At 43.0% G+C, this 46,458-nt stretch carries 39 protein-coding genes, 1 tRNA gene, 1 other RNA gene and 1 pseudogene; 27 read left to right on the top strand and 15 right to left on the bottom strand.

The window, feature by feature from the left end; genetic code table 11:
• The 3 genes from AB5542_RS12960 to AB5542_RS12950 all read left to right on the top strand — a co-directional run.
• Positions 1-605: thioredoxin family protein (locus AB5542_RS12960; protein WP_368243113.1), on the top strand; the 605-nt coding region annotated here is incomplete at its 5' end.
• A gap of 1,170 nt (positions 606-1,775) precedes the next feature.
• Positions 1,776-1,973 (top strand): hypothetical protein, encoded by a 198-nt coding sequence (locus AB5542_RS12955; RefSeq protein WP_279040538.1) that lies wholly within the window; start codon positions 1,776-1,778, stop codon positions 1,971-1,973.
• Positions 1,974-2,116: 143 nt separating this feature from the next.
• Positions 2,117-2,992 carry a hypothetical protein gene (locus tag AB5542_RS12950; protein ID WP_279040536.1) on the top strand — a complete coding sequence of 292 codons (876 nt, stop codon included), beginning with the start codon at positions 2,117-2,119 and terminating at the stop codon, positions 2,990-2,992.
• On the opposite strand, the gene AB5542_RS12945 is transcribed toward AB5542_RS12950, so the two are convergent.
• A complete protein-coding gene (locus AB5542_RS12945) occupies positions 2,964-3,281 on the bottom strand; it encodes a helix-turn-helix domain-containing protein (protein WP_279040534.1) in 318 nt (105 codons plus the stop codon). The genes AB5542_RS12950 and AB5542_RS12945 overlap by 29 nt on opposite strands.
• Before the next feature lie 164 nt (positions 3,282-3,445).
• Between AB5542_RS12945 and AB5542_RS12940 the strand changes: the two genes are divergently transcribed.
• From AB5542_RS12940 to AB5542_RS12920, 5 genes and pseudogenes are all read left to right on the top strand, one after another.
• Positions 3,446-3,607, top strand: coding sequence for a hypothetical protein (locus tag AB5542_RS12940; RefSeq protein ID WP_279040533.1), 162 nt, complete (start codon positions 3,446-3,448; stop codon positions 3,605-3,607).
• A gap of 54 nt (positions 3,608-3,661) precedes the next feature.
• Entirely contained in the window at positions 3,662-4,351 is a 690-nt protein-coding gene (locus tag AB5542_RS12935) for a recombinase family protein (RefSeq protein ID WP_279040531.1), read from the top strand.
• A gap of 345 nt (positions 4,352-4,696) precedes the next feature.
• Complete coding sequence (locus tag AB5542_RS12930; protein WP_288215129.1) at positions 4,697-5,233, top strand: hypothetical protein; 537 nt, start codon at positions 4,697-4,699, stop codon at positions 5,231-5,233.
• Positions 5,234-5,562: 329 nt separating this feature from the next.
• Complete coding sequence (locus AB5542_RS12925) at positions 5,563-5,733, top strand: hypothetical protein (RefSeq protein ID WP_279037549.1); 171 nt, start codon at positions 5,563-5,565, stop codon at positions 5,731-5,733.
• Positions 5,721-6,515, top strand: a pseudogene (locus AB5542_RS12920) (recombinase family protein); the annotation flags it as partial. The gene AB5542_RS12925 and the pseudogene AB5542_RS12920, both read left to right, overlap by 13 nt.
• Before the next feature lie 739 nt (positions 6,516-7,254).
• Here AB5542_RS12920 and AB5542_RS12915 read toward each other — a convergent pair.
• Positions 7,255-7,331 (bottom strand) — tRNA-Asn (locus AB5542_RS12915).
• 162 nt (positions 7,332-7,493) lie between these two features.
• Here AB5542_RS12915 and AB5542_RS12910 point away from each other — a divergent pair.
• The 9 genes from AB5542_RS12910 (at position 7,494) to AB5542_RS12870 (ending at position 19,972) form a co-directional block, all read left to right on the top strand.
• Positions 7,494-7,826, top strand: a complete 333-nt coding sequence (locus AB5542_RS12910; RefSeq protein ID WP_087420850.1) for a diguanylate cyclase — start codon at positions 7,494-7,496, stop codon at positions 7,824-7,826.
• An 85-nt stretch (positions 7,827-7,911) separates the two neighbouring features.
• Complete coding sequence (locus AB5542_RS12905; RefSeq protein ID WP_279037552.1) at positions 7,912-9,390, top strand: catalase; 1,479 nt, start codon at positions 7,912-7,914, stop codon at positions 9,388-9,390.
• Between the two features lie 237 nt (positions 9,391-9,627).
• Positions 9,628-10,203: an RNA polymerase sigma-70 factor gene (locus AB5542_RS12900; protein WP_279037554.1), complete on the top strand. Its 576-nt coding sequence runs from the start codon at positions 9,628-9,630 to the stop codon at positions 10,201-10,203.
• A 94-nt stretch (positions 10,204-10,297) separates the two neighbouring features.
• Positions 10,298-11,401 (top strand): FecR family protein, encoded by a 1,104-nt coding sequence (locus AB5542_RS12895; RefSeq protein WP_087420853.1) that lies wholly within the window; start codon positions 10,298-10,300, stop codon positions 11,399-11,401.
• A 136-nt stretch (positions 11,402-11,537) separates the two neighbouring features.
• Positions 11,538-14,825, top strand: coding sequence for a SusC/RagA family TonB-linked outer membrane protein (locus tag AB5542_RS12890; protein ID WP_279037557.1), 3,288 nt, complete (start codon positions 11,538-11,540; stop codon positions 14,823-14,825).
• 21 nt (positions 14,826-14,846) lie between these two features.
• Entirely contained in the window at positions 14,847-16,280 is a 1,434-nt protein-coding gene (locus AB5542_RS12885; RefSeq protein WP_279037560.1) for a RagB/SusD family nutrient uptake outer membrane protein, read from the top strand.
• Between the two features lie 12 nt (positions 16,281-16,292).
• The gene (locus AB5542_RS12880; RefSeq protein WP_087420856.1) at positions 16,293-17,117 is read left to right on the top strand and encodes a DUF4843 domain-containing protein; all 825 of its coding nucleotides are present in this window, start codon (positions 16,293-16,295) and stop codon (positions 17,115-17,117) included.
• Positions 17,118-17,129: 12 nt separating this feature from the next.
• The gene (locus AB5542_RS12875) at positions 17,130-18,611 is read left to right on the top strand and encodes a PKD-like family lipoprotein (RefSeq protein WP_270545178.1); all 1,482 of its coding nucleotides are present in this window, start codon (positions 17,130-17,132) and stop codon (positions 18,609-18,611) included.
• An 8-nt stretch (positions 18,612-18,619) separates the two neighbouring features.
• Positions 18,620-19,972: a TlpA family protein disulfide reductase gene (locus AB5542_RS12870; RefSeq protein WP_288215130.1), complete on the top strand. Its 1,353-nt coding sequence runs from the start codon at positions 18,620-18,622 to the stop codon at positions 19,970-19,972.
• 41 nt (positions 19,973-20,013) lie between these two features.
• Here AB5542_RS12870 and AB5542_RS12865 read toward each other — a convergent pair whose 3' ends face one another.
• Positions 20,014-20,397 (bottom strand): MmcQ/YjbR family DNA-binding protein, encoded by a 384-nt coding sequence (locus AB5542_RS12865; RefSeq protein ID WP_087420859.1) that lies wholly within the window; start codon positions 20,395-20,397, stop codon positions 20,014-20,016.
• 165 nt (positions 20,398-20,562) lie between these two features.
• On the opposite strand from AB5542_RS12865, the gene AB5542_RS12860 reads away from it, so the two are divergent.
• From AB5542_RS12860 to AB5542_RS12840, 5 genes are all read left to right on the top strand, one after another.
• Positions 20,563-21,618: an efflux RND transporter periplasmic adaptor subunit gene (locus AB5542_RS12860; RefSeq protein WP_288215131.1), complete on the top strand. Its 1,056-nt coding sequence runs from the start codon at positions 20,563-20,565 to the stop codon at positions 21,616-21,618.
• Positions 21,619-21,680: 62 nt separating this feature from the next.
• A complete protein-coding gene (locus AB5542_RS12855; RefSeq protein WP_288215132.1) occupies positions 21,681-24,719 on the top strand; it encodes an efflux RND transporter permease subunit in 3,039 nt (1,012 codons plus the stop codon).
• Positions 24,716-26,011 carry a TolC family protein gene (locus tag AB5542_RS12850; protein WP_288215133.1) on the top strand — a complete coding sequence of 432 codons (1,296 nt, stop codon included), beginning with the start codon at positions 24,716-24,718 and terminating at the stop codon, positions 26,009-26,011. The genes AB5542_RS12855 and AB5542_RS12850 overlap by 4 nt, the downstream gene beginning before the upstream one ends.
• A 36-nt stretch (positions 26,012-26,047) precedes the next feature.
• A complete protein-coding gene (locus tag AB5542_RS12845; RefSeq protein WP_288215134.1) occupies positions 26,048-27,079 on the top strand; it encodes a sensor histidine kinase in 1,032 nt (343 codons plus the stop codon).
• On the top strand, positions 27,072-27,845 hold the full coding sequence (locus AB5542_RS12840) for a LytR/AlgR family response regulator transcription factor (protein WP_087420863.1): 774 nt from the start codon (positions 27,072-27,074) through the stop codon (positions 27,843-27,845). The genes AB5542_RS12845 and AB5542_RS12840 overlap by 8 nt, the downstream gene beginning before the upstream one ends.
• 62 nt (positions 27,846-27,907) lie before the next feature.
• Here the strand turns inward: AB5542_RS12840 and ssrA are convergent.
• From ssrA to AB5542_RS12795, 9 genes are all read right to left on the bottom strand, one after another.
• Positions 27,908-28,309, bottom strand: a transfer-messenger RNA (tmRNA) gene (gene ssrA, locus AB5542_RS12835).
• 58 nt (positions 28,310-28,367) lie between these two features.
• Positions 28,368-29,480 (bottom strand): peroxiredoxin family protein, encoded by a 1,113-nt coding sequence (locus AB5542_RS12830; protein WP_368243110.1) that lies wholly within the window; start codon positions 29,478-29,480, stop codon positions 28,368-28,370.
• Positions 29,481-29,553: 73 nt separating this feature from the next.
• Complete coding sequence (locus tag AB5542_RS12825; RefSeq protein ID WP_288215136.1) at positions 29,554-30,945, bottom strand: PKD-like family lipoprotein; 1,392 nt, start codon at positions 30,943-30,945, stop codon at positions 29,554-29,556.
• Between the two features lie 20 nt (positions 30,946-30,965).
• Entirely contained in the window at positions 30,966-31,670 is a 705-nt protein-coding gene (locus AB5542_RS12820; protein WP_270545225.1) for a DUF4843 domain-containing protein, read from the bottom strand.
• Between the two features lie 4 nt (positions 31,671-31,674).
• Complete coding sequence (locus AB5542_RS12815; RefSeq protein ID WP_288215137.1) at positions 31,675-33,129, bottom strand: RagB/SusD family nutrient uptake outer membrane protein; 1,455 nt, start codon at positions 33,127-33,129, stop codon at positions 31,675-31,677.
• A gap of 10 nt (positions 33,130-33,139) precedes the next feature.
• On the bottom strand, positions 33,140-36,418 hold the full coding sequence (locus tag AB5542_RS12810) for a SusC/RagA family TonB-linked outer membrane protein (protein ID WP_288215138.1): 3,279 nt from the start codon (positions 36,416-36,418) through the stop codon (positions 33,140-33,142).
• A gap of 131 nt (positions 36,419-36,549) precedes the next feature.
• Positions 36,550-37,698 carry a FecR family protein gene (locus AB5542_RS12805; protein WP_270545218.1) on the bottom strand — a complete coding sequence of 383 codons (1,149 nt, stop codon included), beginning with the start codon at positions 37,696-37,698 and terminating at the stop codon, positions 36,550-36,552.
• Between the two features lie 104 nt (positions 37,699-37,802).
• Positions 37,803-38,339: an RNA polymerase sigma-70 factor gene (locus tag AB5542_RS12800; RefSeq protein ID WP_270545216.1), complete on the bottom strand. Its 537-nt coding sequence runs from the start codon at positions 38,337-38,339 to the stop codon at positions 37,803-37,805.
• 87 nt (positions 38,340-38,426) lie between these two features.
• Positions 38,427-38,981: a manganese efflux pump MntP family protein gene (locus AB5542_RS12795; RefSeq protein ID WP_288215139.1), complete on the bottom strand. Its 555-nt coding sequence runs from the start codon at positions 38,979-38,981 to the stop codon at positions 38,427-38,429.
• A gap of 99 nt (positions 38,982-39,080) precedes the next feature.
• On the opposite strand from AB5542_RS12795, the gene AB5542_RS12790 reads away from it, so the two are divergent.
• Positions 39,081-40,070: a GSCFA domain-containing protein gene (locus AB5542_RS12790; RefSeq protein WP_087420871.1), complete on the top strand. Its 990-nt coding sequence runs from the start codon at positions 39,081-39,083 to the stop codon at positions 40,068-40,070.
• A 225-nt stretch (positions 40,071-40,295) separates the two neighbouring features.
• Here AB5542_RS12790 and AB5542_RS12785 read toward each other — a convergent pair whose 3' ends face one another.
• Positions 40,296-40,814 (bottom strand): SPOR domain-containing protein, encoded by a 519-nt coding sequence (locus AB5542_RS12785; protein ID WP_087420872.1) that lies wholly within the window; start codon positions 40,812-40,814, stop codon positions 40,296-40,298.
• Between the two features lie 147 nt (positions 40,815-40,961).
• Here AB5542_RS12785 and AB5542_RS12780 point away from each other — a divergent pair, with 147 nt between their 5' ends.
• From AB5542_RS12780 to AB5542_RS12770, 3 genes are read left to right on the top strand one after another with little or no spacing between them, the layout of a single operon-like run.
• On the top strand, positions 40,962-42,242 hold the full coding sequence (locus AB5542_RS12780; protein ID WP_087420873.1) for a serine dehydratase subunit alpha family protein: 1,281 nt from the start codon (positions 40,962-40,964) through the stop codon (positions 42,240-42,242).
• Positions 42,243-42,251: 9 nt separating this feature from the next.
• Positions 42,252-42,926: a TatD family hydrolase gene (locus AB5542_RS12775; RefSeq protein ID WP_288215140.1), complete on the top strand. Its 675-nt coding sequence runs from the start codon at positions 42,252-42,254 to the stop codon at positions 42,924-42,926.
• Between the two features lies 1 nt (position 42,927).
• Positions 42,928-43,644 (top strand): tRNA threonylcarbamoyladenosine dehydratase, encoded by a 717-nt coding sequence (locus AB5542_RS12770; protein WP_270545212.1) that lies wholly within the window; start codon positions 42,928-42,930, stop codon positions 43,642-43,644.
• Between the two features lie 247 nt (positions 43,645-43,891).
• Here AB5542_RS12770 and clpX read toward each other — a convergent pair whose 3' ends face one another.
• Both clpX and clpP read right to left on the bottom strand, forming a co-directional pair.
• Entirely contained in the window at positions 43,892-45,109 is a 1,218-nt protein-coding gene (gene clpX, locus AB5542_RS12765; RefSeq protein WP_118305787.1) for an ATP-dependent Clp protease ATP-binding subunit ClpX, read from the bottom strand.
• The gene (clpP, locus tag AB5542_RS12760) at positions 45,109-45,786 is read right to left on the bottom strand and encodes an ATP-dependent Clp endopeptidase proteolytic subunit ClpP (RefSeq protein WP_087420877.1); all 678 of its coding nucleotides are present in this window, start codon (positions 45,784-45,786) and stop codon (positions 45,109-45,111) included. Before clpP ends, clpX begins: the two co-directional genes overlap by 1 nt.
• 121 nt (positions 45,787-45,907) lie before the next feature.
• On the opposite strand from clpP, the gene AB5542_RS12755 reads away from it, so the two are divergent.
• Positions 45,908-46,458 (top strand): glycoside hydrolase family 3 N-terminal domain-containing protein (locus AB5542_RS12755; protein ID WP_368243107.1); only part of this gene is annotated, 551 nt, incomplete at its 3' end.

The raw sequence follows: 46,458 nt of genomic DNA, 5'->3' as shown, positions 1-46,458 counted from the left end.
GTTACGGGAAGTCCGTGAAAATCACCAAGACGAAGACTGCCGTTGTGTGTGATTTCGTGAAAGATCAGTTGGGTAGCGTGGTCGTGGCGGAAAATAAAGAATTGCCTCATTCGGTGTTAGGTTCCGGCATACTGGAAAAGGGAATTATTTCAATAGATTATCAAAAACAAAAAATCTATTTTCAGTCTTTCGATTTGGTTGAAGTGAAAGATGACGTGGTTGGAGATGTTACCTCGTCGGTTGTTCCCGGGAAATTGAACCCGATTACCCGAGAGTATTTCCTGGAACATATTTACGATTATCGTAAAGATAAAGAGTTCGTGTTCAAGGGGGACAAACCCGTGGTCATTGATTTCTGGGCGACGTGGTGCGGGCCTTGTATGCGTTTGATCCCGGAAATGGAAAAGATGGCGGAAAAATACAAAGATCAAGTTTTGTTCCTGAAAGTAAATGCTGACAAGGAAAAAGAGTTATGTAGTATGTTTAACGTGGTGGCCCTGCCCACGTTGTTTTTTATCCCGGTGGGAGGAAAACCGATTATTGAAACTGGGGCCACTCCTGAAAAATATGAACAGATTATTCGGGAACAATTGTTGAAGAAATGATTGAAAAGGTATAATAATCGTCGAATATTGTTGGAAAACCAGGGTGGGGGGATAATCCTGCACGCTGGTTTTTATTGGAATAGAAGAATTGGGTATAGTATTGGTTTTAAAGGGGTATTTCCAAGGTTGGTCATGAAAATTATCTGGTTGTTGGGCGATTGTTGGGTGACAATTAGGCGCTGTCGCCCCATTGTCGCCGCCTTATCGCCCGATTATAGCCGCCATTTTAACAGGATATAAGGAAAAATAACATACACTGTGTTCCGAGGTTGGAATGCAATCATGGGGCAATAGATCAGCAATTCAAATCCTTTTTCCATTTTCAACCCGGTTTGAGGTCGGGAATTAGGTATGATTTGCTTTTATTTGTTGCTAATAGATATAGATTTTCTCGTCAAGGTATATATCAATTTGATTGCTAGTGCTTGTTATGTTCTCCGCCTTGAAAGAATTGAGAATCTCCCGGAGTAAGGTTAAATCTAGAAGTTCTTTCATTGACGTTATATTGATTAAGCATGCGAAGATAATACGTTTGAAAATGTTTTTCCTGATTTTTTTATGTAAGCTATTTAATGGTCTTTAAAACAATAACTTATTCTTTTAAAAAAGGTGACCACTTTTTGAAAGAGAGGTGACCACTTTGGTGACCAGTTGATAGCAAATGAAGTGTAAATGATAGCAAATATGGTATTTTAATATCTTGTTTGTCTGAATGTGTTTATGATTTTGGATAAAGTAGCTAAGTTGTTTTAAAACAAGTGTTTATTTAATGGATGGTTTGAATTTTTGCATGAAAATCGAAGGTTCTGAGCATGAAAAAAGCCAGTATTTCTACTGGCTTTCAGCTTCTTAGCTCTCTATTCGAGACTATTCTCGAACCAATTTATGGCAGATTTAGATAAAATATGGGCTTTGAAAGATTTTATAATAGTGATATGATTCACGTGTGTCATAGGTGAATTGTAAAAATGCGGGGACGTCCCCCCGTGAACGAGACACGGTATCCCCGCTTTCATTTTTTTCAAGAGCTTGATAAGGTAGGTTTACCCACGGTGTCTTCTGTTTATCGTGGTCAGGAGCGAGAGTTTTCTTAGTTTTACTATACTTTTCATACCTCTCGTCCTTACTTTTCATTTCTTGATACTATTTACAAGAAAATACATTCAGATTATGACAACGACAGGAAAAAGACAGTATCGTGACATGGAAGACGACGTGAAGGCTAGGATTAGCCAGTCTTTAAGAAACAGGGGAAAAAGCCCGGAGCATATCCGGAAAATATCAGACGGTTTAAAGAGGTACTGGAAAACAGTACCCAAAAAACCGGAACCTGATGCAAGTAAAGACGTGGAAACCGGGGAGATTTAATTTCCCCGGTCATTTCTTGACTTGTCAAGGTTACAAAACTTGTTTTTTAACAAGTTAATAATAGTGCAAACCAGGAAATAAAGATGTTATGTTTTGATAAATTAAAAATGGTGACGAGTTTGGATTACATAAATGATATAGACATGAAATGTTTTACCGCACAATATCGAGGTGATGAACTTGTTTCTTGTAGTTACAAGGGTAAAGTTCCAAGTTTAATGATAAAAGTTGATTACGAGAAAAACGAGCTAGTCATGGAGTTTACCTCTAAAATACTTGGTGATGATTCAATACAATTGATAAACGGGGATAATATAAAGCAATGCTTGGATAGAGTAAACGGGCTCGGGATTTGCTTGTTGGATACCGGAAACATCCTGGTAAATTCATCCGTCGTGAAATGTGACGTGACGAGAGACATCGTTTACCCGGACGTGTCGTTGATTCAAGGGTACATGGCAACACACGTGAAAAATTGCCGGAAGTGGACTTGCGAGAATTACCGTGGTAACGTGGTGTTAAGGAAAGTGGTTCAAACAGACCGTTACAAGAAACGTTTAGTCGTGTATGACAAGTCGAAGGAACTGGGTAACTCCAAGAACAAGGCTTTCCTTGATAGCCTATTTGACAAGGACAAGCTAATGGAGTACTACAAAGGTAAAGTTCGTTTCGAGTTGAACCTCACCACGAGGGAAGGCATACGGAAAGGTCTTGGAATCGAGAGTACCGCCTTGAACGAGGTGTTAAACTCGACGAGTAACCCGTTACTCGCACTCCTTGACGAGGCTCTTGATTTTAGCGAGACGGTAGCCCCGGGGACATTATCACTAAACGATTACAAGTGTAAATGCGTGCTAGAGGTAAACGGTTACGACCTTGCCAGGGTGGAAGAAACTTTCCGGGGACTAATCTCTCCTAAAACTCCCGTGAGCCAAGTGATGAAACCTTATAGAGATTTATTGAACAGGTTACAAGCCGGGGCGAGCAAGATTACTCCTTTCCGGGAGCTAGTGGCGTGATTTGTTGCCTGACCTTATCGGTCAAGTCGAATAAATCTTCCGGGGTATTGATTCTGAAAATCTCCCCTTGAAACTCCACGAACCCACGTACTTCATTGGCACGTGAAGGTTGAAATAGTTCCGAAATTTCCACGCCTAGGACGTTCGCCACTTGGCGTAAGCGTTCTAATGTGGGGTTCCCGTTCAAACTGCTTGACAGGTTCACTCGATTAATATTCAACGCTAAAGCTATGTCCTGCATGGTCATGCCTTTTAGCTTGCATAATTCTTTTATCCTTAACTCGCTCATGATGTAGTGCTTTATTTATTACAAATGTAGTGAATAAGTTTGATATATTATTACAAGAATGTGATTATGTAGTGTTAAACTATTAAAATCTGGTTGAATTATTTGGATAATACCTATTAAACCATTACATTTGTATTATTGTAAAATGATAAACCATTACAAGCATGAGAAACAAGGTCAAGTATAAAGTAAGTTGTGGCGGTAGCGGTTGGGGAGTGTGGAGCGTGTTGACGGGGGAAAAGGTTGCGTGGTGTCGAAATCGAATCGAGGCACTGGAAAAGATGTACGAGTTGAACGGGTGGAATAAACCGACCAAGTGGTACTAGAGTGTACCATTTAAAAAATGTACTGTTTTAATCTTGAAAATAAGGTTTTATAACATGGATTTTTGTACTGGAATAACGCAAAGAATTAAAGTGGAACAGGAGCTAAAAGAAGTCGTGATATTTGCCCGGGTGTCTTCTACCGGGGATAGACAGGATTATCAACGACAAGTGAATGATTTAACCGAATACGCGACTCGCAACGGGATGAGGGTAAAAAGAGTGTTCGCAGAAAAGGTCAGCGGGGGAAAACGTAACGAGGAGAGGGAGGAGTTGATGAACATGATTGCTTACGTGAAAGAGCACAAGGTTAAGAAAGTTTTGACGAGCGAGTTGTCCCGGGTTGGGCGGAACACGTTACAAGTCTTGAAAACTATCGAGGTACTGAACGAGAACGGGATTAGCCTCTTTATCCAGAATTACGGGATTGAAACATTGACGGACGAGGGAAAGATAAACCCGATGAGTCAATTGCTTGTTACGATTCTGGCGGAGATAGCTCAAATGGAGAGAAAGACAATACAAGAACGTATGATTAGCGGGTACAGGAACTACCGGGAGAATGGAGGTAAGGTTGGGCGCAAGGAAGGTTACAGGAAGGGTGAGGAGAAATTATTGGCTGAATATGTAGAGGAAGTAAAACTACTTAAAAAGAACTATTCACTCAGGAACGTGGCAAAAATAACAGGGCGTTCTGTCAGCACTATTCAAAAAATCAAGTTAATTTTGGCGAAATCAAACAGGTGATAAAATAAAAGTATGACACCCCACGAAGACGCTTGTAGAATGCTAAAAAGTATGTACCTTTGTGACGTTTGCGGGGAGACTCGTGGACATGGAACATATAGAAGCGTTTAGCTTTATCCTTATTAGGGAAACGACCAATTTTCATAGCTGTAGGGATAAGCGATACAAACGTTCATGCTTGCCGTATATACACTTTAATATATACAGGTTTAGCGTGGGGTGTCGTTTATTTACAGCAAGGTGCTTGGTCGTACCTCCTAATAGATAAACTAACAATTCCCACGCTTCTTTCATTTATAAATCTACCACTTGGGGGATTGGGGTAAAATAAATTGCAATTTAAACATGAAAAAGATTTTTTTATTGTTAGCGTTGTTCGCAACGATGTTTGTGGCTTGTTCTGATGATGATGACGATGAGAATGATGATGGAAAGAAAAGTGAAAACGTGGTAAAGGTCGGGGAAAAAACGTATAAAGTTTATGGAATCGATGCCTATTACCTTCAAGATTTGGAGCAATTCGTGATAGGTTTTTATCTTCACGAGAAAAAACTGGTCAATAATGATATTTATTTTGCCGCCAGTGATTTTAACTTGAACTCTATCGCAAAAGATAAAGTATATCAAGTAAACAAATACATGGACATGAGTGGAAAAGAGCAAGAGGCGAATAGTTTTGATGCTTTTATAAATGACTTGCATGATAACACGGAGCCTTTGTATAGTAAAACAGGCTCATTGAAGGTTTTAGAATATGATGCTCAAAAAAGACAAGTTACAATGGAGTTTAACGTGACTTTTGATGATATGGAAGGTGGAAACGTGAAAACAATGACAGGAACATTCACGTTTGTGTATGCTATAGAAAATTCTGATGAATAAATGAGTGTTTTGATACTGTTACATGAATACGGTCAATAAAAACTTAAAGGGATTGAAGAATCGGCACGATCAGTGCCGATTCTTTTATATTGAATTTTTCGGTCGAAAATGATAGTTTAATGTAGTAAAGTTGGGTTTTCAATTTTTTTGCGTGTATATTTGCATAAAAGCTAACAAATTCCATGAAATTATAGTTAAAAGCGAGTCTATCCTTGATTAGAGTAGTTGATTCGGGGAATCGCCAAAGCACCACGTTGAGAACGTGGCGATTCTTGATAGACTTAGAAGACGTGCGAATAAGCCGGAAGGCATGAAAAATTGAAGATTGAATGATTAGTTTAGAATCATGCAAGAAAATATTAAAAAGTAACGGAAAATCTTACACGGATGAAGATGTAAAACAAATAAGAGCACTACTCTACGAGTTAGCCCGGATACAATTGGCGTTAGACGTGGAGGATGTTGTGGAACTTAAAACTTTGCGATTATGGAGGGAGTAAATGTAATCGGTTACGCCCGTGTTAGTAGTGATGAACAGGCGGACAAGGGATATAGTTTAGATTATCAAAAAGATTATATCGAACGTTATTGTTCAACGAAGAGGTATAACTTGGTCAGGGATGTTTATATAGAGGATTTTTCCGCTAAAACATTCAACCGTCCGGAATACAAGAATATGAAAGAGTTCGCCCTGAAAAAGAGTAACAAGGTGAACATGATACTGGTGATAAGGTGGGATAGATTTGCCCGAGAACTCTCGGATGCCTTGGTACAAATTAAACGGTTCCAAGAGCAAGGAATCGAGGTAAACAGCATAGAACAGCATATAGATTACGGTCAAGCGGATTATATCGTGATGTTAGCGATGTACTTGGCAACCAGTCATGCCGAGCGGTTGAAAACGTCGAGGCGGGTGAAGGAAAGTTATAACAAGGCTCGATTAAACGGGAAGTACACGAGCCAACCTCCTAAAGGTTATTACTGGAAAAAACACACGAGGGATGAACCCTCTGAATTGCTGGTGAACGAACACGAGGCAAGTTTAGTGCGTGTCGCTTTTGACTTGTACTCGACAGGTTTGTACTCTGCGGACGTGGTTCGGAAAAAGATGCTGGAACAGGGCTTAAACGTTCGAAGTAAACAAAACTTTTTGAACTTGCTAAGAAACAGGTTATACGTGGGTGATGTCCACGTTCCGGGTTTTAACGGGAATCCCGAAAAATGGGTGGTTGGTACGCATCGCCCGATAATTGATAGGGATTTGTTCTACCGGGTTCAAGAGTTATTGGATGGCAAGAAAAAGAACCATCCGAAAGCGAAATTGAAGATGATGCCGGGGTTGTACTTGCGCAACTTTCTCACGTGTCCCGTTTGCGGGGGGAATTTAACCGGAAGTTATTCCCGTGGTCGTAACGGGAATCGTTATCCTTATTATCATTGTAATCATACGGGGCACCAGCGTTTTAGTGCCACTCGTGCGAATCGTTCATTCGTTCAATTGCTAGATAGTTTCAAACCAAGCCGAGAGGTCGTGGAGTTATTTAAAGTGGTGGTGGCGGATTTACAAGACGAGCAAAGAATGGATACCGCAACTCGATTGACGATGCTAGACAAGGACATCATGGAGACCACGAAGAAGATAGACGAGGCAGACGATTTGTTGATTGCTGGTAAAATCACGTCAGAAACACACGAGCGTTATATAAACCGTCACCAGCAAGTAATAAGAGACTTGGAAAGCCAGAGAGAGATGTTGAAGGATAGTAACATGAAAGAGACCCGGGAAAAGATTAACTACTCGTTAAATATACTCGAAAACTTGGGATATTATTTTGAAAAAGCGGACACGGAAGGAAAGGTAAAAATTATTGGTTCGATATTTCCAGAAAAAATTCAATTTTTAGAAAACGAGTATCGAACCGCAACAATAAACGAGGTGATAACGAAAATTGCGATGATACCTAAAGAGTTACAGCCAGTCGAAAAAGAAAAGACCGACATTTCTGTCGGTCTGTCCTGCTTGGCTCCTCAGGTAGGACTTGAACCTACGACCTACGGATTAACAGTCCGCCGCTCTAACCAACTGAGCTACTAAGGAATTTTCTCAAAAGCGATGCAAATATAGGGGTTTTGTTGAATTCCGCAAAATATTTGCAGAAAAATTTGCAGAAAAATGTGGGTTATGGCTATTAATTCGGGAAAATGGGAATCTGCATGATGAAAAATTGTAGATTTGCGAATCAATTAAAAAATGACTGCTATGGATTACATGAAAGAATTGAACGTGGCTATCACGGTTTGCGATAAAGAGGGTAAGATTCTTCAAATGAATGATAAATCTCAAATGACGAATCACGGAGATCTTGTCGGGCAGAACGTGTTGGATTGTCACCCGGAGCCTGCCCGGACGAAGTTAGTGCAGTTGATGGAGGAACATGCCACGAATGCTTACACGATCGAGAAAAACGGCGTGAAGAAATTGATTTATCAGACCCCGTGGTATGAGAATGGCGAGTTTATGGGGTTGGTAGAATTTTCTTTGGAGATTCCTTTTGAGATGCCTCATTACATTCGCAAGCCGAAAACGGAATAAAAATTTTTGATTCGTTTGTAAAACTTTTTAATGGTTAATAAGGTATAATCGAGATATAGATGATAACGAATATACCTTATTAACCATGGAAAAGAAACAAAAACTTACCACTGAAGCCGGGGCTCCGGTAGGTGATAATCAAAACATTCAAACAGCGGGACCTCATGGACCGGCTCTCTTGCAAAACGTTTGGCTGATCGAGAAATTGGCTCATTTTAACCGGGAGCGGATTCCGGAACGTATCGTGCATGCCAAGGGAAGCGGGGCGTTTGGCACGTTCACGGTGACGAATGATATTACCCGTTATACGAAAGCAAGCATTTTTGCCAAGGTTGGCAAGAAGACCGATGTGTTCATGCGTTTTTCCACGGTGGCGGGAGAACGGGGAGCAGCCGATACGGAACGGGACGTTCGGGGATTTGCCATGAAGTTTTATACTGACGAGGGGAACTGGGATCTGGTTGGGAATAACACACCTGTTTTCTTTATTCGGGACCCGTTGAAGTTTCCCGATTTTATTCACACGCAAAAGAGAGACCCGAAGACGAACCTGAGGAGTAACACGGCGATGTGGGATTTCTGGAGCCTGTCGCCGGAGACATTGCATCAGGTGATGATTTTGATGAGTGATCGGGGTATTCCACGAGATTTCCGTCATATGCACGGGTTCGGAAGTCATACGTTCAGCTTTTATAACGAGTATGACGAACGTTGCTGGGTGAAATTCCATTTGCGTTGTATGCAAGGGATTGCCAATTTCACGAATGAAGAGGCGGAAAAGATCGTGGCAAAAGATCGGGAACATTCCCAGCGGGATTTGTTCGAGAATATCGAGAAGGGGGATTTCCCAAAATGGAAAATGTGTGTACAGATCATGCCGGAAAAGGATGCGGAAACGTATCGTTTTAATCCGTTCGACTTGACTAAAGTCTGGAGTCACAAGGATTACCCGTTGATTGAGGTGGGGGTGATCGAGTTGAACCGGAATCCGGAAAATTATTTTGCCGACGTGGAACAATCTGCTTTCAACCCGGCTAACGTGGTCCCGGGAATCAGTTTTTCACCGGACAAGATGTTGCAGGGGCGTCTGTTCGCTTACGGGGATGCCCATCGTTATCGTTTGGGAATTAACGCAGATTCTATTCCGGTAAACGCACCTCGCTGTCCGATGCACAATTACCACCGGGACGGAGCTATGCGAGTGGATGGTAACGGTGGTGGTGCGGTGAACTATGAGCCGAATAGTTTCGGCGGACCGGTAGATAACCATGCTTATAATCAACCTCCTTTTGATATCCGGGGAATGGGTAATCATTACCAACAAGATAAAGATTATTACACGCAACCGGGAGACCTGTATCGTCTGGTACCTGAAGACGAGAAGAAGCGAATACACACGAATGTTGCCGCAGCTATGGAAGGAGTGCCCGTGAATATAAAAGTGCGGGTGGCAGCTCGCTTTTACCAAGCAGACGAACGTTGTGGTAAAGGTATTGCCGAGGCGGCAGGCTTGGATATGAAAGAAGTTCTTGCCGAGGTGAAACGCCAACAACAAGAAGATTAATAATAATTTTTACTGACTGACGGCTGAGGAATACGTTGTGTGTTCTGGAATAATTCGAGATAGGATTTCCCCAACTGTCAGTCTTTACTTTGCCCCATGGAAGCGAGTGTGTGACGATTTTGGGATATTATGTGTGGTATTATTGTTGTTATTTATGATTTTTTTGCTTTTTCGGTATGGAATAAAAACCTTTTTTTGCATAACGGTGAGTTTGTTTGAAATAATACCTATTGTCTTATGCCAGATGAGTTGATCCTTTTCGAAAAAATGCAACAGGGAGATACATCCGCTTTGGAATACTTTTTTCGAGAGTACACGGACGTGTTGTATTATCGTGCGTTTGGCTTTGTAAAGGATAGTTCAGTATCCGAAGACATAGTGCAGGAGGTATTTATTCGTTTCTGGCAATTGCGGAAAAATTTGAAAATAACGGATTCTGTTGTCGGCTATCTATGTAAGGCCGTGGATCATCGTTGCCAAAATTATTTGGAGCATTTGAAAGTGAAACATCATTACGAGGAAAGTCAGAGATGGGAGATAATGGAGGAAGAAGTTTCGGAGGATGAAGAAGAGTTGAATATCATGCGGGAACGCTTGAATGTGTTTGTTGACTCGTTGCCGGAGAAGTGCCGTGAGATTTTTATTCTGGCTTGTATTGAAGGTTTGAAGTATAAGGAAGTGGCAGAAAGATTGGATGTCTCTGTTAATACGGTCAAAACGCAATTAAAAAGTGCTTATAGTAAATTGCGAGCCGAATTCAATGAAAAAGATTTGGAGATCATAGCATTACTTATTTTTTTAGGATATATGTGAAAAAAAATCCTTCTTTTTTCACCCTTTTTTTTCAGTTACCTGTCATTAGTGTGTTTGAAAGAATACAATAAGAATGTAAAGACTGGTTTTGAAAATGGAGAAAGAACAGTTACATAAGAAGTTGGATGATTTCTTGGCAGGTAGTAACAAGGAAAAGGTGGATAAGGAATTATTCTCACTACTGGTCCGTATGGATGAGTGCCGGAAAGTGGCCAGTCCGCCGGATAAGGAACGTATGTGGAAGCAAGTTTGCCGGACGTTGAAATATTCTCGGAGAAGAGAGCTGGTACGGAAGTGGGCGGTGGCGGCTGCTATCGTGATGCCTCTGGCTGTCGGTATCTGGTTTTATGGTCATCATTCCGATGAGGTCGTTCCGAAGCCGGAAAACGTGGGAAAGCGTCATCAAGTATCACTTACCTTGAACGATGGGCGAGTACTCCAAGTGCAACAATGGAATAATGATTCGGTAATCCAGGAGAGTGGAACCGGAATTCTGGTGAGTGCCGGACAGCAGATGATTTATCATGCAGAGAACGTACAGTTGGAGGAAGAGATTTTTAATACGTTGAGTGTTCCCCGTTCTACGGAATATCAGGTACAATTGTCCGATGGAACTCGGGTGTGGTTGAATTCGGAATCAGAATTACGTTACCCGGTTGATTTTGTCGGTACAGAACGGAAAGTTTTCTTGAAAGGAGAGGCTTATTTTCAGGTGGCGAAAGATGCGACGAAACCTTTCCGAGTTGTGGTAAACGATATGCAGGTGGAGGCTTTGGGAACAGAATTTAATATCAATGCTTATCGGGATGACAATTGTTTACGTACGACTTTGGCTGAAGGGAAAGTTCGAGTGTCCTATCCGGATACTTATCAGGAATATATTCTTGAGCCGGGTGAACAGGCTGTTTTGAAGGGTGGGGTGATTACGACCGAACAAGTAAATGTTGATGATATTATTGCTTGGAAAAAAGGACGTTTTGTGTTTAGCGATATGTCTTTGGAAGCTATTGCGCATCAGTTGGAACGCTGGTATGATGTGGAGATTCGTTTTGATGATGTGGTGGCAAAATATTATCGCTTTACCGGAGTGATGAAACGTTATAACGAGTTGGAACAGGTGTTGGAATTAATTGAGGAGACGACCAATGTTAGGTTCAAGGTGGAGGGACGGCAAGTGAAAGTATTTCGTAATTTATAATATAAAAACGGTAACCGTTGATGCGATTACCGTAGGTGTGTTTTAATCGGCCGGGCACAAATTGCAGTAGGCGTCCGGTAATTGTTAAACCCATAACTACAAATGTATGAATTTTTTATTGAAAACATGGAGGTTTATGAAATTAACCGTTTTTTTAATCCTCTTTGGTATTTTGCGATTAAGTGCGGGCACTTACACTCAGGCGGACAGTATTAGTCTCGATCTAAGTAATGCAACTTGTAAAGAAGCGCTTGATGCGATAAAGAAACAGACAAAACTGGACTTTTTTTACAACAATCAGGAAATTAATGCCGTGGGAAAAGTTTCGGTTCATTGCCAGAATGTTTCCTTGGATGAGGCTTTACGACAAGTCTTAGGGAAAAAATTTACGTTCCGTATTGTTGATAATACGGTGGTTATCCGTCCCCAAGAAACGAAACCTGACCCTGTGCAGCAACGGGTGGTAAAAGGTGTGGTTGTAGATGTCCAAGGATTACCTTTACCGGGAGTAACCGTTTTGCTAAAAGGTACTACGTTGGGAGCTTCGACAGATATGGACGGAAAATTCACTCTTTCTTTTCCCCATACGGCTGGAACGGTTTTGCAATTTTCTTTTATCGGAATGAAAACGGCTGAAGTGACGTTTTCCGGACAGACGGAGCTAAAAGTTGTATTGGAGGAGGAGACTACCCAAATGGACGAGGTGGTCGTGACCGGTATTTTCGAGCGTAAATCTGAAAGTTTTACCGGTTCCGCAACGACATATAAGAAAGAGGATTTGAAAATGATGGGATCGCAAAATATTTTGCAGAGTTTAAAAACGTTGGACCCTTCTTTTCATATCACCCCGAACAACGAGTTCGGTTCCGATCCGAATAAATTGCCTGATATTGATATTCGAGGTAAAACGAGTATCGTCAACCTGAAAGAGGATTATGCCGTTGACCCGAATCAACCCTTGTTTATCTTGGATGGTTTTGAGGTAGATTTGCAGACGATTGTTGATTTGAATATGGAGCGGGTGGCTTCTGTTACGATATTGAAAGATGCTGCATCCACGGCAATCTACGGTTCTCGGGCCGCTAATGGAGTGGTGGTAGTGGAAACCAAGCGTCCCGCTCCGGGAACATTGCGTTTGTCTTATAATGGTGACTTCACGGTTCAGATGCCGGATCTTAGCGATTATAATATGATGAATGCCGCTGAGAAGTTGGAATTTGAGTGGTTGACTGGCTATTACACGAAGACCTCAAATGAAGAATATTTGGTTGATCGAATGAATCTTTATAACCAGCGGTTGAAAAACGTGCAAAGCGGGGTGGATACTTATTGGTTGAGTGAACCGGTGAGAACGGGGTTTTCGCATAAACACAATATGTATGTTGAAGGGGGTGATGATGCCATGTTGTATGGAGTTGGGCTGAGTTATAATGGAACCCAAGGAGTAATGAAACAATCCGGACGTGACGTTTTGAGTTTTAATATTGATTTACGTTACCGGAAAGGTAAATTCAGTTTTGACAATAAATTTACGTTAGACTATACGGAAAGTCAAAATGCACCGCAAAGTTTCTCCGTGTATGTGCAGACGAATCCCTATTACCCGAAAGATTACGAAGGTTCTGTGCCGAAGTATTTGGAAGAGTCTTCGGTTGATGGTGGTTTTTGGTCGATTAAAGTTGAAAATCCTTTGTATAATGCCAGCTTGAACTATCTGGATGGAGCGAAAGAGATCTCTTTCCGCAACAATTTCCAGATGGAATGGCGTCCCATGGATGGGATCATGGCACGGGGAAGAATCAGTCTGACGAAAGGTAATAACAAGAGCGAAAAGTTCAAGTCTCCTTTCCATACTGATTTTGACGAAACGGAAAAGACGGAACGGGGTTCTTACACGAAATCAACAACTGATCGTTGGGGATATGATGGGGATGTGACTGTGACGTATGGAAAATTGTTGGGAGATGTACATCAAGTAAATGCCGTGTTAGGGTGGAACTTCTCTTCTACACGTTTGATCAATGACGCTTTTACTGCAATCGGTTTCCCGGATGATAACGTTCCGAATCCTGCTTTTGCCAACGAATATGCTACCGAAAGTAAGCCTTCATATAATGAGTCTACTACCCGTAGTACGAGTTTTTACCTGAATCTTAACTATGCTTACAACAACCGGTACCTGTTGGACGTGAATTATCGTAAAGACGGATCTTCGGTATTTGGGACGAATAAGCGCTTCACGGATAGTTGGTCTGTCGGGGTTGCTTGGAATATTCATAATGAGGCTTTTATCGGGGATTGGGTGAACTGGTTAAAACTACGTTTTTCTGTCGGTAATCCGGGAAATCAGAACTTCTCTGCTTATAAGGCCTATACGACTTACGTGTATAATACGAACCTGCAAAATGCTTTCGGTATGGGTGCTAATGTTTCCGGTTTCGGGAATCCCGATCTGAAATGGCAGAAAACGATGGATTATAACTTGGGATTGGATTTGACGGTATTGAATAATCGTTTGAAAATTAATACGGATGTTTATTGGAAAGATACTGATCCCATGTTGGTAACGACTTCAATAGCCTCTTCCACGGGGCGTGATTCTTACATCACGAATTTGGGAGCTCAACGTACGAAAGGGGTCAGTTTCAATGTGGTTGGAACTGTTATGTCAAAGGCGGAAGATCGTCTTAACTGGTCGTTCTCTTTGAACGGGCGGCATCAGAAACAGACATATCGTAATATCGGTGCGGGTTTGGAATTGCTGAATGATGAGTTGAAGTCTACTTCTCTGACGCGTTACCGGGATGGGGGTAGTCCGACCGACATATGGGCCGTTCGTTCTGCAGGTATAGATCCGATGACAGGATCGGAGATTTATATTAAAAAGGATGGAAGTTATACTTTCGATTATGATATAAACGACGAGACGGTGGTGGGGAACACGGAGCCTTTGTTGGAAGGTGTGTTTGGTACCAATCTTTATTACAGGGGTTTTTCTATTAGTGCTTATTTCCGTTATCGGATTGATGCCGATTATTTTAATACAGAATTATATAACCGCATTGAAAATCTGAAGACAACGGCGATGACCGCTTATAATCAGGATAAGCGTGCCTTGTATGATCGTTGGCAGAAACCGGGAGATCGTGCCCAATATAAAAAGATCACTTCAACTGTTAGTGATAATGAAACCGCACCGATGACTTCCCGCTATGTTCAGAAAGAAAATACGTTAAGTGGTGAATCTATATCACTGGCCTATGAATTTGGAGAACAGAAATGGTTGAAAAAAGTATTTTTAAAGAACATGACGATACGTGCCAATATGAATGATATTTTCCGTTGCTCGACCATTAAGGCCGAACGGGGTACTTCTTATCCATTTGCACGGACGGTTTCTTTTTCTGTGAATATGACATTTTAAGCATGAGTAAAAAATGAAATTATGAGAAAAGCAATTATTATATTAACAATTCTGTCAGGAGGTTTATTCTTCGGGGGCTGTAATAGCTGGCTGGATGTGAAGCCTTACGACTCGATGGCTGAAGATCAGCTTTATTCCACGGAGAACGGGATACAGCGGGCTTTGAACGGTTTATACTTGAGTCTTGCATCTAATGATCTGTATGCGGAGAATCTGGGAGGTGGTGCTATTGATGTGTTGGGGCAGCGGTATAAATTATCTAGCGGGCATACTTATTATGATCTGAGTGAATATAAATATACGAATGACGGGCCGAAAGGGACTTTTGAGGCGATCTGGAAAGCGGCTTACAAATTGATCGCCGATTGTAATGAATTTTTGGAGAAGGTGCCAGAACATCAAGATTTGCTGTCACACGTCAATTACAGGATGTCGATGGGAGAAGCATTGGCAATCCGCACTTTGTTGCATTTTGATATGTTTCGAATTTTCGGGCCGGTGTACTCTGAGGCGAATAAGAAAGAATCCTCTATCCCTTATTACAATGTGGTGACGGATGTCACGCGGCCTATTCTCCCGGCAGACGAGTTGGTTGAACATTTATTCGCGGATATTGATTCGGCTATCGTGCTTTTGTCTGAGGATGTGATTTTGACAGAGGGTATTGTCAAAGATGAAGATTTTTGGGATTATCGTAATCTGCGTTTGAATTATTATGCCGTGTGGGCGTTAAAAGCCCGTATGTGCTGGTATTTAGGAGATGAATATGCAGATGAAGCATACCGGATTGCAACAACCTTGTTGGAAGGTAAAGATCCGAAGACTAACGAGGCGAATAATTTTAATACGGCCTTTACTCCGGTTTCGCAAACAGTTGCGGTAAAAGATCGGGTTTTCTTCTGTGAAGAGTTATTTGCCTTACATAACATGAAACGTACGACTATGTATAAAGAGTTGTTTAGTTCCGATTTGGAAGATGATAATATTTTATTGTCAACCGAGAGTTATATAAATAAGCTTTATGATGAACCGAATGATTATCGTAAGCATTCTTGGGAAGTGGCTACCGGGCGGCAGACTTCCGGTCTGATGGTGTTTGTGAAGTATGCAGAACAAACGGAAAATAGAAGTGATCCTTATTTATATGAGATTCAGTCGATGTTACGATTGAGTGAACTTTACCTGATTGCCGCGGCGACAACAAATGATGATGTGGTGGCTTCTTCCTGGTTGGAGAAATTGCGAATGATTAGAGGGTATCAGTCCGGCATGGTGGGTTCGGATGTTCAAACAACGCTGCGGCAGGAATGGGAGAAGGAATTTTATGGGGAAGGACAATATTATTACTACTTGAAACGTAATGGTATTACTTCTGTTTCCGGTCCTAATGGCTCCAAGAAACCAAATTATATTATTCCATTGCCTGAGAGTGAAACTGATAACAGACGAGATTAAGAAGAATGGATTATGAGACAAATATTGATATTTTTAGGAATTGTTTTGCTTTGCTGGAGTTGTGAAGAAGACAAATTGGATTTGTATAAAGGTTCGGATAGCATTTATTTTTGTTACCCGAAGTTGACTTCTGAAGTGTCTAACGTGTATATGGATACAACGGTCTTTTCTTTTGCCATGTATAATGTGCCGGATACGATTGTCCGATTATCTGTCAGGGCTTTAGGGGATATGGTTGACTGTGACCGTGCATTTAAGGTGAAAGTTGAGAGCGCGACGGCTGTGGCCGGAACGAATTATGACGAGTTGCAATCCGAGTATATCTTGCCTAAGGACAGCGTGTACGGGGAAATTCCTATTCATATTTACCGGGAAGGCTTGGGAGATGCTACGGTTTCTATCGAGTTGCGCTTGGTTTCCAATGAATATTTCTTGCAAAATATACCCCAGAAAATTGTGGACAAGGATACTATTGACGTTACTCGTCACGTGTTGATGTTTACGAGTAAACTAACTAAACCGTCCATGTGGATGGAATCTTTTTTGGGATATTTCTCTGAGGCGAAATTTAATTTCTTTAATCAGGAAATGGGATTTGAGGCTACCGATTGGTTTAGTTCGGATAATGAAATAAAAAGTAGTATTGGCAATAAAATATTAATAGCGAATGTTTATTTTGCCAATTACCTGAATGCGATTATAGAGGCCGGAGATCCGACGCAGATGCCTCAAGATCCGGAAAATACGAATGAAGCGGATAAGGGATACATGACGTTCCCCGGTGTGGAGATACCGGAAGATTGGCCTGTTGCATCTGAATTGAATACAAACAATTAAAGGAAGAAGTGTATGTTGAAATATATTTATATCGGGTTAATAAGTTTGTTGTTGGCAGGAGTACTGAATTCTTGCTATGAAGACAAAGGTAATTATAGTTATAATTGGGTGCAGGATATCGATCTGACAGAGGTATTGAAAGATACGACGGTTGGGCGTGGCCATGTATTGTATCTTGAAGTCGACTTGAAAAAACAAGTCTTGGGAACGGAGGGTAAGACTGAAGTCGCTAATCCGGAGGATTATACTTTCGAGTGGAAGGTTATCACGAATGATGGAGATGTGGTGTTAAGTACCGAGAAAGATTTGAATGAGACGATTGACTTGGCGAGCGGGGTTAGCTATCAGGTAAATTATACGGTAACAGAAAAAAAGACGGGAGTATCTTGGATCACTGATTTTAAATTGAATGTGGTCGAGGAACTAAAAGGTGGATTTATCTTTATGACGGAAGATGCTGATCGTAAAGTTGATATTGAAATCTATGCAGATGATACGGAAGGAAATAAGGTTCATCGGACCGGATTGTTGAGTGGTTCGGGATTCCCTTATTTGTCCGGAGGGGCAAATTCCATCGTTTATACAAACGTCAAGAATTGGGGCGGGAAAAGGCTATGGGTGGCTACCGGAGAGGCTACCGGTTGGTTGAATATGCCTGATTTTTCATGGGAAGAAAAGAATATGTTGCGTATGATTATGTTGACACCCCAGCCGGTTAGTTATACTATGAAGTCCATGTATTATTTGTCGACTCAATTTATGTATTTCTTCACCGGGGAGGGGAATGTGCATCTTTTGACTTCTAGGAGTATTCTTTCGGCTGATGTTACTTATGTGAATAACAAGAAGTTCAATGCGGCTCCTTATTATGGAGGTGCTAGTAGTAATGCAGCAATTTTGTTTGATCAGGATCGGGGACGTTTTGTGTCCTATGCAATGAAGAGTGGGGGATTTGTGACGGAATCTTGCTATGATATAAATGAAGATTCGGCACTCCCAAATTCAGATTTGTTGTATATGCAGCGAGTGACGAATGAGAGTACGGTAGCAATCGTGAAAGATGAAGATGGGAAATATCAGCGTTGTCAGTTCTCGGTAGTAAAAAATACGGCAAGCGGAACACACGAGGGACATTTGGATCAAATGGAAGAGTTGAAAGGTAATGCAGCCATGATCGAGGGGGCTGAATACACGGTTATTGATTGGATGAACGGTTTCTTGTATTTCTCGATAGGTAATAAGCTATATACTTACCGAAAAGGAATTGATGAATGTGTAGAAGTTAATGTACCGGATGTGAGTTTTGATGCTATCGTTTCTTTGAATATCGTTACGAGTGGTGATTATAGTTCGAATATTTTTGTTGCAACTTATAGCGAGGCGAATGGCGGAAAAGTGTATCGGCTTACTCCGGAGAGTACCGATAGCCGTAATTTGACTGTAGAGGAAGTGATTGACACGGAAGGTGCTGTAAAATGTATAACTCGTTGGTAATTATTGATATGAAAATAGAATTAGGATTGATTGTTTGTTTGCTGTTTTCTGGGATGTTACACGCCCAGAAACCGGTAACTGTTGAATGTCGTGTCGGAGAAGGAATTGGAACGACTATTCAGTTGTTCGGAGTGGATAAAGGAGAAAAAAAAGTGCTGGCAAGTGCTTCTTATAACCAAAATGGTTATTATGGTTTTAGTTTTATCCCGAAATATGAAGGTTTTTATGTTGTGGGGAATGGCAAAAATTATGAATACCCGCTTTATCTGAAAGCGGGGGATGCCGTTTCGCTTTTTATGGATAAGGATACGGTGTATCTGACAGGTAAGCACAATACGGCTGAGAATAAGGTATTGTATGAGTGGGTAAATCTTTCTAAACGGGTGTGTGAAAAATCGACGTATTTCACACGGGTGCATAATAGTACTTTTGAAGATTTTTTCCCGGACTTTGAAGCCTTACTTGCAAAGACGGAACCGTTTTGCAAGAGTATTAAAACGAAAAATACCCGTTTTAACGAGTTGATGAAATATTTTGTCGGCTGCGAGTTGGATCGGTTTGCATTGAATTTTATTTATACCCCGCGTTCCAAGCATCCTTCTAAAGAACAGCGTATCGCCTATTATAGTACCATTACGGATAAAAATAAGTTTACGGATGAGAGAGTTTTGGAAATGCCTGATGGAATGAAACTCTTGAAATCGTACATGATGTTTTATTGTTTGGAGAATGGGAAAAGAGGGGGAGAGTTACAGGATGCACTATCTGTCATCCCCAGTAAGAAATTGCAGGGGGAGTTGGTCGTGAATCAGGCAAAAGGTTTCGGGCGTTCCTATTTCGAATATTTGGAGTTTATGGAGGAGGCTAAAAAATATGTAGATGCCGAGCAATTGAAAGTGTTGGAAGCTAAGGCTTCTGCCCTCTACGAGGCCAAGAAGGGGGAGAGAGCAATAGATTTTGCCTATCCGGATGCCGAAGGTAATATGCACTCTTTGTCCGACTATAAGGGGAAAGTGGTCGTGGTTGATGTATGGGCAACTTGGTGTTCACCTTGTCGGGGTGAATTACCGCACTTGAAGAAACTGGAGAAAGCGATGGAAGGTAAGGATGTTGTTTTCATCGGGGTATCTGTTGACGAGAAGAAGAATTACGAGAAATGGAAAAAATTCTTGGTAGATGAGCAATTGCCCGGGGTACAGTTGTTTGCCGATGGATGGAGTAAGATAACGAAAGATTATAAGATTACGGGTATTCCCCGCTTTATGGTTTTTGCCAAGGATGGCAGTATCGTGGAATCTCAAGCTCCCCGTCCTTCCGATCCTTCTTTACAGAAAATGATCGAGAGTGAACTTCAGAAATAATTACAAGAATGGGACCCGGCAACTGGGTCCCATTCTTGTAATTATTTCCCCCGATTGGATTCCGTGAGTGAAAACTCCGGGAAATTCTCCTTTACAAAACTTTTCGGAAGTTTCTTGATAACTTCTCGGTACGAGTGTTCAATGAGTTCTTCAATGAACTTATCGGGAAGAGTTCCGTGCATATTAATCCCGTTCCAGTATTTCTTATTGAAGTGATAAGCGGAAGTGATCTCCGGGTGTTTTTCCCGTAATTCGATGGCCCAGTCCGGGTTGCATTTCACGGCGATCCATTCGAATGGCATGATGTCCGTGCAGCAAAACATTTTATTGAAGACCTTGAAGACTAACGTAGTTTCGTCAAAAGGAAATTCTTCGGTCGTGTGAGGAAAAGAGAGACATAACTCTCGGAGTTCTACAATGTCCATAAAATTGATGTTGTTTCCACAAAGATAGGGATTTTTGTTTATCTCGATGAAAACTTCATCTTTTCTATTCCTGTTTCGGTTACGGATTTCCCGGCTTGGGGAAAATAAAGTCGGTTCGGTACGGCTCCCCTTGTTATTTTTGTTTCAGAACAAAAAAATATGAAAATGAAAACAACAGGGAATTTTGGAATATTACTATGTTTTTGCATGATGTTATTTTCATGTAAAGGTGCTGAACAAAAGGACCGTCAACAGGGAATGGTGGTTCGAGTGACACAAGCTGTGAAGCCTTCCGAGGGGGATCAGAAAGAATTTTCTTTTATATCGAAGCCTTTCCGTACTTCGGAATTGTCCTTCCGGGTAGGAGGACCGATCAAGCGGTTTGAGGTGTATGCCGGAACGTATTATAAACGGGGTGAGGTGATCGCAGAGATCGATCCTCGTGATTTCCGAATCCGAGAGGAACGTATGGAGGCGCAATACAAGCAGGCGAAGGCCGAATACGAGCGTATCGAAGTCCTTTACCGGAAAAATAACGTTTCAGCAAGTACGTTCGAGAAAGCCAAGGCGGAGTATATTTCGGCGAAGACCGCTTACGAGACAGCCATGAATGAGTTGAACGATACCCGATTGGTCGCTCCTTTCGACGGGTATGTGGGAGAGGTGTATATCGAGGAGTTTCAAGATGTGAAAGCCTCTCAACCTGTCATTTCCTTTGTTGATCTCGGCCAGTTGAAACTGGAGGCCTACGTGACACAGGAGATCGCTTTCGGACGAGGAAATGTCCGGGAGGTTGAATTGGAATTTGATGCCATGCCCGGTAAGACTTATAAGGCGAAGGTAGAAGAGATTTCTAAAAGTACGACCTCGAACAATTTGTCTTATCTGTTGACAGCTTTATTGCCGAATCGGGAAGAGCATCTTCCGGCAGGTATGTCCGGGAAACTATTCCTGCGCTCGGATGGCACTTTGCAACAGGCGGGTGTGATTGTCCCGCAGAAGGCCGTCTGTCATCGCCCGGTGGTTGGCGATTATGTCTGGACGCTGAATGCCGATGGGAACCGGGTAAGCCGAAAAAACGTGACTTTAGGGACATTGTTGCCGGGAGGAGAGATCGCCGTTGTGGACGGCTTGGAAGCGGGAGAGACAATTGTCGTGAGCGGACTTCGTTTTTTGTCGGAGAATATGGCGGTGCAAGTGGCTGACGAGAAACGTATTTAATGGATTTGGTTCGTTATAGCCCTTTTTAAGGGAAGATGTTACTCGCTAAAAAGAATGTTATCATGAAACTGGTTAAATATTTTTTACAGAAAAAGTCTCTGACCATCCTGTTGCTTTTGCTTGTGCTGTTCGGGGGATTGTTCGCTTATGCGAAAATGGGGAAACTGGAAGATGCCCCGTTCACGATCAAACAGGCTTTGGTGCTTACCCCTTATCCGGGAGCCTCTCCATCGGAAGTGCAGACGCAGGTGACCGACGTGTTGGAGGAATCCATACAGTCGTTGGGGGAACTCTATTATTTGAAGACGGAGAATCGGGCCGGGCTGTCAAAAATCACGGTTTACGTGAAGAAAGAGATCCGGGCGGATGAGATGCAGCAACTTTGGGATAAACTCCGGAGAAAAGTGAGTGATGTGCAGGGAAAACTACCGGCAGGAGCTGGGCCTTCTGTCGTGAATGATGATTTCGGGGATGTGCTAGGTGTTTTCTATGGGCTGACAGGAATGGGACATACCTACCGGGAACTGGAGGATCAGGCGAAGTTGATCAAAAATGAGATTCTCAAGGTGAAGGATGTTGCCAAGGTCGAGATATACGGGGTACAGACCCCAACGATTGATGTGAAAATCAGTCCTTCGGTGATGGCACTTAGCGGTATCACGACCGCGGATATTGCCCGTGCTTTCGAGGGACAGAATAAAGTGGTGGATGCCGGGGGGATAGATGTCGGGGAGAATCGGGTACGTATCGAGTCAACCGGGAATTTCTATTCGTTGGATGATATTCGGAATCTGACCATTGTTTCTAAAGGCGGGGAGCATTTCCGGCTGGCGGATATTGCCGAAATCGAGGAAGCCTACCAGACGCCGGCTTCCAATATGATGCGTGTGAACGGGGAACCCGCTATCGGAATAGCTATTTCTACGGTTCCGACGGGGAACGTGGTGGATATGGCCGAGGCGGTAAAAGAAAAGATAGATTGGTTTGCATCCGAGATGCCTGAAGGATATGCTCTTTCCTGCATTTATGATCAAGGGTACGAGTCTGCCGTGGCAAATCGGGGGTTCATTGTCAACCTGATCGTTTCCGTGCTGACTGTCGTGGCGATATTACTCTTCTTTATCGGTTTTAAAAACGGGTTGTTGATCGGCAGTGGGTTGGTATTTTCCATTTTCGCCACGTTGATCGTGATGTTTGCTGACGGGATTGCCTTGCAGCGTATGTCTTTGGCCGCAATTATCATTGCCATGGGTATGCTGGTGGATAATGCGATCGTGGTATCGGACTCTGCGTTGGTGAATATGCAACGGGGGATGCGCAAGCGGACAGCCATTATGAGGGCTTGCTCTGCAACGGCTTTGCCATTATTAGCCGCAACGGTTATTGCTATCCTGACTTTTATGCCGATTTATTATTCACCGCATATTACGGGGGAATTGCTGTCTTCGATGGTTGTTGTGATCGGGGTGTCATTGATGTTTAGTTGGGTATTTGCCCTCACGCAAACGCCGTTCTTCATACAGGAATTTGTGCGTCGTCCACGTCCGGACGAGTTGACGGCAGAGTTGTTTACCGGTAAATGGTATGATCGTTTCCGACGCTCGTTGCGGGTGGTGATCCGTCGTAAATATGTGGTGGTGGGTTGTCTTGTGGTTATGCTTTGCGTGTCGGCGTGGAGTTTCCGGTTTATCCCGAAAGTTTTCGTGCCTTCGTTGGATAAACAATATTTCACGGTCGATATGTGGTTGCCGGAAGGGACCCGTATTGAAGAAACTGACCGGGTGGCGGACGATATGGCTGATTATGTCAGTACTTATCACGAGATGGAGATGGTGTCGGCTTTCGTGGGGCGAACTCCGCCACGATATTATTTGTCGAACGTGTCATTCGGGCCTCAATCCAATTATGCTCAATTATTGATAAAATGTAGAACATCGTCGGAATCCCGTCAGCTACATGCCGTGTTACAAGATTCTCTCCCGGCGAAATACCCGGAGGCGTTTATCAAGGTGAATAGTTTCGAATTGAGCCCGTTGAACGAGGCGTTGATTGAAGCTCGTTTTCTGGGACCGGATCCGGCGGTGCTGGATTCTTTGGTGGGTGTTGCCGTGGATATTATGCGTCGCAATCCGAAAGTGGCGGATGCCCGTAACGAGTGGGGAAGTATGGCGATGATGATTCGTCCGGTGTATGATCCCGTGAAGGCCGGAGCCTTGGGGATCACGAAGGCGGATATGATGCAGTCTGTGAAATCCATTCAAGATGGGGTGACGGTTGGCGTGTACCGGGATGACGAGAAGAAAGTACCCGTGTTGTTGAAATCTGCCGGGGCGGATATTACGAATGCCGAGGCTTTGGGTAATTTCTCCGTGTGGAACGGGGTGAATTCTGCCCCACTGTCGCAAGTGACGGAACGGATTGAAACCACGTGGGAGTTCCCGCAGATGCGGACGTATAATCGGCAGTTGTCCATGGCCGCCATGTGTGGGGTGAAACCGGGTACTACTATGGCGGAAGTACACGGGGAGATTCGGGCAGAAGTTGAGAAAATACAACTCCCTGAGGGATATACATTCTTTTGGGATGCTCAATTCAAGGATCAAAAGGAGGCCATACAGGCCATCGTGATGTATTTCCCATTGGCATTTCTGTTGCTTGTTGTCATTCTGGTGGCCTTGTTCGGAAACTTCCGGCAACCAATCATTATTCTTTGCGTGTTACCTTTGTCACTGATTGGCGTGGCTGTCGGGATGTTGCTCACGGGATTTGATTTCGGGTTCTTCCCTATTGCGGGGTGGCTGGGATTATTGGGCATGATTATTAAAAACGTGATTGTGTTGATTGACGAGATCAACGTGCAGCATGGGAACGGGGTGGACTTGTATACTTGTATCGTGGAGGCCACGGTTGTACGTACCCGTCCGGTATTGATGGCTGCAACAACCACGATCTTCGGGATGGTTCCTTTGTTGTTTGATATTGCTTTCGGGGGAATGGCAGCCACGATTATTTTCGGGTTGACATTTGCCACGCTATTGACGCTGTTTGTTACCCCGGCTCTTTATGCCATATTTTATAATGTAAAAGAAAATCAACGATGAAAAAGATATTTGTATTAGGTTGTATGCTGGCGGGTGCGTTTACCGTGTCCGCCCAACAAAGCTCTCTTCTTGAGAAATACCGGAACATGGCTTTGGAATATAACTATGATCTCAAGGCTGCGGAAAAGAATATTTCGGTGAGTATGGAACTGGAGAAATCCGCCCGTGCCGATTTGAAGCCGAAAGTGGAGGCGGGAGGAAATTTTCAGTACACGGGGAATCCCATGGAACTATCGGCAGATGTGCCTTCGTTGGGGCGTTCTGTGGGATTTAAGGGGAAAAATATGAAATACGGGGTGTCGATGTCGCTCATGCAACCGCTTTATACCGGGGGACGGGTGCTTGAAACGATTCGGATGGCCCAGTCACGGCAAGCCGTGGCGGCACAACAGGCGGAGGTGGTGAAGAATGCCGTGTGTTACCAGACGGATATTCAGTATTGGAACACGGTGGCCCGGCAGGAGATTGTGGGTGTGGCCATGGATTTTCGAAATTCGATGTCCTCGTTGGTAAAAACGATCCGGGAGAGGGTGGATGCCGGGTTGGTGGATCCGCAGGATTTATTGATGGCAGAGGTGCAACTGAACGAGGCGGAGTACCGTCTGTTACAGGCAAAGAGTAATTTCGAGACGGGGCGTATGGCTTTGAATTCGATTATCGGGTTGGAGTTGTCTAACCCGACTATGATAGAAGAGAATGTTCCTTTATTGCTGGTTGAGGATTCGGTTCTTCGGGGAAACGGGAGTAATCGGCCGGAGATCAGGATGGCCGAGGAACAGGTGAGGATGGCGGAAAGTGCGTTGCGATTGAATGATGCGCAGTATAAGCCACAGGTCTATGTCGGGGTTGACGGGAGTTATTCTTCTCCGGGGTATAACTTCCGCACGGATATGGACCCGAATTACGTGGCGTACGCGAAAGTATCCATCCCGGTGTTTGAGTGGGGAAAGCGGCGAAGTGAGAAGAGAGCTTCCCGGGGGCAAGTCGGTATGGCTTCCGATCAGTTGAACCGGGTGAAAGACAACGTGGCACTGGAAGTACAGACGGCACGGCTGAATTTGTTACAGGCACTAGAACAGGTGAAATTGACGGGAAATTCGTTGGAGAAGGCCAAAGAAAATGAGACGAAAGCGTTGGAGCGGTATGGGGAGGGAAAAACGTCTATATTGGAAGTGATCGATGCTCAAGCCTATCGGGAAAATTCGCAACTTAATTACGTGCAGGCTAAAACGGAGGCGCAGAGCTATTATTCCGGGTTAATAAAAGCCTTGAACGCGTACGAATCTTTGTAAATTAGACTAACTTTGCTAAATAAACAGGATCACAACATGAATAAGAAACTGGATATTTTGCTGTATGCCGGATTGTTTTCCGGGTTGGGGGTATTTTCATATCTCCTGTTAGTGAGTTATTCCGGTTTTTCACCATTGGTACAGGAAGAGTTGTATTCTTTCGGGGCTTGTCTGTTCTGTATTCTTGCATTCAATATTTTAGGGTATTTCACAATGCGTATCAGCTCGTGGCTGAACGTGAGCTACGCTTTGAATATCCGGAGAAGGTGGAGGATTGTTGTGATTTACCTGTTGGTGATGTTGATGTTCTTTTTGCTGAACTATGGTTTACTGGTTTCGGCTAAGTTACTGGCGGGGGCATCGCATCCTTTTACTTTCTATGCCGGGGGAAAGTTCGTATTGGTTCTCGTTTGGTTGGTGGAATTAGTTATCTTGGGGTTGTTGCTGGCTTTCAGGGCTATACGAGAGATGTTGCGGTTACAGCAACATACTGCGGCTTTGCAGGAAGAGAATAATACGGCGCGGTACGTGGCTTTACAGAATCAAGTGAATCCGCATTTCCTGTTTAATAGTCTCAACACGCTGATTGCCGAAATCGAGTATAATCCTCGTAATGCCGTGGAGTTTACCCGGAATCTTTCGAATGTTTATCGTTACGTGTTGCAATGTCAGGATAAGACTCTTGTGACGTTGGGAGATGAACTAGATTTTCTGGATGCTTTCCTGTTTTTGCATAAAGTGAGATTGGGAGATTGTATTACCTGCGATATTGAAGTGCCGGATGATTGCCGGGAACGGATGGTGCCGCCGCTGACGTTGCAATTGCTGGCGGAGAACGTGATCAAGCATAATTCGATTTCTACCACTCATCCGATGAGGATTGCCATTTGGGTTGATGAGAATTTTCTGGTAGTGAGTAATTTGGTTCACCCTAGGAAGGATGTCCAGTCTTCCGGAATCGGGCTTCAGAATCTGGCAAACCGCTGTAAGTTGATTACAGGTAAAGAGATAGAAATAGTTGATAAATTAGGTGCATTTACAGTAAAAATACCTTTTGCTGATGAATAATTTGAAAGTAGCCATTATTGAAGATGAGGTGCCGGCAGCCCGTTTGCTACACTCCATGCTCCGGCGATTGCGTCCCGCTTGGGAGGTTATGGTTTTGCCGGGGAGCGTGGAAGAGGCGGTGCAATGGTTTGCCGAGAACCCGCATCCGGATTTATTGTTTCTGGATATTCAGTTATCGGATGGAGATTCGTTCAGTTTTCTGACATCTGCTCGCCCTTCTTCCGTGATTATTTTTACCACGGCTTATGATCAGTACGCGATTCGGGCTTTCACGGTAAATAGTGTAGACTATATCCTGAAACCCGTGGATGAGAAACGTTTGCTTGAGGCGATCGTGAAATATGAAACACTGGTTGCTGCAAATACATCTCCGGAAAACGGTTACTTGGATGTTATCCTCGATAGTCTCCGGCATCGGGAGAAAGCCTATCGTACTCGCTTTCTCATTGCGGGAGGGGAACGTTTCCGTCCGTTGGAAGTGAGTGACGTGGCTTATTTCTATTCCGAGAATAAAATCACATTTGCGGTGACCTATACCGGGCAGGAACATATTGTTGACCTTTCTTTGAATAAGTTGGTGGAACAATTGGACCCAGATCAGTTCTTTCGAGCTAATCGACAAGTATTGCTTTGCGTGAAAGCTATTAGTCATGTGGAACCTTATTTTAACGGTCGAATCGTGGTTTTCGTGAAACCACCCTATAAATCACAGATTATTATTAGCGAGGAAAAGATTACAGCATTTAAGTTGTGGTTGAATTTTTGATGTAATACAGTCCCGTTTGAAGATAAACAGAAAAGAGGCTTTTTAGCCTCTTTTCTGTTTAATTGTGGAGTAGCAGGGAATCGAACCCTGGTCCAAACACGGAATCCATATGCTTTCTACATGCTTAGCTTTTTATTGGTTTTCGAATATAGCCCGGAAAAAAGCACCCAAACTATACCTTAGCTTCTGTTATTTCATCAGCACCACGAAACAAGATGTTGACTAACCTCGTATTGCCTGCACCCCGGATGCTGGTTGGCACAAGGTGGGACCGCCAGCGGGATGTCTCGTCTCCACTACCTTGAGCGGAGATTAAGCCTCAATCTACTATGATTCGATTAGGCAGCAAGAGCGTAATTTCTTTCGCCAATTAAAATTTTGCGTCCGGGATTTACGGGCCGGCTTCACTACGCCCGACATGCTTACATACCTATTCTTCATGCTGTCAAATCCACGTCTACCCCATAGATATGTGAATGCAAAGATACGAATATAATTGAAAATTGAAAATTATTTATTTCTTCACGGTTCGAGTTGGTTATCCGGTGTATTCGTGCGAAGGAGGTTTTCGATGTCTTTCATCTCGGGATTGGTATCAATTACTTTTCCCTGTGGGTCGATCAAATAGACCGTGGGAACTTGTTTCACTTTATAGACTTGCCTTACCCGGCTTTTTTTGAATCCCTCAAGATCAATGAGTTGTTTCCAGTAAATCCCGTCTTCACGGACAGCATTTAACCATTGTTGTTTGTTGTCGTCAAGAGAGATAGAGATGATCTCCAAACCTCGTTCTTTTAATTGAGAATAGTGTTTATTTAATTCCTTATTTTTCTCTCGGCACGGGGCACACCATGACGCCCAAAAGTCGATCAATACGTATTTCCCACGGAAATCAGCGAGTGAGACCGTTTTGTCATTTATATCGGGTAGGGTAAAGGCAGGGGCATCTCCGATTAGTTGGGCGGCTTTAAGTTCTTCATAAGACTTGAAAATCTGTTCTTTCATGTTACTTTCTGGGATGGTGTCGCCTAAGGCTTGGATGACAGCGGTGAAAGGTTTGTAAAAGTGTTCATAGTGATAGAGAACTTTATAGATGATATATTGAGGAATCTCCGTGCCGGCAAATTGTTGTACGGCTTGTAGACGAAAGTTTTCGATTTCACGTAATTTTCGAGATAAGAGAGTACTTCGATTGGCTTTTTGTTGTAGATTGGAGATCGTGTCGTAACCCGAACACATTCGGTTATATTCTTCTTTGCGAACTGTAGATTCGTGTAAATAAGCCGTTAGGCGATTCTGCAAGCTTGTTGGCTGATCGGTTTCGAAGTAATACATACCGTCTTTTTCTGTGAGGTGATAGTGTCGGTTTTGGGTATAGACAGGGATTTCTATGTAATCTTTCGGGAGAAAAGCGATAAGGAGTTTACCCGGTTGGATGTTGGTTTGGAACATGAAACTACCGTCTTCTCGGATTGGTACGATGAATATAGAACTATCACGATGACTATAAGGATCTTGGAAACGGATTTCTTTACTTTTTAATGGTTGTGTGAATTTGCCACTAATCTGAAATACAGGATTTTCCTGCCGTAATGCTATTAGCAAAGTGGCGAGCGTCAATAGAAGTGTCTTCATGGTATTAGCATAATTGAAGAATCGAAAGCAGGATTCATCCTGCTTCGATTCTGTTAGTATAAATCGTGAAATATTATTTTTTATACATCATGTTTACGATTTCTCCTGCAATGCCTTTTTCTTCCCAGGGTTCACTGCTTCCGCTAAGGACGAAACAAGTGACGTTGCCTTTGTATTCTCCCCCATTAGCTGATTCCCAGCCCACGTAGAGTTTATTCTCGTTAGAATTGAATACCATTGATTTGATAACATCTCCTGTTTCTCCGACTGTATATCTGGCAGGTTCGAAATTTCCGTTGCTATAAATATTATACACGAAAATTTGATTTCCCACGGAATAATATAAATGGGGATTTTTTGCACTACCGAGAAATTTACTATCCGAGTTAATACCGGTACCTTCAGTTGAAACTGGACTTCCAGAAAGATAAGGAGGATTTGCAAGTATGATTTCAGGCGTCCCTCCCGGAATTTCCACGATAATAACCTGATTGTAATAACCACCCATACAAGGTACGAAATCGATCAACTTTTTCCCTTTGAAATCATTCGGTTGTATGTCCACTATTCTTGCATACCAGTCATCATAATAGAATAACCTGTTGTTAGCATTGTCATAAACGAGATATGATTTCTTTGCCAGACAAATCTTGTTTGCTAATTCTATTTTATTCGGCAAAACCAACTTGTCTAATTCTTGTTGTACGTGGTTGATAAAACCGTCTTGCCCTGCATCCAGATACAAAAGCCGCCCGTTGTCAAAGCAAAAGATGGTATTGTTTAGTCCCAGATAGGTTTCCGTTTCATTCGGTTTGCCGATGAAATTGAGATTTCCGGCGGGATAATCAAGCAAATAGGTCGCCTCCATCGTTTTACTATTTAATTTTATAATCCTGTTTGGATTTGCGGATGCGATGTAAAGTGTGGAAGAATTTAATTGTACGATTCCTACCGGATCCTCACCTAAAGGATAATCCGGATTGTTACGTTTGTAAGCATTTAATTGAAATGGTACGTCCGGTTTGTCTTCTCTTTTGAAGGAGAGCATGCTGCCCTCGGTAGTTTTGCTCATGACCATTAAGCCTTCTTCGTATGGCGAGGTAACTTTTAAATAGAAGTCCTGATAAGAGGAGCCGTCTTCGTTGCTAACTGTCAGACGACAAGGGAAACTACCCATATCAGCGGGGGTCAATTCATCGCATACGAACTTCAGGTCTTTCTCCGTGCTAACGGTTTTGTAGTTAACGTCCCAGCGATAGGTGAGCGGCTTATCTTCATTTTCTTGTTCGATTGAAGGACAAGCTAATGTGAACTCGTTCCACTGGTCTTCCCTGTATGCCGTGCTGCTGAATTCTTCTTGAAACTTTATTCTGGATATCGGTTTTGTTCCCAATTCGGTCGTGTTATCAATACAGGAATTTAATAGGATGACCGATAAAGTTAAAGCAATGTATATATTTCTCATAGTTACTTGAGTGTTATAGGTTAATTGAAATCCCATTTGATGTTAGGTTGAAATTCCCACTCTTGGGTTAATTCCGGATTGGCTTGAGCGTAATCATACACTTCACGTTTGAATACACTTTGCACCTCTAGAAAATGGTCTATGCAATATTGACGTTCTAACGGGTGTCCATAATATGCGATGATTTGCTGGTACATGCCTCGGTGATATTTTATTGTTTTATTTCCGAAGATTTCCTTCCACCACATGGGTTCTTCCAAATAGTTATTAAAAGTAATGACAGCTTGAAGATTTTCTTTGCTACCTAATTCAAAATCGATACTTTCTTTCAAATCAAGAACAATCTTGTAAATGACTTCCTCTTCTGATAGCTCGTCTCTAATTAATTCTATGGGTAAATAAGCATTTACCGAGTCGATCAGTAGCGGGTATTCATTCTGGAGCGTTGTAAAATGTACGCCTTCTATTGCTGTGCTTTTTTCTTCGTTGAGAGTTATTCTATATTTCATTTCCCGTGTTGCTGGGGTACCCATCTTTTTGACGGGCATGTAAACGATATGGCGGGTGTAAGTCATGATTTGATCACCGAATGAAAAGTTCACACTGTCTGTGGTTGATGGAAAATAGATTCGGGCAATGTTGTCGTAATAACCGTCTGTGTTTTTCTCGCAGGAAACAAGAAATAACAGGCTGCTGATAATCAGATATAATATGTTCTTTTTCATAATACTATTTATTGATGGAACCAAATTCTTGTTCATTTCTCGGCCAAGGGAGTACGCTGATTTGGGACGAGAGCGTGATTGTGCTTGTATTGTTCACGTTCGAAAATTCGCTGTTTGTCCTTTTGTAATCAAGGAAAGTTTGTCCCTCTCCCCAGAACTCTTTACGTCGTTCTTTTAGCAATATGTTTTGAAATTCCTCCAATGATGTTGCCGGCTCTAATCTTTGTCCCAATCCTCGGCTTCTTCTTACCGCTTCCAAATAACTTTGTCCCATTTCTTGTTTTCCGTTTGCAAAAAGTGATTCGGCAGCAATGTAGTACATTTCAGGAAGACGCAACATGCAGATCCCCCGTATGGCTCCTTGCTGGGTTTCCATATCTTCTACATTATTCCGGTCTACGTCGAGTAGACGGGCAAAAAGGATATCGTTTCCCTCGGTCTTGAAGAAATTGTTCCAACGATAATCGTGATTTTCAGAACTCCAATTTACATCTTGATACATACTCATGGCATCTGGACGTACAAACATAATGTTTTGACTCGCAGTCGGGTCTGTCATGAATTCTTGGAACAATGATTCGTATAATTTGTTGGACCATAACCCCCAAATCATTTCATTTTGTCCCGGGTACCGCATTGCTTTGGAAACATCTTCCGTCGAGGCAATCAGGCGATAATTGGGAGATGCGATTACTTTTTCCGCATAATACCCTGCACTATCTAATTGTCCTTTGTAGTGAAAAACTCTGGCTTTCATCGCATAAACACCGTATAGGTTGACGTAATTGTAGGTCGTGTTACGATATTCTCCGCTAAGTTGCAACGTGTCATTTGCAAGTAGTTGTTGTGCTGTTGTTAAATCTGCTAATACATTATCATAGCATTCTTTTAACGTGTATACTTCTTTGTTTTTAAGATCGAAGGTATAGGCATAAGGAATGCCGCCTGCGTTAGGATTATTCTGGATGGTTTCACAGAAATAACGCATGATGTCAAAATGTAGGAAACCGCGTAGTGCATACGCTTCTCCTTTGATCAAAGGGTAGTCCGAGTGTGCGTTGAGGTCTGTACCTTCGATATTTTCAATGATGTTGTTCAGGTAGGATATAATTTTGTAAGTATCTGTCCAGATCGTTGTAATGATATTTTCTACTGCTGGGTAGGTATAGTTGTAGCGGAGGGTATTGTATGCTGTCTGTTCCTCACTTACGGTTGCTTTAGGTGTAAACAGTTGTGCTAGTTGATCGGCAAAACCGTAAGTCAGATTTTTACCATACAGGTTGATAGTTGCCAGATTGGCGTATACACCGTACATGGCATCACGGTAACCTTGAATATCTTCAAACAATTTGGTTTGAGTAACTTTACCGGCGGGGTTCACGTCTAGGTATTCGTTACACCCGGTAGAGATACAGCTTATAAATAAGCAGGTATATAATATGTGTTTAAATTTTTTCATGATATATGGATTAGAAAGTTGCACTGATGGATAATTGGTAACTTCTGGCAAACGGGTAGTCAAATCCACGTTCTTGTTTAATGGTGGACAGACGGAACAGGTCGTTTGTCATTAATTGAACCCGGAGGCGACTCAAGTGGAGTTTCCTATAAATAGCGGGAACGAAATCATAGGATAGACTCAGACTTCTTAGGCTGAGTGTGTATTCGTCTTCGATGAAACGGCTGGTTTGATCTGGAATACTTTGGTCTGCGATATTTTTGTACTTCACCTGGTCGCCTACTTCTTTCCAACGGCTTTTAAATACACGTTCATCGGCATTATTGTAGGGACTGGAACCTTCAACACGAGTCACCAATGTTTGGTTATAGACTGTTGCTTTTAACCTGTAATCAAACATCATATTGAGTTGGAAATTCTTGTAGGTCAAGTAGGAACTAAGAATACCGTACACTTTAGGATCGCTATCTCCGAATACAATCTTGTCACGATAATCGTACGTGAAAGTCGGCTTGCCGTCTTTCCCGATAAAAATTTCCCGCCCCGTGGCTGGATCGATACCGCCGGATTGTACAGCTTTGACAGCGCTAATAGATTCGCCTTCTTCATAAACCGGCATGGGCGCCCGTGACTTCTCTGCGTTATTTTTTTCGTTCTGTTCTTTTAAGACATTACTAATCTGTATGATTTTGTTCTTGTTATGACTGGCAGTTAGGGAAAGTGTCCAATCCCAGTTGGAGTTACGGATAGCAATGATTCTTGTTCGGAATTCTATACCGGAATTGTCTATTTTGCCCATGTTTTCTGTGGCTGTTCCGACCCCGACGGAAGGAGCTTTGGTTACGCTTAGTAACAGATTGTCAGTGATTTTCTTGTAATAATCAAGTGTCATGTCGAATCGGTTGTTGAACAGGTTGACATCCAACCCGATATTATAATTCAACGTACGTTCCCATTTCAGATCTGCGTTGCCGATGGTGATGGGAACAGCTCCGATTCCGTTGTCATACAAGTTCTCTGCCCGGTATTCGTAAGTCGTGATCGCTTGATAAGGAGAGAAACTTGCATTTCCGAGATAACCGACGCTGGCACGTAATTTCAGTCGGTCTGTTGAAGTTGCGTGAAAGAATTTTTCATTATGAATGTTCCAGCCAAGACCGAGACTCCAGAATGGAGCGTAACGCTGGTCTGCGCCAAATTTGGATGAACCCTCGTATCGAATGGAAACATCTGCAAAATAACGATCTTTGTAAATCGTATTGAGGTTTATGAATCCACCCAATGTTCTTTCCACGTCCTGAGAACCAGTGGGAGTTCTCTCTGAGGGATATTGAGTTGCGAAAGAGGGATGTGCCAATTTGTCGGAGAAAATGCCAATCCCTGTGTAGCCGTTACTGTTCAGATCCGAATGTTCTATGTTACCTCCGGCAATTAGGCTGATTAGTGTTCCGTTGTCGAAAACTTGATTATAAGTTAATAAAAGTTTTCCCTGGTAATCAATCGTGTTGGTATTGCTGATCGTGATACTTCCTGCTTCGTTAACGGGGAAATCGTCAAAGGTTTTCGAGTCTGGCGAGAGGAAATTTTCCCGATTGCTTAGGTATTTATTTAGAGAGAAAGAACCTTCGATTCGTAATCCTTTGGCTAATTGGACTTTTAAGTCTAGTACATCATTGATGCTGAGGGTTGATCCTTTATCGTAACTACCGAGCGTTGCTTCGTAAAGCGGATTCGCTTTGTTGAAAGTCAGGTTATTATTCAGTGTCCCATCTACATTGTAAGCCCGGTCGTACGGATTTTGGTTAACGTATTCTCGGAATGAACCGTAAGGAGATTCGTGGTTGTTGGTTCCGGAAATAGTCGTGTAATTCTGGACGTAAACAGCATCATTCTTATTGTAGGATAGCTTGAATATCAATGAGTAACGTTTTCGGTCTGAATCGAGCATGACCCCCTGATCATTCCCGTAACGGACACCTAAGTTGTAACGAACATATTCGTCTCCTCCATACACGGTGATATTATGATTGTGCGTGAAGGAATTACGTAATGGGTAGGACATCCAATCCGTGTTTACACCTTCACGGATGCGTTGGTATATGTTATTGTATTGGGCATCTTTTTCGTATTGGTCAGCGCTTAAACCGTCTTCAGAAGTATATAATCCTGCCCGGTATTCATACTCAAGTTTTTGTTCTGGGTTGAGCAAATGGTAGTCGCTTAGATCGGGAACAGATACTTGGAATGTCCCGCTATAGGAAACTTTCATCTTTCCGGCATTCATTGGGCGAGTGGTGATAACAACCACGCCGTTGGCGGCCTTGGCGCCGTAGAGGGCGGAAGCGGATGCATCCTTCAGTACGGTGGCTGATTCAACATCGTTAATATCCATGTCGAATACGTAATCGGCGGAAACCTCGGCTCCATCAACAATGAATGTGGGAATATTGCTGCCTTCGGTAAAGCTGCTCCGTCCGCGGATCAATATTTCAGGACGAGTATTGGGGTCTGAACCACGCTCGTTATTTTCTACCAACTGCATACCGGGAATAAATGCTTGTAAGCTTTGTAACAAGTTTCTATTTCCAGCGATAAGTAACTGGTCCCTGCTGATTGTTTGTGCCGCTCCGGTGAAACTTGCTTGTGACTTGTTTCCATAACCGGTAACAACAACATCTTCTAGTGCTTGGTTGTCATTTTGCAAAATGACCGTGTAATCTGTTTTCTCGTGATTTAATTTTAACTCATAGGGTTTCATGCCGATAAAAGAGAATACCAGTACAATATTTTTATCTGCAGGGACAGATAATGCGAATTTTCCGTCGATATCTGTGGCCACGCCTAAAGATGTCCCTTTGATGAATACGGATACTCCCGGCAGTACCTCTCCACTTTCATCCGTGACTTTCCCGGTGATCTTGATTTCTTTTGTTTGTTGTGTGGGCTGTATCGTTTTGGGTGAAATCACGATATAGTTACTCAGAATTTCGTATTTTAACGGTTTATCTTTCAGGGCGGCATCCAGAATCTCCGCTACGGTCTTCCCTTTTATATTAGCATTGACCTTGTAGCCTTGAACGTCCTCGTGATTGAATACAAACTGTAAGTTGATCTGTTGTTGAATCTGTTCGAAAAGCTGTTCTAAATTAACCTCTCCTAGTTGTAAGTTGATCTTCTTTTCCTGTGACCAGACTTCAGCATTTAGGCTTGTACATCCCAATGCTACCACTAGACACATGAGTTTCATTTTAATCATGATCCAAATTAGTTTTTGAATGTTTTTTTTCATAATTTTGTTATTAATATTTGACATGATTCCCTTTGGGGGGAATTTTAGCCGGAATGTATTGGCGTGCGTTCCGGTTTTTTTCTAATGTTTTTTCTATTCTTGTTTCTATTTTTTCATAACGATTTGATTAATTATTTATACTCTTTTACAAGCAATGTTTTACCTTTTATTTCCAGACGAATTTTCTGTGTCATTCCGAGAGTGTTTATCACTTCCGTGATGCTGCAACTACGCTGGAAACCGGCCGTGAAATGAAGTTTCTTTAGAGTTGGGTTTTGATAAATGACTTCGACGTCATACCATCGCGCAATCTCGTTCAACAAGTTTTCCAATGGTTGTTGCTTGAAATAGAAAGCGTTGTACCGCCAAGCGATAGCCTCTCGCAATTCGATCTCTCTCACTTTCACGATTCCTTGTTTCAATAAAGCCTGTTGGCCTGGAACAAGTGGTGTCACTTCCTCCTGTCGCACAAGTTGAATACTTCCTTCAGCTAATGTTGCGGAAGCTGGTTCGTCCGTGTAGGCACGTACGTTAAATTGCGTGCCTGTCACCCGAATATCAAACTGCTCTGTTTTTACAATAAAGGGGTGCCGCTCGTCTTTCGCTACATCGAAAAAAGCCTCACCTTTTAGTTTTACTTCTCGCTTTTCACTGGTAAAATTGACTGGGAAAGTAATCTCGCTCTCCGAATTTAACCATACGATTGTTCCATCTGACAAGATCAATTGATATTCGGATCCTCGGGGAATCCACATCGTGTTGTAAACGACTTGTTCGTTGTGAACGGTCGGGTGATAAACTAATTGTTGCGCTTTGTTCCGGATGGTGGTTCCATTCTGCTCCTGTAAGTCATTCACGGAATCTGACAACACGACTTGTTGACCATCAGATAATGTTAGAATGATGTTTCTTGGCAGAATAGAGCTTTGTGTTGTATCTGTTGCGTGAAATCCTGGTATTCTCTTCTGCATTTGTGTTAAAGAAAGAGCAATTCCGATCAGTATTGCCACTGCTGCTACGCTAGAGATCCATATTCTCAATTTCCGCCCTGGTTTTTGGTTGCTGACAAATATCTTCCATGCCTCTTCTTCATCCACCTGCTCTGAAACTTTATGGGCATAAACGGCATGCCATATACGTTGTAACTCGTACAACCGTCGTTTTTGTTTTCCGTCTTTCAATCTTTTGGTTAAAATTTTCTCTTCTTCCGGGGAGAGTTTTTCTCCGGAAAGCATATTAATGACAATATCCTCAATGTCGGTATTATTTTTTTCTAACATACACGCCGCCTTTATTATTTTTCACCTAAAGACAACATGAAGTAAGAAAAGGGTAGTTCTCCCTTTTGAAAGTTTGATATTTTTTTGTAAAAAGAAAAAGTGGGCTATTTATTTCTGGTAAGTATGAGATAAAGGATTAATTCCGAAACCTCCTTATTTGCCTTCTCCCGTAGAAAAGCATAAGCTCTTTTAATATGGTCTTTCACGGTGTTGACAGATATATTCAATATCTCTGCAATTTCTGAATAAGATTTTGATTCCACTATGCTGAGTTCCAGTACTTTCTTGCGTTTTTCTGGGAGTAATTCTAGTAGCCTCTGTACCAAGTGTAAATATTCTTCTGGGCTATCCTCATCCTCTGCCGCTTGTCGGATATACTCTTGTCGATACTTATTTACTACTCGCTGGTGCTTTAAATAATTCAAACTGCTGTTTCGAATGGCATATTGTAAATATTTTCTTGTATCTCCGATTTTGTCGAATTCCTTTCGCTGTTCCCAAAGTCTCGTGAAAATTTCCTGCGTGATATCTTCTGCGGTTGCTAGGTCATGTACATAAAATAAGGCAATTCTTACTAATTCGGGATATGTTTCTCGGAAAAGTAGTTTAAAATCATTTAGTATGTCTCTGTTTTGCCCCATCCTATGATATTTGTGCAAATATATAGGAAATAATTGAAAACTATTTGAAGAAGAGAAGGAATTATTCAGTTTGGGAGCATGGTGTGTTTATTCCATCAGATGCTCGATGAGGATTTTGACTCCGATGGCGATGAGGATGATTCCCCCGAATAATTCGACGTTGATACCTTTGATTTTTCCGAAACGGTAACCGCTGATGACCCCGATCAGGGAGAGGGCGAATGTCACGAAGCCGATGATGAAGGCAGGGAAATAGATGCTTGTTTTAAGGAAGGCCATACTGACTCCGACGGCAAGGGCATCTATACTGGTGGCTACTCCCAGTGTGAGCAAGGTTTTGGTGGAAAAGGACGAGATGGTGGTTTCTTCTTCCCCAAAAGATTCGTAGATCATCTTACCACCTAGAAAACCGAGAAGGATAAAGGCAATCCAGTGGTCAAAGGCGGTAATGTACGAGCTGAAGCTGACTCCCATGAGCCAACCGAGCAAGGTCATCCCTCCTTGAAAAATTCCCATGGTAAGGGCCAGACGTAAAGACTGCCGCATGCAGAAAGGGCGCATGACAATACCGCCGCTGATACTTACGACAAGACTATCCATGGCTAGGCCTACGGCGATCAATAAAATGGAGATGATTCCCATGCATGAAATTTTTGACAAAAGTATAAAAATGATGGAGGAAATGAGCGTAAAAAATGTAACTTTGTAAAGATAGAGTGATTATTTATAATAAGTATAGATATGAATTTACAGACGAAGATTACAATTGCGGCACCGGATTTTTCGATAGATTATAATTCCAAGCTGATGATGTTGGGATCGTGTTTCGCGGAAAATATGGGTGGTAAGTTCTCGTATTACAAGTTTGACGTGGATGTGAATCCTTGCGGAATTATTTATAACCCGCTGTCCGTGGCAAACGTGTTGCGTCTGATCATGGAAGGAAAGCCGTTCGGGAAGGATGATTTAAGGAAAGTCGGTGAGAAATGGGTGAGTCTGTACCATCACGGGGCATTCTCGTCCACCGATCCGGAAGAGTGTCTGCGTCGGATAAACGAGCGTTTGGAGAGGGCCACAAGAGAACTTCGTTCTTTAGATTTATTGGTAATCACTTGGGGAACAGCGTGGGTGTACAAGCATGTGGGGGAAAATTTGGTTGTGTCGAATTGCCACAAGATCCCTTCGCAGGAGTTCGAGCGTAGTCGGTTAAGTGTGGAGGATATTGTGAAGGAATACGTGGAGTTGATTGGGCGTTTACGGGAGATTAATCCGGGACTTCGAGTATTGTTTACGGTAAGCCCGATCCGCCATTGGAAGGATGGCGCTCACGGGAACCAGTTGAGCAAGGCCACGTTGTTGCTGGCGATTGATCAGTTACGGGAGAAATTGGATCACGTGTATTATTTTCCGGCTTACGAGATCGTGTTGGATGAATTACGGGACTATCGTTTTTACGCGGATGATATGTTGCATATGTCCGGTCTCACGGTGGATTACATTTGGGAACGTTTTCTGTATAGTTTCATTACTCCCGATGTGTTAGGGTTGATGAACCAGATCGGACGGATTAATAAAGGGGTGGCGCATCGTCCTTTCGACCCGCAGTCCGAGGATTATCAGCGTTTGGTAAAGAAAATGTTGGCTGAAATTGCCATGATTTCCCATTCCTATCCGATGATTAATTTCTCGGCGGAAGAGGAAAAATTAAAAAGTTTAGAGTTTAAAATTTAGGATGAAGAAACTACCCCCACCGGCTCCCCCTTGCACAGGGGGAGAGACGAACGCAAGAAGGCTTCACGATGTTTCAATGTAGCGCATTCTCCCCTTGTGTAAGGGGGAGTTAGAGGGGGTAGTTGGAAAATTAAAAGATAAAAAACTAAAAGATGAAAGTTGAAGAAACCTGTAACTCGCTAACTCGCCAAAGGCGAATCCGAGCTGGAATCTAAAATTTAAAATCTAAAATTCCACGGGTGGTGCCGTAACCGTGTCTTGCTCCACGACGGGATTCAGTTCTTGTAGGTAAATAGTCGTTTTTACCGGATAAGCACCGGAGTACTTTTTACGGATTCGTTTCAAGGCGGGGATTGCCTCGATGCGGGTGCGGAAATTACCTACCCGGATTTTAAAATCAGGATCGGTGTATTGCAGGTATGCCGGAATGTCTGGGAACTCTTCTTCGAATCTTTTGGTATAGCTTTTCAGCGTGTCCACGTTCGTACCGTATGAACTACGGGATAGGATTTGGATGCGATACCCTTGAAAAAGCTGTTCTTTCCGGTTCACGGAAATATTCAGTTTTAATAGTTGTTCGATTTTCGGATCGGCATGAATGATCACTTTACCTCCGGTAATGGAATCTGTTTCTGAGAGTTGTTTCACGAAGTCAATCTCTTTTTTGACCGGGGGAATAGAATCTGTTTGCGCCCAAGTGAGGGACGTGATGAAAAGTGATAATATGACGAGTGTTAATTTCATGGGTAAATCTCTATCGTGCGTTCAACTAATTCGACTTCAATCGACAAAGATAGTATAATTTGTCTTTTTGTGGTAGAAAAATAGATAAATAACACTATTTTTGTAGTCGCAAAAATTTAGCGTTCTACATGAAAAAGGAATAATAAGATGAATCAAGTAACAGATCAACAAATCATTGAAATATTGAGAAAAGAGGCCGTTCCGGCCTTGGGGTGTACCGAACCGGTAGCCTGTGCTTTGGCGTGTGCAAAGTGTAAAGAAGTATTGGGGGGTGTGCCCGAGCGTTTGGACGTACTGGTTAGTGGTAATATTTACAAGAATGGTATGGGTGTAGGCATTCCGGGAACAGGAATGGTCGGGTTGCCTATTGCTGCCGCTTTGGGAGCTGTTTGTGGAAAATCGGAGTACGGGTTGGAAGTGTTGAAAGAGGTGAACGTGGGGGATAACTTGCAGCGTGCGAAAGATATGTTAGGTCAGGTGACGGTTTCTTTGAAGGAGGATGCGCCGGATAAATTGTATGCCGAGGCTCTGGCCACGAAAGGAAATGATACGGTGAAGGTGATTATTGCTCACACGCATACTAATATCGTTTTGGTGGAGAAGAACGGGGAAGAGATTTTCAAAAGAGAATTCCGTCTGGATACTTCAAAACCGGAAGATAAAGGACCGGAATTGAGCGTGAAACGTATCTGGGATTTCGTACATGAGGTGGACGTGAAGGACATCGAGTTCGTGTTGCAGGGTGCCGAAATGAACAAGGCAATCTCGGCCGAGGGATTGAACTCGGAGTATGGGTTACAGATTGGTAAGACATTAAAAGAAAATATAGATAAAGGGTTGCTGGAAGATGACTTGCTAAACCGCACGTTGATTCGTGCTACGGCAGCATCGGATGCCCGTATGGATGGATGCCCGAAACCGGTGATGACGAACTCCGGTAGTGGTAATCAAGGAATCACGGTATATCTGCCGGTGGTGGTGGCTGCCGAGAAATTCGGGGCATCCCGTGAACAATTGGCTCGTGCTTTGGCATTGAGTAACTTGATAGCCGTGCATATTCACCATTACATGGGACACCTTTCAGCTCTTTGTGGTATTCTGATTGCAGGAACTGGTGCGGCATCCGCAATCACCTATTTGATGGGAGGAACTTACGATAACATGGTGAACACGATCAAGACGATGTGTTCTAATTTGACGGGTATGATGTGTGACGGGGCAAAACAGGGATGTGCTTTAAAGGTATATTCCGGGGTATCGGCTGCCGTACAGGCCGCTTTGTTGTCCATGAGAGGAATCAAGACGAATAATGATGGAATCGTGGAGGAAGATATTGAACGTACCATTCGTAACGTGGGTTTGATCGGAACGAAGGGTATGGAGGAGACGGATAAGACGATCTTGAATATCATGTGCAATAAGAAATAATAGAAAGAATTGAATCCGTACGTAAATATACACACGCATCATGTTGGTGAAGGAATTAACATTCTGGATGTTGGTGAAGGAAAGGCGTGGGTAGAAGGAGAAGAAAAACGGAAATCGGTGGAGGGGCAGGAGGTGTTTTATTCCGTGGGGGTTCATCCCATGAAATTAGCCGGGCTGGGAGAGAATGTTTTTACGGGGATAGAGGATACGGTACGGATGAAAAAAGTAATAGCAATAGGAGAGTGCGGTTTGGACCGTCGCTCTCCTATTTGTATGAAGACGCAGGAAGAGATATTGGACGTTCAAGTCGGTTTGGCGGAAGAGTTGCGTAAGCCGTTGATTATCCATTGTGTGAAGGCGTATTCGGAATTGATTGCCGTGAAGAAACGAACGGGTTCTTCCGTACCTTGGATTATTCACGGGTATAACAATAACGAACAGATATTGCGGCAGTTGTTGGATCACGGGTTTTATATTTCCGTGGGAGCGGCTTTGCTGAATTCGCACTCGAATGCTTTTCAATTGTTGCGGGTTATCCCGTTGGGGGCGTTGTTTTTGGAGAATGATGACAAAGAGGTGGAGATTTCGGTTATTTACGAGGCGGCATCTGCCATTTTAGGGATAGAGGTGGAGGCATTGAAGGAAATGATGAGAATGAATTATAATAAAGTTTTTGGAAAATAGTATGGATTGGTTGAGTAGAACGGAATTGCTTTTGGGAGAAGAACGGTTGGGTTTGTTGAAGAAAGCTCATGTGTTAGTGGCAGGATTAGGAGGCGTCGGGGCGTATGCTGCCGAACAATTATGTCGGGCCGGGGTTGGAGAGATGACGATTATTGACGGGGATTGCGTGGACGTGACGAATAAAAACCGTCAACTTCCGGCGTTGGATAGTAATATCGGTAAAGCAAAAGCCGAGATCATGGCGACCCGGTTTCGGGATATAAATCCGGATATTCAATTGCACGTAATCAATGATTTTATTAAGGATGACCGCATGATTGATATTCTGGAAATGGCGAAGTATGATTACGTGGTGGATGCCATTGATACATTGGCACCCAAGATATTTTTAATATACCATAGTTTGCAAAAGGGGTATCGGGTCGTGAGTTCCATGGGAGCTGGGGGCAAGATGGACCCTGAACAAATCCGGATAGCCGATATTTCCAAATCATATAATTGTAATCTAGCCCGGATGTTGCGGAAAAGGCTGCATAAACTGGGTGTCTATAAAGGAGTAAAAGTCGTGTTTTCCCCCGAAGAAGTTGACCCGGAAACCGTTGTTTTAAGCGAGAGTGAGAATAAAAAGTCGAATGTTGGAACAATTTCTTATATGCCACCTTTGTTTGGGTGTTTCTGTGCTTCGGTGGTGATCCGGGATATTGCGAATCCGATTTGATGACATTATTTTACACAAATCCACCCCAAATAAAGAAGTAAATTAACCCAGATAATCTCGCTTTTTCAGAGATTATTCGAAGATGATTCGTGGCTTAAATATTATGTAATGTCGGATCTCCGAGGAATCTTCGAGAGAGTTTCGAATAAGTGATAGTATTTCCATTAAATCTTGGTAGGTTCTCTTGGGGTTCTCTTTAGTAAATAAAGAAAATGAGGGGGGATAAATGACTTTTGCCCCCCTTTTTTTAAGCTCTTAGCTTTTGTGCAGTCAGCCGGTCCATTTTGGATTCGGCGTATTCTTTGGTGATCGTGATCGATTCACAATTTTGTGAAGGAATCTCGAACATCAGGTCTGTCATGATGGCCTCGCAAATAGAACGTAGTCCGCGGGCTCCCAGTTTGAATTCAACAGCCTTGTCTACAATATATTCGAAGACCTCTTCATTGAAGTTCAGCGTGATATTATCCAGTTCGAATAATTTCACGTACTGGCGGATAATAGCGTTCTTGGGTTCCGTGAGAATATTGCGTAGGGCTTGACGGTCAAGTGGTTCCAAGTAGGTCAGTACCGGGAGACGACCGATGATTTCGGGAATCAATCCGAAAGATTTCAAGTCTTGCGGTGCGATATATTGCAGCATATTGTCCCTGTCAAGAACGGCTGTTTCTTTGCTTGCCGTGAACCCGACTACCTGCGTGTTCATGCGTTGGGCGATTTTCTTTTCAATTCCATCGAAGGCTCCCCCGCAAATGAACAGGATGTTTTTCGTGTTCACGGGGATCATCTTCTGGTCGGGATGTTTACGTCCGCCTTGTGGGGGAACGTTCACGATAGAACCTTCCAGTAGTTTCAATAATCCTTGTTGCACTCCTTCACCGCTCACGTCACGCGTGATGGACGGGTTGTCTCCTTTACGGGCAATCTTGTCGATCTCGTCGATGAAGACGATCCCTTTTTCAGCGGCATCCACGTCGTAGTCGGCAGCTTGTAGCAAGCGGGTCAAGATGGATTCGATGTCCTCGCCCACGTAGCCGGCTTCCGTCAACACGGTGGCATCGACGATGGTGAAAGGGACGTGCAGCATCTTGGCTATCGTGCGGGCCAACAAGGTTTTCCCGGTTCCCGTGCGTCCTACCATGATGATATTTGACTTCTCGATCTCCACGTCATCATTGGAATGTTTCTGTGTCAATCGTTTATAATGGTTGTAAACGGCCACGGCGAGGTGCTTTTTCGCCTCGTCTTGTCCGATTACATATTGATCCATAAATTGTTTGATCTCTATCGGTTTTTTGACTTCGATATGATCCATGTCAAGGGGGGTAGAATGGCCTCTTTGTTCTTCCTGTACAATGTCATACGCCTGTTGTGCGCACATATCACAGATAAAACCGTCTACCCCGGAAATCAGAAGATCAACCTCACTGCGTGATCTTCCGCAAAATGAACATTTGTCTTGCATTACTTGTGTTCCCGAATTAATACTGTGTCAATCATCCCGTATTCTTTGGCTTCGGCCGCGGTCATCCAGTAGTCGCGATCAGAGTCTTTCTCTACTTTCTTGATCGGGTTCCCGGAATGATCAGCGATGATCTGGTAAAGTTCTTTTTTTAATTTCATAATCTCGCGAGCCGTGATTTCAATATCGGAGGCTTGGCCTTGGGCTCCACCCATCGGTTGATGGATCATGATGCGTGAGTGCTGTAATGCGGAACGTTTTCCTTTGGTTCCGGCAGTCATCAGCACGGCACCCATGGATGCGGCCATCCCGGTACAGATGGTTGCCACGTCGCATTGAATGTATTGCATCGTGTCGTAAATACCTAATCCGGCATAAACGGAACCGCCCGGAGTGTTGAAATAAATCTGAATATCCTTGGACGGGTCTGCCGATTCCAAGAATAGTAATTGTGCCATGATAATGTTAGCTACATCGTCATCGATAGGTACTCCGAGAAAAATGATCCGGTCCATCATTAACCGGGAAAATACGTCCATGCTTGCCACGTTTAGCTGGCGTTCCTCGATAATGGTCGGGTTTATATAGCTGGAGACGGCAGATTCGAACCGGTGAAGGTTCAAGCTGCTAATCCCTTTATGCTTGGTGGCATATTTTTTAAATTCATCTTGTGAAAACATAATCTATGTATTTTAGTTATACGGGTGCTAAGTTACGAAAAAAAAGAAGGGGAAAAGATACTTTTGTCTATATTTGGGTTTAAAATTTGTGTTGTTGTGTTTAATCGAATAATGTGTTGCTATGCGGAAACAAAAGATTTGGTTATTTCTCGTGTTTTTTCTCCCGGTGATTTCCGTTTGCGGGGATGGGGTTTACAAGAAGAGTGGAAAGGAATTTCGGGACCTGAACAAGAATGGCAAGCTGGACCCTTACGAGAATCCGGCAGAGAGCGTGGAGGTGCGTTTGCAGGACTTACTCCGGCAAATGACGCTGGAAGAAAAAGTGGGACAGTTGGCTCATACCTTAGGCTGGAATTATTACGAGAAGGATGAAAATGGTCAGGTTCGGTTGACGGACTTGTTTCGGTCGGATCTGAAAAATCGTTATATCGGGTGTTTTTGGGCAACGTTGAGGGCTGACCCGTGGACCCGAAAGACTTTAAGGACAGGCTTGTCCCCGCGGGAGGCGGCAGAAATGACGAATGCCATGCAGCGTTACGCTCGGGATAGCACTCGCTTGGGAATTCCCTTGTTTTTGGCGGAAGAGTGTCCGCACGGGCATATGGCTATCGGGACGACTGTGTTTCCCACGGCTATCGGGAGGGCAAGCACGTGGAACACGGAACTGGAGGA

Origin of the sequence: Butyricimonas sp. RTP31003st1_G1_RTP31003_210430 (assembly GCF_040920905.1) — a bacterium.
Taxonomy (GTDB): domain Bacteria; phylum Bacteroidota; class Bacteroidia; order Bacteroidales; family Marinifilaceae; genus Butyricimonas; species Butyricimonas paravirosa.
Note: the sequence above shows the minus strand (reverse complement) of the source record. Positions and strands in the feature narration are given on the sequence as shown.

Excerpts from the sequence above, each read along its gene's own strand:
- AB5542_RS12955 (WP_279040538.1), top strand. The coding sequence starts at position 1,776 with ATGACAACGACAGGAAAAAGACAGTATCGTGACATGGAAGACGACGTG.
- AB5542_RS12950 (WP_279040536.1), top strand. The coding sequence starts at position 2,117 with ATGAAATGTTTTACCGCACAATATCGAGGTGATGAACTTGTTTCTTGT.
- AB5542_RS12945 (WP_279040534.1), bottom strand. The coding sequence starts at position 3,281 with ATGAGCGAGTTAAGGATAAAAGAATTATGCAAGCTAAAAGGCATGACC.
- AB5542_RS12940 (WP_279040533.1), top strand. The coding sequence starts at position 3,446 with ATGAGAAACAAGGTCAAGTATAAAGTAAGTTGTGGCGGTAGCGGTTGG.
- AB5542_RS12935 (WP_279040531.1), top strand. The coding sequence starts at position 3,662 with ATGGATTTTTGTACTGGAATAACGCAAAGAATTAAAGTGGAACAGGAG.
- AB5542_RS12930 (WP_288215129.1), top strand. The coding sequence starts at position 4,697 with ATGAAAAAGATTTTTTTATTGTTAGCGTTGTTCGCAACGATGTTTGTG.
- AB5542_RS12925 (WP_279037549.1), top strand. The coding sequence starts at position 5,563 with ATGATTAGTTTAGAATCATGCAAGAAAATATTAAAAAGTAACGGAAAA.
- AB5542_RS12910 (WP_087420850.1), top strand. The coding sequence starts at position 7,494 with ATGGATTACATGAAAGAATTGAACGTGGCTATCACGGTTTGCGATAAA.
- AB5542_RS12905 (WP_279037552.1), top strand. The coding sequence starts at position 7,912 with ATGGAAAAGAAACAAAAACTTACCACTGAAGCCGGGGCTCCGGTAGGT.
- AB5542_RS12900 (WP_279037554.1), top strand. The coding sequence starts at position 9,628 with ATGCCAGATGAGTTGATCCTTTTCGAAAAAATGCAACAGGGAGATACA.
- AB5542_RS12895 (WP_087420853.1), top strand. The coding sequence starts at position 10,298 with ATGGAGAAAGAACAGTTACATAAGAAGTTGGATGATTTCTTGGCAGGT.
- AB5542_RS12890 (WP_279037557.1), top strand. The coding sequence starts at position 11,538 with ATGAAATTAACCGTTTTTTTAATCCTCTTTGGTATTTTGCGATTAAGT.
- AB5542_RS12885 (WP_279037560.1), top strand. The coding sequence starts at position 14,847 with ATGAGAAAAGCAATTATTATATTAACAATTCTGTCAGGAGGTTTATTC.
- AB5542_RS12880 (WP_087420856.1), top strand. The coding sequence starts at position 16,293 with ATGAGACAAATATTGATATTTTTAGGAATTGTTTTGCTTTGCTGGAGT.
- AB5542_RS12875 (WP_270545178.1), top strand. The coding sequence starts at position 17,130 with ATGTTGAAATATATTTATATCGGGTTAATAAGTTTGTTGTTGGCAGGA.
- AB5542_RS12870 (WP_288215130.1), top strand. The coding sequence starts at position 18,620 with ATGAAAATAGAATTAGGATTGATTGTTTGTTTGCTGTTTTCTGGGATG.
- AB5542_RS12865 (WP_087420859.1), bottom strand. The coding sequence starts at position 20,397 with ATGGACATTGTAGAACTCCGAGAGTTATGTCTCTCTTTTCCTCACACG.
- AB5542_RS12860 (WP_288215131.1), top strand. The coding sequence starts at position 20,563 with ATGAAAACAACAGGGAATTTTGGAATATTACTATGTTTTTGCATGATG.
- AB5542_RS12855 (WP_288215132.1), top strand. The coding sequence starts at position 21,681 with ATGAAACTGGTTAAATATTTTTTACAGAAAAAGTCTCTGACCATCCTG.
- AB5542_RS12850 (WP_288215133.1), top strand. The coding sequence starts at position 24,716 with ATGAAAAAGATATTTGTATTAGGTTGTATGCTGGCGGGTGCGTTTACC.
- AB5542_RS12845 (WP_288215134.1), top strand. The coding sequence starts at position 26,048 with ATGAATAAGAAACTGGATATTTTGCTGTATGCCGGATTGTTTTCCGGG.
- AB5542_RS12840 (WP_087420863.1), top strand. The coding sequence starts at position 27,072 with ATGAATAATTTGAAAGTAGCCATTATTGAAGATGAGGTGCCGGCAGCC.
- AB5542_RS12830 (WP_368243110.1), bottom strand. The coding sequence starts at position 29,480 with ATGAAGACACTTCTATTGACGCTCGCCACTTTGCTAATAGCATTACGG.
- AB5542_RS12825 (WP_288215136.1), bottom strand. The coding sequence starts at position 30,945 with ATGAGAAATATATACATTGCTTTAACTTTATCGGTCATCCTATTAAAT.
- AB5542_RS12820 (WP_270545225.1), bottom strand. The coding sequence starts at position 31,670 with ATGAAAAAGAACATATTATATCTGATTATCAGCAGCCTGTTATTTCTT.
- AB5542_RS12815 (WP_288215137.1), bottom strand. The coding sequence starts at position 33,129 with ATGAAAAAATTTAAACACATATTATATACCTGCTTATTTATAAGCTGT.
- AB5542_RS12810 (WP_288215138.1), bottom strand. The coding sequence starts at position 36,418 with ATGAAAAAAAACATTCAAAAACTAATTTGGATCATGATTAAAATGAAA.
- AB5542_RS12805 (WP_270545218.1), bottom strand. The coding sequence starts at position 37,698 with ATGTTAGAAAAAAATAATACCGACATTGAGGATATTGTCATTAATATG.
- AB5542_RS12800 (WP_270545216.1), bottom strand. The coding sequence starts at position 38,339 with ATGGGGCAAAACAGAGACATACTAAATGATTTTAAACTACTTTTCCGA.
- AB5542_RS12795 (WP_288215139.1), bottom strand. The coding sequence starts at position 38,981 with ATGGGAATCATCTCCATTTTATTGATCGCCGTAGGCCTAGCCATGGAT.
- AB5542_RS12790 (WP_087420871.1), top strand. The coding sequence starts at position 39,081 with ATGAATTTACAGACGAAGATTACAATTGCGGCACCGGATTTTTCGATA.
- AB5542_RS12785 (WP_087420872.1), bottom strand. The coding sequence starts at position 40,814 with ATGAAATTAACACTCGTCATATTATCACTTTTCATCACGTCCCTCACT.
- AB5542_RS12780 (WP_087420873.1), top strand. The coding sequence starts at position 40,962 with ATGAATCAAGTAACAGATCAACAAATCATTGAAATATTGAGAAAAGAG.
- AB5542_RS12770 (WP_270545212.1), top strand. The coding sequence starts at position 42,928 with ATGGATTGGTTGAGTAGAACGGAATTGCTTTTGGGAGAAGAACGGTTG.
- clpX (WP_118305787.1), bottom strand. The coding sequence starts at position 45,109 with ATGCAAGACAAATGTTCATTTTGCGGAAGATCACGCAGTGAGGTTGAT.
- clpP (WP_087420877.1), bottom strand. The coding sequence starts at position 45,786 with ATGTTTTCACAAGATGAATTTAAAAAATATGCCACCAAGCATAAAGGG.